Origin of the sequence: Mucilaginibacter gynuensis, assembly GCF_039541195.1 — a bacterium.
Lineage (GTDB): Bacteria > Bacteroidota > Bacteroidia > Sphingobacteriales > Sphingobacteriaceae > Mucilaginibacter > Mucilaginibacter gynuensis.
The window spans coordinates 1-41,746 of the sequence record NZ_BAABFT010000027.1; the positions used below are offsets into that span (position 1 = coordinate 1).

The following is a 41,746-nucleotide window of genomic DNA, read 5'->3' on the forward strand; positions in this document are numbered from 1 at the left end:
CAACTTTTCCTGGTGGCTTTTCTTCCCTTGCATATTACAAGATAAGAAACACCTCGCCTTTCATTATTAATGTCTTTTCAACATTGTGTTAGTTGTGCAACAGCCACTTTCTCTCAAAAGAAAAAAGAACCAAAAAAGAAAAGTCGCGGCTGCGCAAGGAACTATTAAAGTTTCTGCTTTGGCAAGGATAGTGCTACCCGTTCCTTACGATGCCGCATTTTTTTGGGGTATGTTAGGGTAGTGCTTTTGCATGGCGAGAACTCACCCGCCTATGCTTCGCTGGGCGACCCTCTCTTGAATGCATCGTTAAATTGGTACGAGGAGAAACTACTCTCTTGAGCGATAGCGAAAAATCTTCTGTATTGTAATAAGGAGCAGGCATGCAGTGTGAAGAAGATCTCTCCCTACGGTCGGATGACAGATGGGGAAGCAAGTCTTTTACCAATCATTCCTCCCCGAACTCCGCGAAAAACTCCTTACCTCAGCGGTAAAATCAGTAAAGAAGATATCTTATTACATTTCTAAGGGAGAAGAAAGCGATACAGTTGTGGGTTGCCCGATGATTAAACCTTAATATAATCAAACCTATTATTATCACGACTTTTTTCGCGGCGCAATTTATTTTCGTTGGCCAGTTTAAGCAGGATACCTGATAGCTCGGATGTTTTAAAATCCGAATCATACTTTTCCTTACAATACTCGGCTATGGAAGCAATTGAACGGGGCTGATTAAAAAAATCGGTAGCCAGTATCTGGTTCAGTACCTTGGTAGCGCCCGGTTTTTTGCGGTGTGCAGCACCGTCAGTATCGTGACCGTTCTCTTTAAAACGACGGCTCTTTTTAAGCAGGTAATCCGAATTTTCGTGTTCGGCACGGTCGGCATCAATCAGTACGTCGAATAGCTTTTCGGCTATGCGTACCTGTACCGCTTCAGATTTAAATGTATTTACAACCTCCGAAATCTCGGCTAATTGCTTTTTCAGTTTTTCAATTTGTTTGCTCATGATAGTATGCGTTAGGTAGCTGCATCAAAAATTTCAGTATGGCATAAAGCGCAAAAACAATATTCCACACCGCATCAATACCTGTATAACAGCGTATTAATATCAAACTAAAACGTTATTAAACGATAATAGTATATTTTTGATTAAAAAAAGCCTGTATTGTGTCAAAAACGCATTCTTGTAGCAATATTATTACAGTTTTACATAATATTAATAACCTTCTCTAATACGCTGAGGCCCTCATCAATATGATCTGTACCTATAATAAGCGCCGGCCTGAAACGTATGGTACGCTCGCCGCAGCCTAAAAACATTACGTTGTGCTCAATACCCTTTTCAATAAAGTTATTGCGGGTTTCCTTGTCGGGGAAGTCGAAAGCGGTGAGTAATCCTTTGCCTCTTATGTTGCTGATGAGCGATGTTTTGGTGGCTATTTTAGCTAATTCGTGCTGTAAGTAATTACCGGATTGCGCGGCATTGTCGCACAGGTTATCTTCATATATTATTTCTAATATTTTTGTCGCCCTTACCATATCTACCAGGCTGCCGCCCCAGGTTGAGTTAATACGCGATGAAACCTTAAAAACGTTCTGCTCTACCTCATCAATACGCTTGCCTGCCAGTATACCACATACCTGCATCTTTTTACCAAAAGCGATAATATCCGGGCGCGCGTTTTCCCCGAAATGTTCGTGGCACCAAAACTTGCCGCTAAGGCCTACACCCGTTTGCACTTCATCGTAAATCAACAGGGCTTCATACTCATCGGCCAGTTGGCGCAATTGCTCGGCAAACTCCTTGCGCATATGGTTATCGCCGCCTTCGGCCTGTACGGGTTCTACAATTATGGCGCATATATCATCCTTGTTTTCCTCGAACGCCTGTCTGATCTCGGCGACTGATTTAGCCTCCCGTTTTAAAAGATCGGCGTGTGTTTCATCGCTATGCGGAAATGTTACCGCAGGGAACGATACCCGCGGCCAATCGAACTTGGCATACCACTTGGTTTTAACCGGCAATGTATTGGTAAGACTAAGCGTATAACCCGAACGGCCATGAAAAGCATGTTCAAAATGCAATACTTTTAGTCCTTTTTCCTGGTTGTATCCTTTGGCGAAATTCTTTTGAACTTTCCAGTCCATAGCCACTTTGAGGGCATTCTCAATAGCGAGGGTTCCGCCAGATATAAAAAAGGCATGGGGCAGGTAATCAGGAATGCCCACCTTTTCAAACGTATCCACAAACTGCGCATACTGCGTGGTGTAAATATCCGAGTTTGATGGGTTGGTTAATGCCGCCAGCATGAGGTTCTTTTTAAACTCATCATCGTTAAGCATTTTGGGGTGGTTATAACCCAAAGGCACCGAAGCGAAACAGGTAAAAAAATCGAGCAGGGTACGTTTATTCTTGGCATCATAAATATATACCCCCTGGCTTTTTTCCATATCAAAGGTAAGGTCGAAACCATCGGCCAGGATATGTTTTTGCAAGGTGGCCTGCACATTTTCGGGAGATATTTGCAACTGGTACATATAATTCGGGTTTACACAAATCTAACAAAAACGGGTAAATAACAAAGTTTAAGGGTTTTGAACTTTCTTAAACACTTCAGCAATATATCTTTGAACATACAATAGTATAAGTCAGTTTTCGGGTTGCTGTACATATTTACTGTAAACTAAGGCAGCTATCGTTAATTATAACAGTTGTATAATATTTTATTTAGAACGAAAGAATGTTGTTACATTGCAGTGTTAGAAATTTGACGTTGTCACGAATATTGCAATTTGCCCGTGTTGATCAGTTCATTGTTTGTAAAATTTCGATCTTTAAAAACAAATCAATCCGATTTGTGATTGTAATTTCTTGATATTGACAAAGTTGTTTTTAGCAAAGCATAAGTAAGTAAATATTGTTAAATGAGTAAAATTGTAAATACTGTGCCGCCATCCAGCCACCCGCTTTTACCAAAAACGCCTACAGGAATAAACGGATTAGACGAAATTACAGGAGGAGGTATCCCGTTGGGTCGCCCAACACTGGTTTGCGGAGACGCAGGTTGTGGGAAAACCTTAATGTCGATAGAGTTTATTGTGCGCGGCGCTATGGAGTTTGACGAGCCGGGCGTGTTTATGGCTTTTGAAGAAAAAGCTGATGAACTGGCCATGAACGTAGCCTCATTAGGGTTTGATCTGGACAAGTTACAGGCCGAAAAAAAGATAAAGATAGATCATGTTCATATTGATCGCAGCGAGATAGAAGAAACCGGCGAATACGATTTGGATGGTTTATTTATCAGGCTCAATTACGCTATTGATAGCATTGGCGCTAAAAGGGTGGTATTGGATACGCTGGAAAATTTATTTTCGGGCCTTACTAACCAGGCCTTGCTGCGCGCCGAATTGCGCAGGCTGTTTCACTGGCTGAAAGAAAAAGGTGTCACCGCCATTATTACCGGCGAGCGCGGCGAAGGAAAACTAACCCGCCAGGGCTTGGAAGAATATGTATCAGATTGTGTGATTTTGCTCGACCACAGGGTGATCAATCAAATATCAACCCGCAGGTTAAGGATAGTAAAATACAGGGGATCTGTTCACGGTACCAATGAATATCCGTTTTTAATTGATGAGGAAGGGATTTCTGTATTACCGGTAACCTCATTAAAGTTGGAAAAACCGGTATCGTCTGACAGGGTTTCGTCGGGCATACCTGCGTTAGATAAAATGCTGGGCGGCCAGGGCTTTTTTAAAGGCAGCAGCATATTGGTATCGGGCACGGCGGGAACCGGCAAAACCAGTATTGGCGCTTATTTCGCCAATGAAACCTGTAAGCAAGGGAAGAAATGTATTTATTTCGCTTTTGAAGAATCGCCTAAGCAGATTATCCGGAACATGCATTCTATTGGTGTCGATCTTCAACAATACGTTGACAATGATACGCTGAAATTTTTCGCATCGCGCCCAACTTTATATGGTTTAGAAATGCACCTCGTGGCTATGTATAAAGTTATAAAGTCGTTTAAACCCGAGGCTATTATTTTAGACCCTATCACCAATTTAATCACCGTAGGTTCAGTAAGTGAAGTTAAAGCTATGCTGATACGGCTGATAGATTTTTTACAGGAAGAACAGGTCACGGTAATGTTCACTGCCTTAAGCTTAAATAACATTGTTAACGAACAAACCGACGAAGGAGTATCATCATTGGTGGATGCCTGGTTGCTGGTGAGGGATATTGAATACAACGGTGAGCGGAACCGCGGAATGTATATCATGAAATCGCGCGGAATGAAGCACTCTAACCAGGTAAGAGAATTTGTGATTACCGATAAGGGTCTCGATTTGGTGGATGTTTATTTAGGACCGGATGGAATACTGACAGGATCAGCACGTGAAGCACAGATGTTGCAGGAACAAACCGGCGAAGTGCTGCGTGACCATGCCGTTAGCAGAAAAGACAGGGAAATATTGCGCAAACGCAAAGTATTGGAAGCCAAAATATCGAGTTTGCAAACGGAGTTTGAATCGGTTGAGGAAGAACTGAACAAGGTTTACGAGGAAGAAGAATTAATTAAGAACGTAGCTGATAAAACCCGTACTGAAATTACCCAAATGAGGCGTAATGATAAGGGTTAAATTAAAAGGAATAGAAACAAAATACGAATGACTGAAGTTAAAAAATATGAATTAAGATTATATGTTGCCGGCAATACAACAAAATCGGTTGCTGCATTGTCTAATCTTAAAAAATACTGTGAAGAATATTTGAAGGGGCAATATGTAATTGAGGTGATAGATCTTTTGGTGCAACCGCAATTAGCCGAGGGCGATCAAATATTCGCTATCCCTACGCTGGTACGCAAAGTTCCGGAACCAATACGCAAAATTATAGGCGACCTGTCAAATGAAGAAAAGGTTCTGGTAGGTTTAGATATAAGGCCAGCATAATTAATATTAAATGACCGAGCAAGAGGAAATACCCAATGATCACCAGCCTGTAAAAGATGTTTACTTATTACGTTTGTTTGTAACAGGTGCTTCCCCTAACTCGTCGCGTGCAATAACTAATTTGAAAGAAATTTGCGAAACGTATTTAAAAGACAAATATGAGCTGGAAATTATTGATGTTCATCAGCAGCCCACTGTTGCTGAAGATGAGCAGATTATTGCTTTGCCAATGCTTATAAAAAAATCACCTGGCCAGGAACGAAGGCTTATTGGCGACATGTCTGATACTGAAAAAGTTTTGCAGGGGCTTGGTTTACAAAATGGCTAAATATATGGACCAGGCTAAATTAACAACAGAAGAACTGCTGGCCGAAATGGCTGACCTTCGTATACAACTGGAGGAGGCGAACGATACTATACAGGCAATTCGTACAGGGCAGGTTGATGCGTTTGTTTTAAAAGGAGAAAACGGACATGAGCTTTACACGCTTAAAACCGCCGACCAAACTTACCGTGTTTTTATCGAGAAAATGAATGAAGGCGCGGTTACACTTAACCGCGAGGGTGTTATACTCTATAGTAATTCGCGCTTTGCCGCTATGGTAAGCTCTCCCTTAGAAAAAGTAGCAGGCACAACATTCGACAGATTTATTTCAGATGATGAATTAGATAAATTTGCCAGGGTGATTGGTAATGGCTGGGAGGAGGATTGCAAACAAGAAATAAACCTTACTGCCATTACGGGTGAAATAGTTCCCTGCCTTTTATCGTGCAACGCGCTTGAATTGGATGAAGGTATGGCGTTAAGCCTAATATTAACCGATCTCACCATACAAAAGAATGCAGAAAAGCAATTGCAGTTAAAAAATGACGAGCTGGCAATTGCGCACAACGCTGCCGAAAAAATGAATGATGAACTGGAGGATATTGTAAAAGAACGTACCAGCGAATTACTCATCAGTCGCGAACATTTTAAGTTGCTTGCCAATAATATACCACAAATGACGTGGACGAGTTTGCCCACCGGCGAATTGAATTTTTACAACAGGCAGTGGTATGATTATACCGGGCTTGATTTGCAACACGAGCGGGAATACAAATTTGAGGACATTGTACATCCAGACGATCTGGAGATCACCAACCAAAAGTATAATGCCGCTATTGAATCCGGCAATATCTTCGAGGTAGAAAACCGTTACCGCAAAGGTACAGACGGCTCTTACCGCTGGCACCTTAACCGGGCTATACCACTATGGGATGAGGCTGGCCACATTATTTTATGGGTGGGCACTGCAACCGATATTGAGGAACAAAAGCAGCAGATGCAGCGGAAAGATGAATTTATCGGTATCGCGAGCCATGAGTTAAAAACTCCGCTTACCAGTTTAAAGGGCTATCTTCAGTTACTTGGCACCTATAAAAAGGATGTGCTGCCGCCAACAATAAAAACTTATATTGAAAAGGCCAACCTGGCTTCAAATAAATTGCAGCACCTCGTTAACGACCTATTGGATGTAAGTAAAATACAAGCTGGGCGATTAGAGTATCAGTTTGAACGCTTCGATATATCAAAGGCACTTGCAAGTTGTATTGAAAATGCCCGCCATATTTATCCTGATAATATCTTTTACGAAAATGTACAACCGGATATTATCATTTCAGGTAACGCAGAACGACTGGAGCAGGTGGTGATGAATTTTATAAATAATGCTGTCAAGTACTCGCAGGACGATAAACGGATCATCATAACAACCGAGCGCTTGCAAGGCTACTTGCGGGTATCCGTAACTGATTTCGGTATTGGTATGTCGAAAAAAGAAATAGGGCGGGTGTTCGAGCGTTTTTATCGGGTTGAGGATATGAAATTCATGGCCAGCGGTCTTGGCATGGGTCTTTATATATCTACCGAAATTATTAATTCTCATAAAGGTAAAATTGGTGTAGACAGCGAGTTAGGAAAAGGATCTACCTTTTATTTCGATTTGCCTTTATAAGCGTTTTTACATTCTCTCCTCTCTTTCCGGAAATAAATTGCCTATAAAATCCGTAAACTTCCATACCCGATAAAGTCGGGTTTGCGATAATTTAACTATCTCGCAAACCTCCGCACAAAAAAGTGATGGACAATATTGGCAATAATAATGTGTGAAATTTAGTGTGAAATATTGTCCAATATATCACGATTATTAACTAAAAACTATATCGAACGAACATAATGAACAACCAATTGTAAAGTATTTAGAGCCATGCGAATGAATTAATAAAAGCTTTCATTACTTTTAGGGCACTATTATAAACTAAAAATTAATATCCTTACCTGTGAGATTTCTTGTTACATTCATATTTATATTGGTATTCGGTTTTTCAAATGCCCAAACCATTGTTAACAGCAAAGGTGTTAAGCATACCTGCAAAACAGATATACTTAAAACGGTGGTTGACGATTTTAAATCGGACATAGGCGATGGCTACACGTTTGAAGATAAGCGCACAACGATCCCCAAATTTGTGAACCTGCTTAATAAAGATTTCAAGACAAGGTATTTCAGCAATTTTTGTTTCGTAGAGTATTCTTCATTCAGGGCTATTAAAGATGATGAAGACCTCCACTTAGGCCTCATCAGTATAGGGTTTGATACCGATGCTAAAGCAGATAGGGCTTTACGGATTGTTAAAAACACAGGCCGTAGTAATTTCAGATTAAAAAACCTTACCATGTTCACTTATTACAAACGGCAGAAAAGCCTGGTCATTATTTTTTCCGAAACCGGCGATAAGAAACCGGTTAACGCATTTTTGGCTAAACGCAGTATTAAGCGTGTGGCTATCTGACAACACGCTGAAGTTTCACCATTCAAAACTTATCGCGCATCCCTAATATCCCCCACAACCCGCCGGTATGTATGGCGAGTATGCGGCTGCCGGGCTTAAACTGGCCTTTCTCAATAAGGTCAAACAATGCGTAAAACATTTTGCCGGTGTAAATAGGCTCAATTAATATGCCGGTTGATGCAGTGAACTGCCTGATGAAATCAATCAATTCCGGTTTGGTTTTGCTGTAGCCGCCAAAATGATAATCGGTATGCAGCTGATATCCGGAAGGGCTTAGCAAAAAACGGTCGATCTCTTCGCGCATAAATTCGCCGTTCTTAAATACGGGGACGGCATTAAACCGGGTATCGGGTGCGTGTTGTTGCAGGCCGTTGATAATTCCGGCGGCTGTTGTTCCTGTTCCGCAGGCGCAAATAATATGGTCGAAATGTTGGTCAAGTTCGGTTACCAGTTCGCTGCAACCCTGCGCGCCTTCGGCGGATGCCCCGCCTTCATCTATAAAAAAGGCATCGCTGTCACAGCCAAAATACTTTTCGAACAAGGCCGGTTTATCGCGATAGCTGTCCCGGTCGGTAAATAACAATTGCATGCCGTGTAGCTTGCACAAAAACAAGGTATCGTTCTCTACTTCCTCGCCCCGCACAATGCCCGTGGCTTTAAACCCGAATTTTGCAGCAGCGGCAGCCGTTGCCAGCAAATGATTAGAGAATGCTCCGCCGAATGTTACCAGGTGGCTTTTGTTTTCGGCCTGCGACTTCTTCAACAGGTACTTCAGTTTACGCCATTTATTGCCCGATATCAGCGGGTGAATCATGTCGTCGCGCTTTACAAAAACTTCTACCTCACGGCTTTTAAACAGCTCATGATGAATTTGCTGCACCGGGCTAAAAATTTCGAGGCTGATATCCATACTGCAAACTTATAAAAAACTACTGGGTGAGATACAAGAGTTAAGAATCAAGATACAGGACGCAATACGATCTTGTTTCCTGACTCTTATTTCTGTACTCTTAAACGCTATGCGTTTATCAGGAATAACCTTACTTTTGCGCAAATGGCAAACGAAGATGAACTGATAGAACAGGAAGAGCAGGACTTGTACGAGCACCTGCGGATTGTGGTTGATAAGGGTCAGTCGTTGTTACGTATTGATAAGTTTTTGATGCACCGTGTGGAGAATGCTTCGCGCAATCGTATACAAAACGCCATTGAGCTGGGTAATGTGCTGGTGAATGATAAGCCCATTAAATCGAGCTATAAGGTAAAACCGCTGGATGTAATTTCGGTGGTATTGCCGCACCCGCCTCGTGATACCGAGGTATACCCGGAAAACATCGCCATCAATATTGTTTACGAGGATGATGATGTACTGATAGTGAATAAAAATGCCGGTATGGTAGTGCACCCGGGTTATAATAATTACACGGGCACACTGGTTAACGCGCTGGTATATCATTTTCAGCAATTGCCGACACTGCCGGGTAACGATGGCCGCCCGGGACTGGTGCACCGTATTGATAAAGACACATCGGGTTTGCTGCTGATAAGCAAGAACGAGCGGAGTATGAGCTACCTCGCCCGCCAGTTTTTTGACCATAGCATTACCCGTAAATACATCGCGCTGGTATGGGGAGATCTGCCGGAGGATGGTACCGTTACAGGTTACATTGGCCGCAGCGTGGCCGATAGGAGGGTGATGTCAATTTATGATGACCCGGAGAAAGGCAAATGGTCTGTAACGCATTATAAAGTGTTGGAGCGATTAAACTATGTTACGCTGATTGAGTGCCAGCTGGAAACCGGCCGCACCCACCAGATCCGCGCGCACATGAAACAGATTGGGCACCCTTTGTTTAGCGATGCTACTTATGGCGGCGATAAAATATTAAAAGGTACCGTGTTTAGTAAATACAAACAGTTTGTTGAGAACTGTTTCGAGCTGATGCCGAGGCAGGCGCTGCACGCCCAAACCCTGGGTTTTGTGCATCCGTCCACCAAAAAATATATCCATTTTGAAGCCCCTCTGCCACAGGATTTTGAAAGCGTTTTGGCTAAATGGCGCAAATACACCAATACCGATAAGGAAGTATAAGCGTTAAATAGGTATAAAATTAACGTATTATAACCGAAAAATTAATACAAAGCCACAATCACAAACTAAATCTTAAACTAATTTCTACCTTTAACAATGCCTGTTTTTATCAATTTTAATGGTGAAATACTACCTGCGGATAGTAAGGTGTTTACTATTGCCAACCGTGGTTTTAGGTATGGCGATGGTTTGTTTGAGAGCATGCGTATGATGAAAGGACAGCTGAAATTTGCCGACCTGCATGCCGATCGCCTGCAACGGGGAATGAAGGCGCTTAAAATTGATGGTTATTCGCAAATGGATGCCTGGTTCCTGAAAAATAAGGTAGAGGAACTGGCCATTCGTAATAAAGCGAAACATGCCCGTATACGGCTAACGGTATACCGCGACGCCGAGGGTTTGTATGCGCCCAGCACCAGTAAAATGGGCTATTGCCTCGAATTGCAGCCCCTGGATGAGCCAAGGTATTTCCTGAATCCGAAAGGTTTGATCATGGATATCTTTACCGATCTGCCTAAGCCATCTAACTATTTGTCGAATATCAAAACCTGCAACTCGCTCATCTACGTAATGGCGGGCCTATGCAAACAGCAAAACAACCTTGATGATGTGTTTTTGCTTAACCAGGCAGGGTATTTGTGCGAGGCCAGCAGCTCAAACGTGTTTGTAAACTACAAAGATCACCTCTATACCCCGGCTTTAAGCGAGGGCTGTGTAGAGGGAGTAATGCGGCAGGTGATCATCAATATTGCCAAAGCGAATAACATAGGCATCACCGAAGCGCAGATCAATCCCGAAATACTGTACGAGGCCGATGAGGTATTTTTAACCAATGCCGGGCGTGGTATACAATCGGTAATGGGCTTTGGCGTGAGGCGCTACTTTAATCGCCAAAGCAAGGCGCTGATGGACGAGTTGAATAAACTATAACGATACCGTACTATCTTCAGTAATCTCGGCCAGTATACCATCCCAAAGATCAATTCTTGCCTGTAAGGCGGCTTTAACGGCTTTGGTAGCTTCGGCCCATTTGGTTTCGTCGGTGCCGCAAAGTTCGGCAGTCATCTGGTAGGCCAGTTGTGAGTGATGGTCACCGTCAACTTCAATATGGCGTTCCAGGTAATATAATAATATATCTACTTTGCCCGGCAGGCTTTGGCTCAGTTCTTTCACCATACTGATGAACATGTCCGGTATCAGGTCCTCACGGCCAAAAGTAAATACCGCTGCCTCTAAATAGGCTTTACCGGTGCCGATCACCTCAAAGGTGTGGCGTACAAAATCGCGCGCGGTATAAGGTATTGCGTCATCAGTTAACGCCTGGTTAATGGTTTTGCCGGTGCTTAGTTCAGCAAGCAGGGTTTTAATGCCCTCAATATTGCCACCAGCCTGCTCCATAGCGGTAAGGTATAACTCGAAATGACTGGTACGATTGCCAGCTTCGTCAACATCGCTTTCTTCGCCGGTTACAATTTCATTGATGAGGTAACGGGTATTGGCGCTGCCCACGGGTATCCATGGTACGGCGGTGCAGGTAAGTTTTTGCTGTAACGATTTTAACAGCGACATGAAATCCCAAACAGCGAATACATGATGTTCCATAAACAGGTTCAACTGGTTAATGGTGCTGATGTTGGCATACAAAGCGTGGCCGGTAAGCTGGTCGCGCAGTGGTTGTATTTCAGTTTTTAAACGATCAATGTAAGGGCTGTTAATCATGCTGTTTTTTAATAATCCGGCAAAAGTAACAGCATTTTGGTTTGTTGATATCTTTTTATTGTTAAATTTTTTTAACCAAGCTGTGCCAACATTTAATTTGAAATACTGTTATACTAACAAACCACAATTTACATGCTGCTACTTAATATACTTCCGCCTGATGGCGCAGCCTTATATACCGAAACCAATATGGCTCACCTGTTTCCCGAGCCCTGGAACATGATAACATCTGGTTTATTTCTGATCCCCGCGTTTTACTGGCTCATTAAGTTTAAAGGTTTTGATAAGCGTTATATCTTCCTCAGTGTAGCATCGTGGATGCTGCTCATTGGTTGTGTGGGTGGTACGGTATATCACGCTTTCAGGCAGTGGCGCTTTTTTATGTATATGGATTGGGTGCCTATCGCTGTGCTGTGCCTGCTGGCCAGTGTTTACTTTTTAATAATAGCAACCGGGAAACGTATTTACGGTATAGTCGCTTTAATCGCTTTCGGGCTGATAGAGTTTGGCCTGCACCAGCTTTACCTGGCGTATGATAAGCATATTATGTTTAGTGTTAACTACGGCGTAATGGTGCTCATGATTGTATTGCCGTTGCTAATGGTGCTTATAAAAACAAGATGGAGAAATGTGTGGCTGGTCGCGGGGGCTTTTATAGCTTTTGGTTTCGCGCTGTTCTTCCGTATTATTGATACATGGGCCATTATACCAATAGGCACCCATTTTTTATGGCATACCTTCGGCGCCATAGCTACTTCGCTTATCTTTTTATTCATCTACAAGCTTAATACCTTCTCGTTCCGCAAAAAGAGACGACATGGGGAGGATGCCCTTGTGCTGCCTTTGTACAATGAATTTGATGAAGGACTGGATGACGACATAATGGAAGGCAAAGCATCCTAATTTGCATCTGTTAATTGCAGATGAAGTTTTGCAATGCTATATTTAGGCATGAAAAACCTGTCACAATTAATTATACTTCCGATACTGGTAGTTTGCGTTTGCCTGGCGTGTAACAGCAAACAAAAAACAGCAGATAGCACCGATGTTGAAAATATACCGGCGGCGCTAAAAGACGAATCTTCGGATGTGTTTATTAGTAAAAGAGTTTCAGATTCCAACCTGATGACGGCAATTTACAGAGATATAGCCGGGAAGGATAGCTCGTTAAGTAAGTTTGAAGACGAATTGGCCGGGTTTAAAAAAGCTAAAGCCGACACGATCCAAAAGTTCAAAGCATATTACGAAAAGGCAGATGAATACTATACATCAGCCGTTGATGCTACAAAACAAATATCAGATACTTTGCTTAGGCAAAAGATGCTCGCCATTATAAAACAGAGCCAATCCGGGTACACCGATAAAACAAAGCGTTTCCAATCGCTTATCAATGCCATCGAGCATCAGAATACCTCTATTGATGATTCATATACATTATTGCAGCTGGTGGTTTCGCTCCCCGAAATTGAAAAATATGAAGATGGCGGGATTGCGCAAAATAAAGGCATAGCCGTAGTTGAAAAGAAAGCCGGTAAAGTGTTACGCCATACCAAGCAACTGGCTAATAAATATCAGGAAAAATTGATTAAGAAATAAGCCATCTTACCCGTCAGCAAACAGCTTCGGGTGAAAGCGTGCAGAACGATGTTGGCCAGAGCGAAAAGGCGGCATAGTGAACTTGTTGCATGTGGGGCAGGTAAGAGCAGTGGGGCAAAAGTTCCAGCCCAAAGTTCTGCACGTTTTGCAGGGTGATTGCCTCGTGCGGCAAAGAAGCCTTTTGCTGGACAAGCCGTTATTCGCTGTTTGTTTGTTTTTTATAGGTGCTCATGAGATCGCTTCGCTTAGTCTGTTACTTTTGGGCTCAAAAGTAATGAGGCGCTGCGCCCAAGAGCAGGCTGACACTGATAAAAGCACAACCAAAACCTACGTAGAGATTGCTTCGTTCCTCGCAATGACGTGATGGTAAAAGTCGACTTGTTACAGCTTCACACCCCTCAAAAACTCTTCTATACCCATCCTTTTTTTACCTTCTAATTGTACATCCTTCAGTATCACAAAGCCATCTTTGGCAGCGAATTTCAGGTAGGTTTTATTGTCGGTTAAAAAGCCGCCGGGTTGTATAGCGGGTTCTGTTTCCTGGTATTCGGCTATGTATATTTTAATGTTTTTGCCATTCAGCGTAGTTGATGCAGATGGCGCCGGACTTAAGCCGCGTATAAGGTTGTAAATGCTGATAGCAGTCTGTGTCCAGTCGATAATGCCGGTTTCTTTGGTGAGTTTCGGGGCGTGTTTTAACTCAGTATCTACCGCTATTTGTGCCTGCGGATGTTCGTGGTAACGGCCGCTTTCAATAGCCTTTACCGTTTTTACCAATAGGCCAGCGCCTTTGTTCATCAGACGGTCGTGCAGTTCACCGGCGGTTTCGCTGCCGGTAAGAGTTATCTTTTCGGTGAATAAAATATCACCGGTGTCAATTTCGTGCTTTAAAAAGAAAGTAGTAGCACCGCTTTCCTTTTCGCCGTTTATCAACACCCAGTTAATAGGGGCGGCGCCACGGTATTGCGGTAACAGTGAGGCATGTAAATTAATAGTGCCTTTATGTGGCATGCTCCAAACCACCTCGGGCAGCATCCGGAAGGCTACAACGACCTGCAAATCGGCATTGAGCGCTTTCAGTTGCTCTAAAAACTCGGGGCTTTTCAGTTTTTCGGGTTGTAAAACTTTTATGCCATTGGCCACGGCATATTGTTTTACAGCGCTTTCAGTTACTTTTTGTCCCCGGCCGGCGGGTTTATCGGGCGCGGTTACCACGGCAACAATATTACTGCCATGCTGTATCAGTTCATCTAACGATGCTACTGCGAACTGCGGGGTGCCCATGAACACTATTCTCATATTATGCGATGTTTTTCTTGTAGGTGGATGCTTTTTGTAAAAATAAAGATCAATAGTAAATGTTTGCTTAACGGCCCCGCATTTTACACACTACTGATAAAGCAGGTATTTAGCGCGCGTTACTTTAAATTTACTTAAACCGGGCTCCCAGGTCTGTCTTATTTCATCCTCGGTTTTGCCCTGCTTTATTTGTTCTTCAAGTTTGTCGGTTCCGGCAAGCTTTCTAAAATACGCATTAAAATACACTTTCTTATCAGGAAAAGCCTTATAAAAATCAATTAACCAGGTAAGGTTAAGTTTGCCCGTAGTTTTAAATATGGAGGCATCGTAATTACGAAAATCTATACCGTAACAGGTATTCCCTTTCTGCGGTGGGTCCTCGCTCATGCCGGGGATACTTACCGGAGTGAAGGAGAATTTATACTTGTCTTTCAGCAGCGGGTGCCCAACCATTACAAAGGGCGTCATGGTGCCACGACCCAGACTAAGCACCGTACCCTCAAACAAACAAATGCTTGGATATAACAAAATAGACTGTGCCGAATTTAAGTTAGGTGAGGGGTTAACAGGTAGTACATAGCTCGATTGATGATCGTAGTTAGCCACCTTGATCACCTTCAGCTTGCACTGCACGCCTTTTTTTAACCAGCGTTCGCCGTTTATCATCTGCGCGTATTCGCCAATCGTCATCCCGTGGGTAATAGGGATAGGGTGCATGCCTACAAACGAGCGGAAGGCAGTGTCCAGTATAGGGCCATCAACTGTAAAGCCGTTGGGGTTGGGGCGATCGAAAACCATCAGTTCGATATTGTTTTCGGCACAGGCTTCCATTACATAATGCAGCGTTGATATGTAAGTGTAAAAACGCGTGCCTACATCCTGTATATCAAATATCAGCAGGTTAAGGCCTTTAAGATCTTCAGGCGTGGGTTTGTAATGTTTGCCATATAAAGATGTTACAGGCAGGCCGGTCGCGGCATCCGTTTCATCGCCTATGGTAGCGCCATTACTTGCGTTCCCACGGAAACCATGCTCAGGGCCGAAGATCTTTTTAATGCCGATGCCCAGCTTCAGGAGGCTATCCACAGTTGTGGTTTTGTTTTTACCGATGATGGAGGTAGGGTTAACCACCATGCCGATGTTTTTGCCCTTCAGGTCATTCAGGTAAAGTTCGGTTCTGTCGGCACCCGGAATTATTGTTTTTTCGGCAGTGCTGTTAACAGCAACCGTGTCGGTCTTTTTTGATGGAGCAGCCGGCAGGGGCTGGCTGCAGGTGTTGCTGCCTAATACAAAAGAAAAGGTAGCCAACCGTAAAAAAGCGTTTATATACAACATAATAGGTTCTCCATGCAATTTAAATCATCATAATTAACGTTAAAACCGCATATTTGCGAAGGTACACAAAATCATTTTTGCGTTGAGTTTTTCGTCATTTATAGCAGGTCGTATAACGTTTAAGTCAAAACGTACATTCTCCAAACTGATTGTGCGCATTGCCATTATTGGCATTATGCTTGGCCTGGGCGTAATGATATTATCACTCGCGGTAGTACAAGGCTTTAAACAAGAGATCAGCGTAAAAGTTCGCGGATTTTCGGGCGATATGCAGGTGGTTAATTTCGATTCCAATAACTCCTACGAAATTTCACCTTTTAAGGCCGACGACGACTTTGTAGCCCGCACCCTGAAAAACAACCTCATTAAGCAGGTAATGCCTTTTGCTACCAAGCCGGGCATCATTCGCGCCAATGATGAAATTGAGGGCGTGGTGCTAAAGGGGGTTGACAAGAATTACGATTTTTCTTTCTTTCAGAAGGCATTGCTATCAGGTAAAGTGATCGACTTTACCGATTCGGCGGCTGCCCAAAAACAGATCATGATATCGCGCCATACGGCAGATAGGTTACGTTTAAAAGTGGGCGATAAGTTTATCATGTACTTTGTGCAAGAGCCTTTAAAAAAGCGCCCTTTCACTATATGCGGTATTTTTAGTGCCGGGGTAGATGAGGTTGACCGTAACTTTGTGGTAGGAAACCTATCGGTAATAAGGCGTTTAAATAACTGGGACGAAAACCAGATTGGCGGCTATGAGGTAAAAATAGGCGATATAGATCAAATTGACCGGGCTACCGATATTTTGGAAGCCAATATGCCGCCCACGCTAAAATCGTACACCATAATGGAGCTGTATCCTACCATTTTTGAGTGGCTTGGCCTGTTAGATGTAAATGCCCAGGTAATGCTGATACTAATGTTGGTAGTAGCGGTGATCAACATGATATCGGCCCTGCTCATCATGATACTGGAACGTACAGCCATGATAGGCATGTTTAAAGCACTTGGCGCCAGTAACTGGAACATCCGTAAGATATTTTTATACAATGCCTCATACCTGATAGGGGTAGGGTTATTTTTGGGCAACGTATTTGGCTTGGGTTTAGGCTGGTTCCAGGATAAAACGCATTTCTTCACCCTCGATCCCGCATCATACTACATGAATTTTGTACCCGTGCAAATAGGTTGGTTTGAAGTGGTTGTACTTAACTTGGGTACACTGCTTATTTGTTTATTGGTGCTGATCATTCCATCGACATTAGTGAGTAAAGTGTCGCCGGTTAAGGCGATCAGGTTTAAGTAGGATTCTCTAACTTTGATCCCACTGTACTGAACTTGTTTCAGATGCTCTTATTTATATTCAGCTCTTCGTTAGGTATGGCTATGCTATAATCATCGTTAGTGGATGTAACTTTCTTTTTTCTCTCAAAAAAGAAAGTCACCAAAGAAAAAAATGCGGCTGCGCAAGGAACTTTTAAAGGCTGTGCGTGGGCAGGGCTTGTGCTACCCGTTCCTTACGATGCCGCATTTTTACGGTTAACGGAGGGTTTGTCAGGCTCGGAAGAAACTCTCTTCTTTTTTAATAAAAAAGGATCGATGACCAAAACCACCAATCCTTTCAATATGTTTTTCCACTGACCACTGACCACTGACCACTGACCACTGACCACTGACCACTGACCACTGACCACTGACCACTGACCAACTTATTTTCTTCTTGTTTGAAAGTTCAGCTTCAGGTTTACACCGCCCGCGCCGAAACGGATCTGCTGGGCACCTAAACCGGCCAGCGGGTATTTAACAAATGGCTCTATCACCAATCTGTTGCTTTTACCCAGCGGATAACCTACGCCAAAGGCGAAGTTGAGCGTTTTAGCGAAATAAAAGTTGTTGAAGCTTTTATTGATGTTCTCGTTTTCGGTTTGGTTATTGGCGTAGCTGAACGGGGCCGAATAGCTGAAACGATAGTTATAACTCTCGTTAATAAATGTTCCAGAGCTTACACCTGCCGAAATGTAGGTATCGCTCTTGCTCGGGTTAAACTCATATTTCAGATTCAACGGAATATCGAGGCCCACCAATGAAGCGTTATAATCTTTAAACTCCGGCGGTGCCGTTATACCACTGAACGACTGCTCACGCACCGCGGTTGCCATTAGCGAGGCCTGCGCTGCTACCTTGGGTATTTCGGTACCATAACTCATAGAGTTTTGGGCGATAGATACACCGGTAGAGAACCTGAGTTTTTTGGTAAGTTTAAAGTCGGATGTTAAGCCTGCGCCAACGTTCACCTGGTTATCGCTGCCTTTGGCATAGTTAACATAAGTACCGGCATATACGCCGAAGTGTACCAGTTTATCTTCGTTTTTACTATCTGCAGTCTTTTTGGTATTGCTGGCCATGGCACGCTGTTCCCTCTCGAACAGTTTTTCAATAGCCGATTTTTCGGGCTCTTGCTTAACCGCGGGTTGCGTAGTAACCACAGGCTGTTGTTTTGCAGCAGGCTGATCGTTTACCGCGGGTTGCTGTGTAGCAACGGTTGGCGCATTTACCTGTGGTTGCTGCGTAACGGCATACACCGGCTGTACTTTAGCATTAGCAATAATAGCGGCGCTATCTGTTCCGGCTGTTGCCGTAGTTTTAGCGCTTGCAATAGCTTCGCGCGAATCAAACGTTTGGCTATCTATTGCATTTGGTTGCACAGGGCTAACATTGGTCTGCTGAACCAAAGCTGGTGCTGCCGGCCTGAAAGCCTGTTTAACCCGCGTTTCGCCGCCTGTTGATGCCAGTTGATCATTGCCGGTAGCAGGCACTTGCTTAATAACAGGTTTTATGTTATCTTCAGTTTTGTTAGGCTGTTGAGCTGGTTTTACCAGTTTAACAGCGTAATTATTGGTTTCGGTATTGGCTCCGTCAAAACGGATCCAAAGACCAAGCCCTAAAACAAGCAGGAACACCGCGGCTGCAGAAGCCCACCACAGCCATGCAGTACCGCGATGTTTTGACTGTTCAGGAAATTTTTCCCTGAGCAGCATCCAGCCTTCATCAGCTGAGTCGTCTTCGTAGTTATCGAAAACCTCGCTAATGCGTCTCTTTAAGTCGTCATCAAGCTGATCACTCATAGCTTTGTTCCTCCGTACTTAAAATTTTTCTTAACCGTTCTTTCGCCCTGCTTAAATAAACACGCGAAGAGCTTACCGGTATATCCAACATCGTTGCAATCTCATCATGATTATATCCATCTATTTCGTACAGGTTAAAAATGGTTGACTGTATGGCAGGCAACTCATTTAAAAGCTTTAAAATGTCCTGCGCGTTAAGGGTGCCTACAACGCTGGCGTTGTACCCAATTTGCGGCGCGTCATCTATATCTGTATTCAGCTGAAACTTTAAACCCTTGCGGCGCTGGTCAATAGCGGTATTAACCACCACTGTACGCAGCCACGCCTTAAAGGGTTTATCTTCATTATAGGTGTGTATGTTGTTAAACACTTTTATGAAGGCATCGTTCACCGCCTCTAATGCATCATCGCGGTTAATGCTGTACCTCAAACCAACACCCATAGCATACCCATAGTACTGTTTGTAAAGTACTTCCTGGTATTTTAAGCTGCCTTTTTTACATTGACTGACGATTTCGCTCTCAGTAATGCTTTTGGTTTGATGCATTAAACGCTCCTGGTGCCTGGTGATGTGACGATCCTTATTAGGTAAGGTAAAGGTAAGAAAAGACACGTTTTAGTTTGCCGTTTTTTTCAAATCGTATTGATAACTAAGGGTATCGGAGTAACTGCGCACCATTTGCAGTATATCCCCATCATAGTAAAAACGATATACGCCTACCAGGTGCTTCTTTTTTGAAGTATCGGTTTCTGAATAGGTAACATCGTTAAACTGAATGTAATAATCATTGTTAGAGTAAGTGCCATGGCTGCCAGCGTGTTTGGTAGTATCACCAACTACTTTATAGCCGCTGTCGGCTTTCATGTTCAACTTAAAGGTAGTGGTTTTGATAAGGGTATCGAAACCAGGACCGGTTGCTTTTTTACGGATCACTCTAAATTGCCCGCCAAATTTGCCGGACGGTACAGGGGCTGGGGTATTTTCTTTTGTTTTAAGACATCCGGTTAAAATGCCTCCTAAAATTAAAGCTACCAACGGGGCCACATAAATCAAGTTCTTTTTCATTTCCTAAGCTTTTTTTAACCCGTACGCAGACCGGTTACAAAACGCTACAGCAGAAAATAAAAAAACTTATAATTTTTTTGCTTCGTCCCAAAACACATCCATTTCGGCCAGCGTCATGTCGTGCAGTTGCTTGCCGTTTTCGCGTGCCTTGGTTTCGAGGTATTGAAAACGTTTGATGAATTTACGGTTGGTTTTCTCCAGCGCGTTCTCGGGGTTAATATTGATGAAACGTGCATAGTTGATAAGCGAGAACAGCAGGTCTCCAAATTCGCCCTCGGCCTTATCCTGGTCTATCGGCGTATCGGTTTCTGTATTAAACTCGTTTTTAAACTCCTGCATCTCCTCTTCTACCTTCGCCCAAACCTGGCTTTTCTCTTCCCAATCGAAGCCCACGCCACGGGCCTTCTCCTGTATGCGGGCAGCCTTCACCAATGCAGGTAAGGAGGCGGGCACACCACCTAATACCGATTTATTGCCTTCTTTCAGTTTAATTTGTTCCCAATTGCGTTTTACGTCGGCTTCGTCGTTCACCTCGGTATCGCTGTAAATATGCGGGTGGCGGTTAATCAGTTTATCGCATATGCCGTTCAGCACATCGGTTATAGTGAACTCGTTGGTTTCGGAGGCGATTTTAGCGTAGAAAACGAGGTGCAGCATAATATCGCCCAGTTCCTTTTTTATTTCCTGTGTATCGTTGCCCAACACCGCGTCAGATAGTTCGTAGGTTTCCTCAATAGTGAGGTGGCGCAGGGTTTCCATGGTTTGTTTTTTATCCCATGGGCAATTAACACGCAGATCGTCCATAATGGCCAATAAACGCTCGAACGAAGAAGCAGGGGTATACGCGGTAACAGGAGGAACTAATGGCATAAAGCTGTTTTTTGGTAAAAATAATAATTTAAAGCAGGTGTGTTACAGGTTTTTTGTAGCACGTAGCATCTCGCGTTTGCCGGGTGCTCCGGGCGCCTTCTCTACCTTTAAGCCTAACGCTTTTATGGCACGCTTAAGGTTGCCGGTAATAGCGTAAGTAACAAACACACCGCCGGGTTTTAAAAAGCTAAGCGTATGTGCAATGGCAGTATCATCCCACATTTCGGGCTGATGTATGGCGGCGAAGGCATCGAAATAAATTATGTCATAAAGCTTGGGCGATGTAAAATCTTCCAGTTTACAATGGGCTATTTGCAGCTTGCAATAGTCGTTTAACTCAACAGCGGTAGTAAGCGAATCACTGTACTTACTCAAAAAGCTTCCCCAAAGAGCGTTGGTAGCGTATTGCTCGTATCCCGTCTGGCTGATCATTTCGGGTGTTAAAGGATAGGCTTCGATACCCGTATAATTGAGCGAGAGTTGTTTGCCGCTGCAAAAATCGGCGCTTAATAAAAAATTCAATCCGGTGCCGAACCCTACTTCCAGTACTGATACCTCAGCGATTTCTTTATCAGCCAAAAAGTACCGTAAACCCGAATTTAAAAACACATGCTGACTCTCTTGCAGCGCCCCATGTTTAGAATGGTAGTTTTCGCCCACCTGCGCGTTGTATATGGTATTTGACCCATCGGCAGTAGGTACTATTTTTAGGGGTTCGGTCATGGTAGGGTGTTAAAGGAAAAGTCCGTTTGTATAATTTATTCTTTTTTTATAAAGACAAATTCATCAGATGCTGAATCATGTAATGTTGAAGTTCGGCGTAATTTTAAACCAACAGAAGAGACAACGCCCGAGAAGTTTTGTGGAAATAATAGTAATGCCGGTATTTTACTTTTATCCTTAATATAAAGTTCTTGCTTCTTAACGCCGTTTTGAAACGGTTTACCACTGATGGTATATTTCAACAAACTAAACCGGATGTGCTGTTTGTTTATCGATAAGTTTTTTAATTGTGAGTGGTAATATATAAGTGTTCCGTCTGATAATTTATCATAGCTATAAAATACTCCGTTAACCGAGTTCTTAAGATGGGTAAGTTCTAAACGTGTTGTTGGTTTGTTCGCAACGTTGTGTATAAAGGTTTCTGTAAAAGCATTTTTACCCCCTCCGCTTTGCGACATACAAAGGAGAGGCAATAAAAGAAGTAATAGAGCAAACGATAAATATTTCATTTTTTACTTTTTCACCGCAAACCCATTGATCCGCTCACTCAAATCATACACCGGTACTTGAGTAATTGCGCCCTCTATAATGCTGCTGCCCGCTGCGGAGCGGTAACCGGCCGCGCAGTGTACTACTATCGGTTTACCTGTAGGTATCTCGTTTAGCCTGTCGCGAAGTTCGGGCAGCGGGATGGGGATAGCGTTTTTAAACAGTTTGCCTTTGGCTATTTCGCTGTGGTTACGTACATCAATTATGGTGTAGTTATCGGGGTTTTCCTTAAAATCCTCAAAATTCAGTTCAGGTGAAGTTTGTGTTTGGCCGTCAACATTGTTGAGCGCCGCTTTTATATTTTTCTCGTAGCCAATTTTAGCGGCTTTCTTTATTGCGATGTCTAAAGCTTCACGGTCGGCACCTATCAGGTAAAACTGTTCATCGGCATTTAATATCGAACCTAACCATGTTTCAAATTTTTCGCCATCCTGTAGGTTAATAGCGCCTTTTATATGGCCTTGTACAAAATCCTTTTTAGGGCGGTTATCAATAACCAGCGCGCCTTTTTCAATAGTGGCAGTGTGCGTAATGCCTTCAACACCGGCATTAAATGCACTTGCACCTGCTTTATTGGTTTCTACATCAAAGCCAAAATAACGGGGCACAAAAGGCTGATCGGCAATTAACAGGTTCACAAATTTCAGCTCGTCCATTAGTTGCAGGGCATAGTTTTCGCGCAGTTCGCGGCCTATGGTGCTTTGCAGATCGGGACTCATATTTTTGCCGCATAACGAGCCGGGGCCGTGAGCAGGGTAAACCACCACGTCGGTAGTCAGCTTCATTAGCTTTTCGCGGGTGGAGTGGTACATCTGCTTGGCCAGTTCTTCCTTTTTGGCGGTTACATTACCAGCCGTTTCACGCAGATCCGGGCGACCAACATCACCTACAAACAGCGTATCGCCGGTAAATATGGTGGTATCCCTGCCGTTTTCGTCCTCTACCAAAATACAGATAGAATCGGGCGAATGGCCGGGGGTGTTAATGGCTTTCAGTTTGATATCGACCAGGCTGATCACGTCGCCGTCATCAAACGTTTCGTGCGGATAATCAACATGGGCAACCTTGCTCACGTAAACCGTTGCACCGGTGGTTTGGTGAATTTCCAGATGCGAACTCACAAAATCGGCATGCAGGTGTGTTTCAATAACACCCACAATATCAGCTTCGTGCAGGGTTGCAAGATCGTAATACGGCTGCGGGTCGCGCGCCGGGTCTATCACTATCATTTTGCCGGCACGTATCACCGCGTACGATGCGTGGGCCAGTCCTTTGTCGTAAAATTGATTGATGAACATAATATTGGCGGCAAAGATAAGTGTTTGCCCCGAGTTGGCTAAGTCTGCATAGCCAATTAGGCGGTTCAATAGTATTTTTACATTGGCCCCATAAAAAACGAGGGCAATACAAATGTACCGGCCTCGTTTTAACGAACTTGTATTAAGAAAATTTATACTATGCCCACCCCGCCGCAGTATTGCCGGATATTAGTTTAACGGGCCCGGATATTTTTAGCGGTTAAACCAGTTGATCAGAAATTCTAATCGCGACCGTTTCAAAAGGTCGTGTAATAATCTGTTTACGGACAATACTTTCATAATGCGTTGCAATTAATTACCATACTATAACTTTTATTTTGACGGATTATTGTGTTATGCGGGTTGTATGTTGAGAGTTGTAAGTTGTATGGAGATTAGTGAGTTAGGTTGATGAACTGATTTGCTTGCATGTAACAGGCTATACCCAGAATAACCAATAACCACAATCCAATGACTAATGACCAAATGCCCCAATGACCAAAGAAATGACTAATGACGTAATGACCAATGCTATGACCGACTAATGAAATGATTTATTATTTTTGCGGCTTATGAGTATTTCTAAAAAATATCAGCCCGCAGAGTTTGAAGATAAATGGTATAGCTACTGGCTGGAGCAAAAGTTTTTTGCTTCGGTACCTGATGAACGCGAACCTTATACAATTGTAATACCACCGCCAAACGTCACCGGGGTGCTGCACATGGGCCACATGTTGAATAATACCATACAGGATGTACTCATCCGTCGTGCCCGCATGAAAGGCAAAAATGCCTGCTGGGTACCCGGAACAGACCATGCCAGCATCGCTACCGAAGCCAAAGTAGTAGCCATGCTGAAAGAGAAAGGCATCAGCAAAAAAGACCTTACCCGTACCGAGTTCCTGGAACACGCTTACGACTGGAAAAATAAATACGGAGGTATCATACTGGAGCAGCTCAAAAAGTTAGGCGCCTCATGCGATTGGGACCGTACCGCCTTCACCATGGATCCGCACATGAGCGAAGCCGTGATAGATACTTTTATCCACCTGTACAAAAAAGGCTGGATATACCGCGGCGTACGCATGGTAAACTGGGATCCCCAGGGCAAAACCGCCGTATCCGACGAGGAAGTTATCCGCAAAGAAGTTAATCAGAAGCTGTATTATATAAAGTATCAAGTAGTAGATGTTGCGGAGTCCGGAAGTCCGGAAGACGGGAAGTCCGAAAGTGGTGAAGATGTTGATACTTACAACTCGCAACTCGCAACTCACAACTACCTAACCATCGCTACCACGCGCCCGGAAACCATTATGGCGGATAGCGCAATATGTGTTAACCCTAACGATGAGCGTTATTTCCATTTGCATGGCAAAAGCGTTTATGTTCCGCTAATTGGCAGGGTTATACCTTTAATACAGGACGAATACGTAGCCATGGACTTCGGTACTGGCTGCCTGAAAGTTACCCCTGCGCACGATTTGAATGACTATGAGCTGGGCATTAAACACAAACTGCCGGTTATAGATATTTTAAACGACGACGGTACGCTGAACGAAAAGGCGCAGATACTGGTTGGTGAAGACCGCTTCATCGCCCGTAAAAAAATAGCTGTGCTGTTGGAAGAAGCCGGTAATTTAGAGAAAACAGAAGATTACAAATCGCAAATAGGATTTTCGGAACGTACCGATGCCGCTATTGAGCCCAAACTATCCATGCAATGGTTTTGCAAAATGGAAGAGATGGCCAAACCTGCGCTGGATTATGTACTGAACGGTGAGATAAAGCTGATCCCCGAGAAATTCATCAATACCTACCGTCACTGGATGGAGAACGTTAGGGATTGGAATATCAGTCGCCAGTTATGGTGGGGGCAGCAAATACCTGCCTGGTACCTGCCCAATGGCGATTTCGTGGTAGCCAAAACCGTAGAGGAAGCGCTGGAAGAGGCCAAAAAGCTTTCTGCCGATAACGCTCAACTAACCGCGGCCGATCTTACACAAGAGGAAGACGTGGTTGATACCTGGTTCTCTTCATGGTTATGGCCAATATCGGTATTCAATGGTATTGCCGAGCCTGATAATGCCGAGATCAATTATTACTACCCAACAAACGACCTGGTAACCGCTCCTGAAATTCTTTTCTTTTGGGTAGCGAGAATGATCATGGCCGGGCACGAGTGGCGCGGCGAGGTTCCGTTCAAGAACGTTTACCTTACCGGTATTGTACGCGATAAGCTGGGCCGTAAAATGTCAAAATCGTTAGGTAACTCGCCCGATCCTTTAGACCTGATCACCAAATACGGCGCCGATGGTGTACGTGTTGGTATGCTGCTATCATCACCTGCCGGTAACGATATTATGTTCGATGAAAAGGACTGCGTACAGGGTTCGAGCTTCGGTAACAAAATTTGGAACGCTTTTTTACTGGTTAAAGGCTGGGAAGTTGACGATAGCTTGGAAGGAAAAAATAAAATAGCTATCACCTGGTTCGAAAACCGTTTTAACCAGGCACTTGCCGAAATAGAGGACGACTTTGCTCAATACAGGTTATCAGAAGCCTTAATGGCCACTTATAAGCTCGTTTGGGACGATTTCTGTGCCTGGTACCTCGAAATGATAAAGCCGGTGTACCAGCAACCGATAGATAGGGAGACATATACCCACACTATCCGTTTCTTCGAGAACTTGTTAAAGGTGTTACATCCGTTCACCCCATTTATTACAGAAGAGCTTTGGCATGATGAACTGTTCGGAACGCGCGATTCAAAAGATTGTATTATCGTGGCGCAAATGCCAACCTTTGGGCAAATAAATACACAGCTACTTGCCGATGTTGAAACGGTAAAATTAGTTGTTACTCAAATCAGGAATATTCGTAATAATAAACAGCTGTCTCCAAAAGAGGCGCTTCCGCTATCGGTAAAAATAAACTCGGCTATTGATTATAATGCTTACGCGGGTATTATCACCAAGCTTGGCAACATCAGCGAGTTTACCATTATTGACGAAAAGCTGGAAGGCGCGAATGCATTTTTAGCACAAACAGACGAGTTTTTTATTCCGCTTAACGAAACTGTAGATGTTGCCGCCGAAAAGGAACGCCTGGAAAAAGAGAAAGAATATCTTTTAGGCTTCCTGAAATCTGTTGATGCTAAACTGAATAACGAGCGCTTTGTACAGAACGCGAAACCCGAAATTATAGAAAACGAGAGAAAGAAAAAGGCTGATGCAGAGGCCAAATTAGCCATCATTGTGGCGGGGCTTGTATCTTTTGGCTAATTAATTGTAGCTACTATGGTTGGTATCATGCTTTAAATATGCTGAATATTTAAAGCATGATATGTTACCACGGTTACATTAATGAGCAAAAAAGCGTCCTTTTATAATTTTTCACTTAGCCCTATACTTAACGATGGTCAGTCGATTATTGACCAGGCTAAGGTTCGCCTGCTGTACTACGGTTTACTTTTAGTTTCCGTTGCACTGGGTGCACTGTTTTTCAACGTATATCTTCAACACCAAATAATACTCACTTACACATTAGGCATTATGCTTACCTGTGTATTGCTGCTATTTAAGGCCATTACCTACAACCCACGCTGGAAGGTAGTATCTGTTGCCTTGCTTACTTTAGGCACTGTAGTAAACCTGGTTGATGTTTACGTTACCCTGCAAAACGTAAACGTAATTACCATACAGGTGATCATTTTGGTGATCGTTTTCTCTTTTTATATGCTGGGGCAACGCTGGGGGATCTTTTATTCGCTGGCTAACGTGCTGCCTATACTGGCTTTTTTAATATGGCGGTTTGAAAACAGTTATGTTATCGGCTTAAAGCCCGAAAACGTAGATCAGTCTACCGTTATCATCAGTATTTTCGCCAATTTCGTGCTTATCATTTTTATACACAGTCATTTTTATAATGCCTTTGTATCAAACATACAACAACTAAAAGATACAAGCAGGCTGCAAAGCGGGCTTAACGCCAAGCTGGAGTGGGCTATTGAAAAGGCCGAAAAATCATCGCAGGCCAAGTCGGAGTTCCTGTCTATCATGTCGCACGAAATCCGTACGCCGCTCAACGCGGTTATTGGCATGAGCAATTTACTGCTGATGAACAATCCGCGTAACGATCAGCAGGAGAACCTCGATATCCTGAAATTTTCGGCGAATAACCTGCTGGCCATTGTTAACGATGTGCTTGATTTTAACAAGATAGAATCGGGCATGGTGGTGTTTGAAAACACCCGCTTTAACCTGAACGAACTGATGCACAGCATTTGTGGCGGCCTCATCATTAAGGCCGGCGAAAAAGGACTCATCTTTAAGCTGGATATCGACAATAAACTACAAGACAGAAGCTTTCTGGGCGATCCTACACGCATCACCCAAATCATATTTAACCTGGTAAGCAATGCCATTAAGTTTACTCCCGAAGGCTGTATTTGGGTACGTGTGAGTTGTGCGGAGGATAAGCAAGGCTCGGTAATGGTCAATTTTTCGGTACGTGATACCGGTATAGGTATCGATAAAAAGAACCTGGAAATGATCTTTGAGCCCTTCGCGCAGGAGTCGGTTACTACTACACGCCAGTACGGCGGTACCGGTTTAGGCCTGGCCATTGTAAAGCGCTTGCTTGAATTACAGGGCTTGCAAATGAACGTGGTGAGTAAGTTAGGCATCGGGTCGGAGTTTTCGTTTAATATGGAGTTCCCGGTATCAACCGAGGTAGAGGCCGTGGCCGATGAGGTGAAGCCCACCTTTCAAACGCACGACGACCTGAGCAACCTGCAAATACTAATAGCCGAAGACAACGTGGTTAACGTAATGCTGATGAAAAAGCTGCTGGCTAAGTGGAAAATAACACCCACCATTGCCGAAAACGGCGAACGCGCCATACAAATGCTGCAATACAGTAATTACGATATTATATTAATGGACCTGCAAATGCCGGTGCTTAACGGCTTTGACGCGGCTGTAGAGATCCGTAAGTTGCCCGATACCAAAAAGGCCAATATCCCTATCATCGCCCTTACGGCTTCGGCGCTGTTTGATATTAAACAAAAGGTTTTCAGTTCGGGCATGAACGATTATGTTTCCAAACCATTTAAGCCGGAAGAACTGTTCGAGAAGATCCAAAACCTGATCAGCCTCGCTTAGTTACAATGATCTGTAATCGGGCAGATCTTCAATAAACCGGTAGGTACACGCTACATGATCGATACTGCAATAATAGTGTTGCAGGCCATTGGTAACAGCAAGTAAGGCTACCTTGTGGGTCATGTTGTAACGGGCTATCTGGTCAAACACCTTTTGATCTATAGCTACCGACGGCGCTTTACATTCCACCATCAATATCCTTTCGCCCTGCGGGTTAAATATGACGATATCAGTACGCTTGGGCATGCCATTCACCCGCAAGCCACCTTCGAGCCTTATCAATGTTTTGGGGTAATTTTTTTGGCGGATGAGGTACTGTACAAAATGCTGCCGCACCCATTCTTCGGGCGTAATGATGATGGTGCGTTTGCGTATCTCATCAAACAGGGTAAGCTGCCCGTTATTGTCGGTAATTTTAAAAGGGTAAGGCGGTAATGCCAGCGGCTGCAACAGATCCATCAAAAATTTAATTCAAACCTCAAAAGTAAAAAGTAAATGGCATAAGCCGCTATTTGTTCAAAAAGAAGTTGAGCCTTTACCATTTTGAATTTTTACTTTTGAAATGAAAAGTATATGACGGCAGCTGATATTATAAAAGACCTTAAGAACCGCAAGTATAAACCCCTTTACCTGTTACATGGCGAAGAACCGTATTATATTGACCTGGTAAGTAATTTTGTAGAGCATAAGCTGCTGCCCGAAGCCGAACGCGGCTTTAACCAAACCGTATTTTATGGTAAGGATACCGATATGATGACCGTACTGAACGCCTCAAAACGTTTCCCGATGATGGCCGACTACCAGGTAGTACTGGTTAAAGAGGCCCAGGAAATGAAATGGGGTAAGGATGACGACGATAAAAAAGGCATTAATCCGCTGCTGGCCTACCTTGAAAAACCACTGCCAAGTACCATTCTTGTTTTTTGCTATAAATACGGCAAATTTGATAAGCGTAAAAAAACATATAAGGCCATTGAAAAACAGGGACTGGTGTTTGAATCGTCGCCATTGTATGATAATAAGATCCCCGGTTGGATAGAAGGCTTTTTTAGCGAGCGTGGCTATAAAATAGGCCCGCAGGCATCGGCCATGCTGTCGGAATACCTGGGTAACGATCTTTCTAAAATTGCCAATGAGCTGGAAAAGCTGATGCTTAACGTAACCATTGGGCAGGAGATCACCATGAAGGATATTCATGATAACATTGGTATCAGCAAGGAATACAACGTGTTCGAGCTGCAATCGGCCCTGGCCCGTAAAGATGTGGTAAAAGCCAACCAGATCATCAATTATTTTGAGGCCAACCAAAAGGCCAATCCCATAGTGTTACTCTTCGGTAACCTCAATAACTATTTTACCAAAGTGCTGGTTTATCATTACGTAAAAGATAAATCGCAGCAAAATGTAGCCAAGGAGCTTGGCGTTAGTCCGTTTTTTGTGAAGGATTATGAGCAGGCCGCACGCAGCTACAATTTGGGCAAAACCGTACAGATCATCAGCCTGCTGCGCGAGTACGACCTGAAAAGCAAAGGCGTAGAATCAACCCTCGGCCCCGGCGAACTGATGAAAGAACTGATGTTTAAGATATTGCATTAAGCACTCTATTGCGCTTCCATTGCAACAGTAATTACCACCCCGTACTTCTTATCCTTAATGCCAAACTCTTTGGCGAGCTGATCTTTACCTATTATTCTTAAACTCTTTAAGTTTTGCGCGGTAACAGGGGCAAAGGTAACTTCGAGCGAACCTTCAAATAAATTATTGTTGAGTATGTATTCAATATTTCCCTCGTCAATAAAGCCTTCGGCAAGTTTGGCATAGCTTGGGTTTTTGGCTATAAACAGGGCATTGTAACGTTTCTTAACAAAGGCCGGGGTTTCCACGTAGATCACGCCGTCTTTAGCATCAGGGCCTGCCTTGGCTATGGCTACGCTATCTTTATACATGGTTATCGCCGCCACTTCTTCATTGCTAAAAATGCGTTGTTTGCCGGGTTTTAAGCGCACGCTGTCAATAAAATAAATAGGTGTTTTGTTAGTGTTCGGATTTACCGCACCCGCCACTAAGGCTTCGCCCGGGCGTAATGAGGTTTGCGCTTTAACTGTAGCGACTGAAATTACCAATATGGCTGCTGCTATTAATTTAGAGATAGATGTTTTACCGGTCATTATGTGTTTGATATGGTTATAAGGCAGCTAAATATAACGCTTTATCTGTACAATGCTATGTAGAATATGTTGATGATTGTGAAGTACATTATTGAGAAGTCACGCACAAATTATTGCTCATACTTGTAGTGAAACATTAGTTTTTTGACAATTAAGCAACTTTTTACTCCAATTTAGAATAGAGTATTTCACAGGGTGGGAAAAAAGTTCGATAGATTTGGCAGATTATATCATATATTTAAATTATCAGCAAACGATTTTAACTACTTAACCTTTGTGTAAATGTTGTTTTCCCGCGGAGTAATTATATTATACTCTCAAATTATATTTGCTATTGTTTTTTCTTCGTGCCTGAACCGGGATAAGGCGACTGATGAAACCTATGTGAAAAAACAATTACAGATTGCCGATAGCTTATATATTGCCGGCAGAGGCGATAGCGGTATAGCCGTTTTAAAGAAGCTGCGCCCCGGTATAAACATCGCCGATCCGCTTATTTGCGATTATTATTATTTGATGGCCCAGCATTACACATTACAACCCGAGGTAATGCAATTGTATGCCGATAGCGGGATGATCTTTTTTGCCAATACTGATAAAATAAAGCAATATCCCGAGCAATTTGTTAAGGTAATGGAAACCAGCGGCGATGTGTGTATCATGAAAAAGAAGTACAACGCATCGTTGCATTATTACGATAAGGGCAGGCAGATATTAAAAGCAAACGGCAAATGTGATAATGGTAATTTCTCGTTAAAAATAGGCGGGATATTTTATAACCAAAAAAAGTTTTTACCCGCTGCACGCACATTGGTAGAAGGTTACAACCAACTGATTGCCTGTGATAATAACCTCACCAACGAAAAACGCTTTTTTCTGCGACAATCTACCTTAGATAATATTGGCTTGGCTTATGAACAGGGCGGTATGCTCGATAGTGCCAAATATTATTATGATAAAGACCTCGCTTATATCAATAAGATAGACAGCATGGCTATTATTGATACGTTTTATTTGAACGCGGCACGTGTGGTGGTATACGATAACCTGGGCGGCTTTCACCTTAAACGTGGCGACAATAGTATGGCGTATGATTACCTCAACATGGCCACCAAAATGCCCATTCGTGATGTGGATGGCATGCTGATACCACCTTATAATAAACTGGCCGATTTTTATATTCAAACAAATAAGCTTACCGAAGCGAAAACTGCTTTGGATGAAGCACGTGGCAGGCTGAACAAATTCTACAAGGACAATCCCGAATCGGATATTAAATGGTATCGGCTATATGCTTTGTATATGTTTAAAACCGGCCGATACAACGAAGCCTACATAGCACAGGATAATTATATACGCCTGCGCGATTCATTAGCTGCGGGTTCGTCAAAGCTATATCAGCTTGATGTTGACCGCGAACTGGATGCCATACACCAGCAGCAGGCGCTTTCTTCGTTAAAGCAGCAGGATAAAATAAAGCAGATCTCATTAATAGGCACTTTTATTATTGTAGGGCTGTTTTTGGTGATCATTATATTGATTAGCCGCACGCTTAACAACAGCAAGAAGACCCAAACCATGATGAAGCTGCAAAACCAGCAGATGCACACAACGGTAAACGAACTGGAACGGGCTAATACCAACTACATTCGTATTATGCGGGTAATGGCGCACGATTTGCGTAACCCCATCTCAGGCATCACCGGACTGGCTGCTATGCTGTTGGATGAAGACGAATTTTCGGACGATAGCCGCCACCTGTTGCAACTCATCGAATCTACCGGGATCCACTCCATGGAGATGATCAACGAGTTGCTAAAATCGGGCCTGGCAGATGAGAACGAGGTGATGGCAACGCAGGAGATAGACGTGAAAGAATTACTGCGCGATTCGGTAGAGCTGCTTCAGTTTAAAGCCAACGAAAAACAGCAGCAAATTATTTTTGATGCCGACGATACCCCGCTGGTTACCCACATAAACCACGAAAAAATATGGCGCGTATGCAACAACCTTATCGTAAACGCCATTAAGTTCAGCCATACCGGCGGTATCATCAAAACGAGCATACACCTATCCGGAGATGAAAGGCACATTATACTATCCGTAGCCGATAACGGCATCGGCATAGCCGATAAGGACAAGGATAGCATCTTCGAGATGTTTAGCCCCGCCAAGCGGGTAGGTACTAACGGCGAGCAGCCTTTCGGCTTAGGCCTGTCCATCTCCAAAAAAATAATAGAAAAACACCACGGCAAAATCTGGTTCGAAAGTACACCTAATGTAGGTACGGTGTTTTATATAGAGTTGCCATATTCTTCACTGTCATCCTGAGGAACGAAGGATCTAATTGTCAATTAATAAGGGAATTGTGCACATAGTATACCTATTCTGTGACAGATGCTTCGTACCTCAGCATGACAGTAAGAAGCTTCGCAGTCGCTACGGCTCCGGCCGAGTGACGACTATCCCGCGACGTCCCGCCGCTGTACTGCAAGAGATTTCACCAGCCGGTAAGCTGAAAGCTTACCCCATGTATCAGTCACGAGTTACGCTATGCTAAACTCGCGACAGCGCCCGCGTCTTGCCTCGTCAGCAAACAGCTTCGGGCGAAAACGGGCAGAACTTTGATAGCCACGAGCGCAAAGGCGGGCATAGCGAACTTGTTGCTTATGGGGAGGGCAAGAGCGGCAGGGCAAAAGTTCCAGCCCCAAGTTCTGCACGGTTTGCAGGGAAGGCCCTCGTGCGGCAAAGAAGCCTTTTGCTGGACTTGCGTTTTTGCTACTTTTGGGGCACAGCCAAAAGTAGTAGCCCCTGCGGCAATGAGCAGACCAACATTAATTACAGCACGAAGCATAACCTAAGTAGAGATTGCTTCATACCTTGCAATAACGCTATAATATAATGGGACATTCCTAAAGAAAACCTATTCCGCTACAGGCACAGTAAACCAAAACGTACTACCCCCACCTAATTCACTATCAACCCCAATTTTACCGCCATGACGTTTGATGATCTCGGCGCTGATGTACAGGCCAAGACCCAGACCTGCGTTTTGGAAGCCGGAATTTTCGGCCTGGTAATAGCGGTCGAAGAGGCGGGCTATTTTGTCCTGCGGAATGCCGGGGCCGTTATCTTTAACAGAGATCTTTACAAAGTTATCCAGCTTCTCTACAATCAGGAATATCTCCAGCGAATCGGGGGCATACTTAACGGCGTTGTTCACCAGGTTTACCATTACCTGGTCAATAGCGTGTTCATCGGCATGCATTTTAGCCTCTTTATCACCCTGAATAATCAGTTTATATTTATCAACTGTGCGAATGTCGTTACAACACGACTCCAGCATATCGTTTACGTTGAATGTGGTTTTCTTCAGTCGCAATTGAGATTCGTTGGTGCGGTTAACGTTCAGCAAATCCTCCACCAGCGAACTAATCTTTTGCATGCTCCGGTTCGATTGATCTATCAGTTTATTAAACAGCGGACTCGTCGGGTTATCCTTCACCCTGTCCAGCAGTTGCAGCGATGCTTTGAGGCTGGTGATAGGCGTTTTAAGTTCGTGGCTGGCTATACTGATAAAGTCGTCTTTCTGCTGGTTTAAGCGGTGCACCTGCGTAATATCCAGCAGGGTACCTAATATTCTTTCGGGTTTGTTATCGGCATCAAAAAACACCTTGCCCTGTACCCGTATCCAGTGAATGGATTCATCGGGATGGATCACCCTTGCCTCGTAAAATAGTTTACCGGTTTTATAAGCCTCATCGTGCGCGAGCAGGCGGGCGGTATTATCATCGGGGTGGATTACCGACGCAAAGGTTTCCCATTTAACAGGTCCGTTAAACCCGAAGATGGCGTTAAACCTGTCGGATGTGATCATTACCCGCTTTTTCAGGTTAAGATCAAATGTGCCAATTTCGGCGGCCTCAACGGCCAGCCTGCCGCGTTCTTCAGCTTCCTCAATATTGAGGCGGGCTATTACCTTTTCGGTAACATCAATGCCCAGCACCATTATGGCGGTTACGCTGCCATCGTACAATTTAACAGGTTCGTATACAAAATCAATATAAACATCTTCGGGTTGCCCGTTGCGTACAAGGGTGAGGTAATGCTCTTTGGCAACAAAGGGCACGCCTGTGGTAATAACGTTGTTCATTACCGGCGCGTACGATGCGGCGGCCTCGGGTACGGCTTCCCATATCGTTTGGTGCTCAAATTCAGCCCGTTCTTTGCCTACTAATGCAAGATAGGCGTTATTCACTTCCTGTATCAGCAGGTCATCGGCACGTATTATGCACATGCCCACCGGGGCCTGGCGTACCATGCTGCGGAAACGGGCATCGCCCTCCACCAATTCATGATACAGCTTTTGCTGCTGATGCTGCGATTCTATCAGTTCCTCGTTGGTGGCTATCAGCTCTTCGTTTGAGGCAGAAAGTTCTTCATTTATTGCCGAAACTTCTTCGGCCAGGTTTTGCTCCCTTTGCTGACTTAAATAACGTGCGCTAACATCGGTTGCAGTGTGTAGTATGCAGTACGTTTTGCCCTCGTTATTTTTGATGGCGCGGTACTCAAAATCGAAATAATAGGTTTGTAAAGCGCCGTCAACAATCAAGTCGGCAGGGGTATCGGTACCCGAAATGGTGATGCCCTCGTTCCACACTTTTCTGAACAGATCAATAAACGGCTGACCTTTCAATTCGGGCAGGGCATCTTCAAGCGACTTGCCAATCACGCTTTTATCCTTGCCCCAAATAGCGATCATGGAGTCGTTGGCATATTCAATAACACTATCTTCACCCACATGTATCGCTATCCCGTTTTGGTATAAGGCCAAAACATTTAGAAGTTGCTCGTTACTTAAGGAATAGGAAGGCTCGCTCATGAATGCAATGTTAATAATATAAAGATATTTTTAACTGCTTTGTGTGCAAAAAGTTTGCCAGTATTGGTGGGAGGTGTATGTAATTTTGACGAATACCATATTTCAATTAAAAGCCATATAATTACCTAATATTTATGTCAACTCAACCTAAACATTAAATTCGTTATGATACTTGTAGTAGATAAGATTCAAATCCTAAAAAAAAATGAGGGTATTCAATTACCAGATTTTGTAGTCATCACCGGTGCAAATGGCTCTGGGAAATCCAAGTTAATTAGTGAGTTAGCCTTAGGCAACCCTTGTTACTTAACTGATGACGATGGTAACAGGTATATAAGACGAAATGTTTTTAATGTAAGCCCGGATGTGGAATCTCGTTTGCAAGTAATGCCACATGATGGAGAGGTTTCTATTTATGAGAGGCAATTAGCATTACTTAAATATTACATCAGAGAAAGAGAAAGTGAAACAGATATATTAAGTCGTGATTTTATATATGAAGCTTTTAATAGATTGGAAAATGTGTTTCTTGATGGGGGAGGTGTATCACTTCCGAGTATAAATGAGGCTTTTATAGAAAATATTAATTATATAATAAAAACAAGTAAAAAACGGCCACAAGACATAAGTGTGCACGATTTCTTTGTTTATAAAAAAATAGAATACACTGGTTTGTTACAATCAAATCTGAACGATCTATTCAAACAGTATATATATAAATATAATTTTTACAAAGAACTCATAGGCAATGAATCCCCACCTTGGGTTGTATTTAATAATTTATTGGCTGAATCCGGATTGAATTACAAAGTATCAATGCGCGATTTAGATAGAGGGGTAACGAATTTAGATTTAGATATACATTTAATAAAAAATGCTGAAAGAATAGAATTTACCGATCTTTCATCAGGTGAAAAGGTTATAATGTCACTCATATTTGCGATGTATAATTTTGCGAGTGAAACCCCTGAAAATCCTTATCCTGAATCTATACTTCCCGAATATATACTATTTGATGAGCCTGATGCAACTTTGCACCCGTCGATGGTTAAGTACTTCTTAAATGTTCTTGAGAAATACTTTTTAGGTAAGAAAGAAATAAAATTAATTATGACAACCCATTCTCCCACAACGGTCGCATTAGCCCCAGACGATTCTATTTTCCTTATGGATGATGGTGTTTTAAAGAAGTCTGATAAAGCAATCGCTATTAAATCACTTACTGTAGGGTTGAAAAATTTAAGTATTTATTATAATCATAGAAAGGATGTGTTTGTAGAATCTGGCACCGACAAATATTTTTTTGAAAGGATATATGAAAAATTAAAAGACTTGAGATTAGAAAATGATATATCATTACATTTTATTTCTTCGGGCGATAAAGGCAGTGGATGGGTAAATGTGAATAGACTCGTTAAAGATCTGACTAATTCAGGAAATAAGTCTACCTGTGGAATAATCGATTGGGATAATAAGCATAATGAATCAGATAGAGTAAAATTATTAGGAGGAGGGAAACGTCATTGTATAGAGAATTATATTTTAGATCCTCTACTTTGGGGATTATTTATTATCCAAGATAATCATCCAAATTTTAATGAATATTATGGCCTAAACAAAGTTGACGACCATACGAATTATTTAGATTTTGACAGTGAGAAACTACAGAATATCGTAAATGCTGTGATCGGAAAATTAGAGAATGCAATAGGAAAAATTGAGCAGGTTGTAAATATTGAATCTAAAGAAAAATCCATACCTCTCGAAAAATTAGATGAGCAAAATTTAAAGCAAATATCTGTAGAACTGATAAATGGGAATATAATAACCTTGCCACAATGGTTTATGCTTTCAAAAAAGGAAGATTTGGAAGAAATATATTTCACAGCTTACTCAAATGTTTGGAAAAAACACAACGCAAATGGTAATATCAAGAATACTTTAATAACAAAAACATTAAGTATATACATTAAGCTGCTCCCTATTGATATTCTTGAGACGTTCAAAAGAGTTCAGGAAATACCTTATAATTAAAGACGCTATAAATATCTCTTAATGATTTGTATTTTTTATTACATCTGTAAAGAACAAAAATTTACTTCTACTTTTGCAGGAATTGCCTTTTTTAACGGCATCAAAAAACACAAACAAACATGAATCATTGGTTAGTAAAATCAGAACCATTTAAATATAGCTGGGATAAATTTAACGAGGACGGTCGTACGTTTTGGGATGGGGTGCGCAATTACCAGGCACGCAACAACCTGCGCGAAATGAAAGAGGGCGACTTAGTACTTTTTTATCACAGTAACGAGGGTAAAGCCGTTGTAGGCATAGCCAAAGTGGTTCGCGAAGCCTACCAGGATCCAACTACCGACGATACCAACTGGGTAGTGGTTGACCTTTCGCCCGTTGAAAGCCTCAAGAACCCCGTAACCCTCGAACAAATAAAAGCCGACGAGCAACTGAAAGACGTAGGCCTGGTAAGGCAGGGCCGCCTTTCGGTAATGGCATTAAAACGCGAAGAGTTCGACAGGATACTGGAGTTAGGCAACTGATCAGCCTACAATATCGGGCATAAACAGCGCCTTTAGTTCGGTAGCGTCATGCGGTTTCATTTTCCCGCCCAGTATCAGGCGTAGCTGCCTGCGGCGAAGCGCGCCATCAAAAAGAGCTTTTTCCAGCTTAGTTTCGGGGATCAGTTCGGGCACGGGTACGGTGTTGCCGTCTTCGTCCAAAGCCACAAAAGTGTAATAAGCCTCGTTGCATTTTACACTGGTACCCGATGGAATGTTTTGCCCCCATACGTCCAGCTTAACTTCCATAGAGGTGTTAAAGGCACGGGTAACCTTTGCCTCAATGCTGATCACGTCGCCCAGTTTTACCGGTTTCTGAAAAGATACATTATCAACCGAGGCGGTAACCACCACCCGGTTGCTGTGCTTTTGCGCGGCAATGGCGGCGGCAATATCCATCCAGTGCAGCAAACGCCCGCCCATCAGGTTATGTAACGGATTGGTATCATTGGGTAATACCAGCTCATTCATTATCGTAAGGGAATCTTTTGGCGTTTTTTGTTTCATACGGCGGTTAATATTGTGTGTAAATATACGCTTTAAGCGGCTTTATGTTTGCATAGCCGCCCCGGCTATTGTTGGGTTAGCTTAAATCTGTTAGCTTTAGCCGTTAAAATAACTGATCTTATAAAGCAAAAAATGAAAAATCATTCCGTAAGGGGTTTGATAGGCGCTGCGGCTATATGCTGCCTGTTGCCTTTCAACCTTTCTGCACAAAGCAAACAGCAATACAGCAATATTGCCGATGCGCTCATGTCGGCCGGTAAATTGCGCGGCAAGTCGGGCCCGCAAAGCGTAAACTGGATAAACGACGGCGAAAAGTATTCGTTCATCAGCAATGGTGATATCCGCTCGCTCAACCCTAAAACCCTTGCCGATGAGTTGGTGTTCACCAGCAAAGGCCTCAAAACACCCGGTACCGGTACCGATTTCGCGTATCAATCGTTCCAATGGTCGAAAGATTCCAAACACATCGTTTTCCAGAGCAATTTTAAGCCCATCTACCGCCGCTCGGGCGTGTCGGATTATTATCTATACGATATTGAAACCAAGCAGTTGAAAGAAGCGGCCAAAAACGCGCGTTCGGCCGAGCTTTCGCCCGATGGCGCTAAGGTTGGTATTGAGCGTAAAGGCAATATGTTCGTATACGATTTTGCTACCGCGAAAGAACTACAGTTAACCAACGACTCGACCGACGAGCACGGCATTTTCAACGGCCATTACGATTGGGTATATGAAGAAGAGTTTGGACAGGCACAAGCCTGGAACTGGTCGCCGGATAGTAAGTATATTGCTTTTTGGCAGTTCGACGAGCATAAGGTGCCCGATTTTCAGATGACCAATTACGAAGGTCTGCATCCCGATAATATCAACATCTCGTTACCACAGGTGGGCGATGCCAACCCATCGGTAAAAATTGGTGTGGTTGATGCTACAACAGGTAAAAAAGTTTGGCTTACGCCCGATGAAACCGGCGATTTCTACATCCCCCGTATCTACTGGACAAACAACCCCGATGAGCTGGCGCTGATGACCCTCAACCGGGCGCAAAACCACATGAAACTGTACTTCTTCAATGTAAAAACAGGCGCGCACCGCGTAGTGCTGGAAGAGAAGAACAATACCTGGGTGGCTATATTTAACTTTTATACCAACGTAAACGATATGATCTATTTCCCTAAAAAATCGAAAGAGTTTTTTTGGGTGAGCGATCGCAGCGGCTATTACCACATTTACCGTTACGGTTACGATGGCAAGCTGCTTAACCAGGTTACCAAGGGCAATTGGGACATGCTGAAGGTACGCGGCATTAACCCCGAAACCAAAACGGTATACTACCTTTCGGCAGAGGCATCGCCTTTGGAACAGCAGTTTTATTCGATAAAATTTGATGGCAGCAAGAAAACAAGGCTGTCGCAACTGGCAGGTTTCCATGATGTGGATATGTCGCCCAATACGAAATATTACCTCGACGAATACAGCAACCTGAGCACCCCGCTGCACATTGCCCTTAATGATGATAAAGGCAAAACCATTAAGCTGTTAGAGGATAACAAAGAGGTTAACGAATACCTTAAAGGACACGATTATTCGGCACCCGAACTGTTCAAATTTAAAACAAGCGACGGCGTAAACCTGGATGGCTACGTTATAAAACCCTTCAACTTTGACCCGGCCAAAAAATACCCTGTGGTAATGACCGTTTACGGCGGTCCGGAATCGCATGGCGTATTCAACCGCTTTTCGGGTAATGGCTGGCAGCAGTGGCTTGCCCAAAACGGTTATATTGTGGTTGATGTAAACAACCGAGGTATTGCCAACTACGGCAGCGAGTTTATGAAGGTGGTATACAAACAACTGGGTAAATGGGAGAGTCATGATTTTGTGGAGACGGCTAAGTACTTAGGCTCGTTACCTTATGTAGACACCGCTAAACTGGCCATTATGGGTACCAGCTACGGTGGCTACAGCACTACGTATACCTTGCTGACCCATCCGGGCGTGTTTAAGGTGGGTATAGCCAATTCGCCCGTTACCGACTGGCGTTTGTACGACGACGTGTACACCGAGCGCTACATGGGCCTGGTAGGCGACAATGCCGAAGGCTATAAAAACAGCGCCGACATGACCCACGCCGCCAACCTGAAAGACCACCTGCTGCTGGTACATTCCATGAGCGATGACAACGTGCACCCGGCCAACACCATGCAACTGCTCACCGCCCTAACCGATGCCGGTAAAGATGCCGACCTGCGTATCTTCCCGAAAGGAGCACACGGCGCGGCATACAGTTTCCAAAGCTATATCCTGTTATCCAAAATTAATTTTCAGTACCTCGAAAGGTACCTGAAAGGTAAAAGCGATCTGCCTAATTTGAACAGTAGTAAGTAAAGATCATTTCGCGTTAATGGCGAGGGACGAAGCAATGTTTAGCTATACAGAGCCGCTCTGCCTGTGTAGAGATTGCTTCGTTCCTCGCAATGACGTGTTTTTTTGTGCCTACCCAACCCTCTCCATGGGAGAGGGCTAAAAAAAATTACATCTCTTTTCTTGTCAGCAAAGAGCTTCGGGCGAAAACGGGTAGAACATTGCGCTATTGGCCAACATCGTTCTGCCTCGTAACCTGTGCATGTGGTAAAAAGTGTACTTATTAAATACGCATCTATTGTACAGCGGCGGGACGCCGCGGGATAGCCGTCACTCGGCCGGAGCCGTAGCGACTGTTGCTTTTTTTGTTTCAAACAAAAGCACTACCCTAACATAACCGAAAAAATGCGGCATCGTAAGGAACGGGTAGCACTATCCCTGCCAAAGCAGAAACTTTAATAGTTCCTTGCGCAGCCGCGACTTTTCTTTTTTGGTTCTTTTTTTCTTTTGAGAGAAAGTGGCTGTTGCACAATATTGGCTGTTGAGGTCAATTATTATTAACTTATCAATATCCGTCCAAATGTTCAAAACGTTGTTGATGGGTGCATACTATTAAATAAAGTAAAGAAGATCTGTGC

35 protein-coding genes are annotated in these 41,746 nt (G+C 43.4%); 18 read left to right on the top strand and 17 right to left on the bottom strand.

Going from position 1 to position 41,746, the window contains the following annotated elements; genetic code table 11:
* Window positions 1–563: 563 nt before the first annotated feature.
* Both ABD894_RS26970 and lat read right to left on the bottom strand, forming a co-directional pair.
* A complete protein-coding gene (locus ABD894_RS26970; protein WP_345214214.1) occupies window positions 564–1,004 on the bottom strand; it encodes a hypothetical protein in 441 nt (146 codons plus the stop codon).
* A 200-nt stretch (window positions 1,005–1,204) separates the two neighbouring features.
* Window positions 1,205–2,536 (bottom strand): L-lysine 6-transaminase, encoded by a 1,332-nt coding sequence (gene lat / locus ABD894_RS26975; RefSeq protein WP_345214215.1) that lies wholly within the window; start codon window positions 2,534–2,536, stop codon window positions 1,205–1,207.
* Between the two features lie 387 nt (window positions 2,537–2,923).
* Between lat and kaiC the strand changes: the two genes are divergently transcribed.
* The 5 genes from kaiC (at window position 2,924) to ABD894_RS27000 (ending at window position 7,783) form a co-directional block, all read left to right on the top strand.
* Window positions 2,924–4,639 carry a circadian clock protein KaiC gene (kaiC, locus tag ABD894_RS26980; RefSeq protein ID WP_345214216.1) on the top strand — a complete coding sequence of 572 codons (1,716 nt, stop codon included), beginning with the start codon at window positions 2,924–2,926 and terminating at the stop codon, window positions 4,637–4,639.
* 27 nt (window positions 4,640–4,666) lie between these two features.
* Window positions 4,667–4,951, top strand: coding sequence for a circadian clock KaiB family protein (locus tag ABD894_RS26985; RefSeq protein WP_345214217.1), 285 nt, complete (start codon window positions 4,667–4,669; stop codon window positions 4,949–4,951).
* Window positions 4,952–4,961: 10 nt separating this feature from the next.
* Window positions 4,962–5,279 (top strand): circadian clock KaiB family protein, encoded by a 318-nt coding sequence (locus ABD894_RS26990; RefSeq protein ID WP_345214218.1) that lies wholly within the window; start codon window positions 4,962–4,964, stop codon window positions 5,277–5,279.
* 4 nt (window positions 5,280–5,283) lie between these two features.
* Complete coding sequence (locus ABD894_RS26995; RefSeq protein WP_345214219.1) at window positions 5,284–6,945, top strand: PAS domain-containing sensor histidine kinase; 1,662 nt, start codon at window positions 5,284–5,286, stop codon at window positions 6,943–6,945.
* Between the two features lie 325 nt (window positions 6,946–7,270).
* Complete coding sequence (locus ABD894_RS27000) at window positions 7,271–7,783, top strand: hypothetical protein (protein ID WP_345214220.1); 513 nt, start codon at window positions 7,271–7,273, stop codon at window positions 7,781–7,783.
* A gap of 22 nt (window positions 7,784–7,805) precedes the next feature.
* On the opposite strand, the gene ABD894_RS27005 is transcribed toward ABD894_RS27000, so the two are convergent.
* On the bottom strand, window positions 7,806–8,693 hold the full coding sequence (locus ABD894_RS27005; protein ID WP_345214221.1) for a 1-aminocyclopropane-1-carboxylate deaminase/D-cysteine desulfhydrase: 888 nt from the start codon (window positions 8,691–8,693) through the stop codon (window positions 7,806–7,808).
* 144 nt (window positions 8,694–8,837) lie between these two features.
* On the opposite strand from ABD894_RS27005, the gene ABD894_RS27010 reads away from it, so the two are divergent.
* Together ABD894_RS27010 and ABD894_RS27015 are read left to right on the top strand one after the other, a co-directional pair.
* Entirely contained in the window at window positions 8,838–9,875 is a 1,038-nt protein-coding gene (locus ABD894_RS27010) for an RluA family pseudouridine synthase (protein ID WP_345214222.1), read from the top strand.
* Between the two features lie 96 nt (window positions 9,876–9,971).
* Window positions 9,972–10,805, top strand: coding sequence for an aminotransferase class IV (locus tag ABD894_RS27015; protein ID WP_345214223.1), 834 nt, complete (start codon window positions 9,972–9,974; stop codon window positions 10,803–10,805).
* On the opposite strand, the gene ABD894_RS27020 is transcribed toward ABD894_RS27015, so the two are convergent.
* Window positions 10,800–11,594 (bottom strand): DUF3050 domain-containing protein, encoded by a 795-nt coding sequence (locus tag ABD894_RS27020; RefSeq protein WP_345214224.1) that lies wholly within the window; start codon window positions 11,592–11,594, stop codon window positions 10,800–10,802. The two genes, ABD894_RS27015 and ABD894_RS27020, sit on opposite strands and share 6 nt — an antisense overlap.
* Window positions 11,595–11,726: 132 nt before the next feature.
* Between ABD894_RS27020 and ABD894_RS27025 the strand changes: the two genes are divergently transcribed.
* Window positions 11,727–12,497 (top strand): hypothetical protein, encoded by a 771-nt coding sequence (locus tag ABD894_RS27025; protein WP_345214225.1) that lies wholly within the window; start codon window positions 11,727–11,729, stop codon window positions 12,495–12,497.
* A 48-nt stretch (window positions 12,498–12,545) separates the two neighbouring features.
* A complete protein-coding gene (locus ABD894_RS27030; RefSeq protein WP_345214226.1) occupies window positions 12,546–13,190 on the top strand; it encodes a hypothetical protein in 645 nt (214 codons plus the stop codon).
* A 381-nt stretch (window positions 13,191–13,571) separates the two neighbouring features.
* Here the strand turns inward: ABD894_RS27030 and fmt are convergent, their stop codons facing one another.
* Window positions 13,572–14,489 carry a methionyl-tRNA formyltransferase gene (gene fmt, locus ABD894_RS27035; RefSeq protein ID WP_345214227.1) on the bottom strand — a complete coding sequence of 306 codons (918 nt, stop codon included), beginning with the start codon at window positions 14,487–14,489 and terminating at the stop codon, window positions 13,572–13,574.
* Between the two features lie 90 nt (window positions 14,490–14,579).
* Window positions 14,580–15,824, bottom strand: a complete 1,245-nt coding sequence (locus ABD894_RS27040) for an exo-beta-N-acetylmuramidase NamZ family protein (RefSeq protein ID WP_345214228.1) — start codon at window positions 15,822–15,824, stop codon at window positions 14,580–14,582.
* An 82-nt stretch (window positions 15,825–15,906) separates the two neighbouring features.
* Between ABD894_RS27040 and ABD894_RS27045 the strand changes: the two genes are divergently transcribed.
* Together ABD894_RS27045 and ABD894_RS27050 are read left to right on the top strand one after the other, a co-directional pair.
* Entirely contained in the window at window positions 15,907–17,127 is a 1,221-nt protein-coding gene (locus ABD894_RS27045; RefSeq protein ID WP_345214229.1) for an ABC transporter permease, read from the top strand.
* A 98-nt stretch (window positions 17,128–17,225) separates the two neighbouring features.
* Complete coding sequence (locus ABD894_RS27050) at window positions 17,226–17,462, top strand: hypothetical protein (RefSeq protein ID WP_345214230.1); 237 nt, start codon at window positions 17,226–17,228, stop codon at window positions 17,460–17,462.
* Between the two features lie 68 nt (window positions 17,463–17,530).
* Here the strand turns inward: ABD894_RS27050 and ABD894_RS27055 are convergent, their stop codons facing one another.
* The 7 genes from ABD894_RS27055 to ABD894_RS27085 all read right to left on the bottom strand — a co-directional run bounded on the left by ABD894_RS27055 (window position 17,531) and on the right by ABD894_RS27085 (window position 23,521).
* Window positions 17,531–18,946, bottom strand: coding sequence for a porin family protein (locus tag ABD894_RS27055; protein WP_345214231.1), 1,416 nt, complete (start codon window positions 18,944–18,946; stop codon window positions 17,531–17,533).
* Window positions 18,939–19,559 (bottom strand): RNA polymerase sigma factor, encoded by a 621-nt coding sequence (locus ABD894_RS27060; RefSeq protein ID WP_345214232.1) that lies wholly within the window; start codon window positions 19,557–19,559, stop codon window positions 18,939–18,941. The genes ABD894_RS27055 and ABD894_RS27060 overlap by 8 nt, the downstream gene beginning before the upstream one ends.
* A gap of 3 nt (window positions 19,560–19,562) precedes the next feature.
* Window positions 19,563–20,012 carry a hypothetical protein gene (locus ABD894_RS27065; RefSeq protein ID WP_345214233.1) on the bottom strand — a complete coding sequence of 150 codons (450 nt, stop codon included), beginning with the start codon at window positions 20,010–20,012 and terminating at the stop codon, window positions 19,563–19,565.
* Window positions 20,013–20,078: 66 nt separating this feature from the next.
* Entirely contained in the window at window positions 20,079–20,882 is an 804-nt protein-coding gene (mazG, locus tag ABD894_RS27070; protein WP_345214234.1) for a nucleoside triphosphate pyrophosphohydrolase, read from the bottom strand.
* A gap of 42 nt (window positions 20,883–20,924) precedes the next feature.
* Window positions 20,925–21,605: a tRNA (5-methylaminomethyl-2-thiouridine)(34)-methyltransferase MnmC2 gene (gene mnmC2 / locus ABD894_RS27075; RefSeq protein WP_345214235.1), complete on the bottom strand. Its 681-nt coding sequence runs from the start codon at window positions 21,603–21,605 to the stop codon at window positions 20,925–20,927.
* Window positions 21,606–21,640: 35 nt separating this feature from the next.
* Window positions 21,641–22,114 (bottom strand): hypothetical protein, encoded by a 474-nt coding sequence (locus ABD894_RS27080; protein WP_345214236.1) that lies wholly within the window; start codon window positions 22,112–22,114, stop codon window positions 21,641–21,643.
* A gap of 3 nt (window positions 22,115–22,117) precedes the next feature.
* Window positions 22,118–23,521: a rhodanese-like domain-containing protein gene (locus ABD894_RS27085; protein ID WP_345214237.1), complete on the bottom strand. Its 1,404-nt coding sequence runs from the start codon at window positions 23,519–23,521 to the stop codon at window positions 22,118–22,120.
* A gap of 503 nt (window positions 23,522–24,024) precedes the next feature.
* Here ABD894_RS27085 and ABD894_RS27090 point away from each other — a divergent pair.
* Window positions 24,025–26,733 carry a valine--tRNA ligase gene (locus ABD894_RS27090; RefSeq protein ID WP_345214238.1) on the top strand — a complete coding sequence of 903 codons (2,709 nt, stop codon included), beginning with the start codon at window positions 24,025–24,027 and terminating at the stop codon, window positions 26,731–26,733.
* An 81-nt stretch (window positions 26,734–26,814) separates the two neighbouring features.
* Window positions 26,815–28,614 (top strand): ATP-binding protein, encoded by a 1,800-nt coding sequence (locus tag ABD894_RS27095; RefSeq protein ID WP_345214239.1) that lies wholly within the window; start codon window positions 26,815–26,817, stop codon window positions 28,612–28,614.
* On the opposite strand, the gene ABD894_RS27100 is transcribed toward ABD894_RS27095, so the two are convergent.
* Entirely contained in the window at window positions 28,615–29,073 is a 459-nt protein-coding gene (locus tag ABD894_RS27100; RefSeq protein WP_345214240.1) for a type I restriction enzyme HsdR N-terminal domain-containing protein, read from the bottom strand.
* A gap of 114 nt (window positions 29,074–29,187) precedes the next feature.
* Between ABD894_RS27100 and holA the strand changes: the two genes are divergently transcribed.
* On the top strand, window positions 29,188–30,210 hold the full coding sequence (gene holA, locus ABD894_RS27105) for a DNA polymerase III subunit delta (RefSeq protein WP_345214241.1): 1,023 nt from the start codon (window positions 29,188–29,190) through the stop codon (window positions 30,208–30,210).
* A gap of 5 nt (window positions 30,211–30,215) precedes the next feature.
* Here holA and ABD894_RS27110 read toward each other — a convergent pair whose 3' ends face one another.
* Window positions 30,216–30,782 (bottom strand): hypothetical protein, encoded by a 567-nt coding sequence (locus ABD894_RS27110; RefSeq protein WP_345214242.1) that lies wholly within the window; start codon window positions 30,780–30,782, stop codon window positions 30,216–30,218.
* 384 nt (window positions 30,783–31,166) lie between these two features.
* On the opposite strand from ABD894_RS27110, the gene ABD894_RS27115 reads away from it, so the two are divergent.
* Entirely contained in the window at window positions 31,167–33,113 is a 1,947-nt protein-coding gene (locus tag ABD894_RS27115; RefSeq protein ID WP_345214243.1) for an ATP-binding protein, read from the top strand.
* Between the two features lie 592 nt (window positions 33,114–33,705).
* Here the strand turns inward: ABD894_RS27115 and ABD894_RS27120 are convergent.
* A complete protein-coding gene (locus ABD894_RS27120) occupies window positions 33,706–35,664 on the bottom strand; it encodes a PAS domain-containing sensor histidine kinase (RefSeq protein ID WP_345214244.1) in 1,959 nt (652 codons plus the stop codon).
* 165 nt (window positions 35,665–35,829) lie between these two features.
* Here ABD894_RS27120 and ABD894_RS27125 point away from each other — a divergent pair, with 165 nt between their 5' ends.
* Both ABD894_RS27125 and ABD894_RS27130 read left to right on the top strand, forming a co-directional pair.
* A complete protein-coding gene (locus ABD894_RS27125; protein WP_345214245.1) occupies window positions 35,830–37,698 on the top strand; it encodes an ATP-dependent nuclease in 1,869 nt (622 codons plus the stop codon).
* Between the two features lie 119 nt (window positions 37,699–37,817).
* The gene (locus ABD894_RS27130) at window positions 37,818–38,222 is read left to right on the top strand and encodes an EVE domain-containing protein (RefSeq protein ID WP_345214246.1); all 405 of its coding nucleotides are present in this window, start codon (window positions 37,818–37,820) and stop codon (window positions 38,220–38,222) included.
* On the opposite strand, the gene ABD894_RS27135 is transcribed toward ABD894_RS27130, so the two are convergent.
* Window positions 38,223–38,747, bottom strand: a complete 525-nt coding sequence (locus ABD894_RS27135; protein ID WP_345214247.1) for an acyl-CoA thioesterase — start codon at window positions 38,745–38,747, stop codon at window positions 38,223–38,225.
* Between the two features lie 132 nt (window positions 38,748–38,879).
* Here ABD894_RS27135 and ABD894_RS27140 point away from each other — a divergent pair, with 132 nt between their 5' ends.
* Complete coding sequence (locus ABD894_RS27140; protein WP_345214248.1) at window positions 38,880–41,132, top strand: S9 family peptidase; 2,253 nt, start codon at window positions 38,880–38,882, stop codon at window positions 41,130–41,132.
* The last annotated feature ends 614 nt before the right edge of the window (window positions 41,133–41,746 follow it).

What these genes read in the sequence shown, in the direction of transcription:
- ABD894_RS26970 (WP_345214214.1), bottom strand. Translation starts at nt 1,004, where the DNA reads ATGAGCAAACAAATTGAAAAACTGAAAAAGCAATTAGCCGAGATTTCG.
- lat (WP_345214215.1), bottom strand. Translation starts at nt 2,536, where the DNA reads ATGTACCAGTTGCAAATATCTCCCGAAAATGTGCAGGCCACCTTGCAA.
- kaiC (WP_345214216.1), top strand. Translation starts at nt 2,924, where the DNA reads ATGAGTAAAATTGTAAATACTGTGCCGCCATCCAGCCACCCGCTTTTA.
- ABD894_RS26985 (WP_345214217.1), top strand. Translation starts at nt 4,667, where the DNA reads ATGACTGAAGTTAAAAAATATGAATTAAGATTATATGTTGCCGGCAAT.
- ABD894_RS26990 (WP_345214218.1), top strand. Translation starts at nt 4,962, where the DNA reads ATGACCGAGCAAGAGGAAATACCCAATGATCACCAGCCTGTAAAAGAT.
- ABD894_RS26995 (WP_345214219.1), top strand. Translation starts at nt 5,284, where the DNA reads ATGGACCAGGCTAAATTAACAACAGAAGAACTGCTGGCCGAAATGGCT.
- ABD894_RS27005 (WP_345214221.1), bottom strand. Translation starts at nt 8,693, where the DNA reads ATGGATATCAGCCTCGAAATTTTTAGCCCGGTGCAGCAAATTCATCAT.
- ABD894_RS27010 (WP_345214222.1), top strand. Translation starts at nt 8,838, where the DNA reads ATGGCAAACGAAGATGAACTGATAGAACAGGAAGAGCAGGACTTGTAC.
- ABD894_RS27015 (WP_345214223.1), top strand. Translation starts at nt 9,972, where the DNA reads ATGCCTGTTTTTATCAATTTTAATGGTGAAATACTACCTGCGGATAGT.
- ABD894_RS27020 (WP_345214224.1), bottom strand. Translation starts at nt 11,594, where the DNA reads ATGATTAACAGCCCTTACATTGATCGTTTAAAAACTGAAATACAACCA.
- ABD894_RS27025 (WP_345214225.1), top strand. Translation starts at nt 11,727, where the DNA reads ATGCTGCTACTTAATATACTTCCGCCTGATGGCGCAGCCTTATATACC.
- ABD894_RS27030 (WP_345214226.1), top strand. Translation starts at nt 12,546, where the DNA reads ATGAAAAACCTGTCACAATTAATTATACTTCCGATACTGGTAGTTTGC.
- fmt (WP_345214227.1), bottom strand. Translation starts at nt 14,489, where the DNA reads ATGAGAATAGTGTTCATGGGCACCCCGCAGTTCGCAGTAGCATCGTTA.
- ABD894_RS27040 (WP_345214228.1), bottom strand. Translation starts at nt 15,824, where the DNA reads ATGTTGTATATAAACGCTTTTTTACGGTTGGCTACCTTTTCTTTTGTA.
- ABD894_RS27055 (WP_345214231.1), bottom strand. Translation starts at nt 18,946, where the DNA reads ATGAGTGATCAGCTTGATGACGACTTAAAGAGACGCATTAGCGAGGTT.
- ABD894_RS27065 (WP_345214233.1), bottom strand. Translation starts at nt 20,012, where the DNA reads ATGAAAAAGAACTTGATTTATGTGGCCCCGTTGGTAGCTTTAATTTTA.
- mazG (WP_345214234.1), bottom strand. Translation starts at nt 20,882, where the DNA reads ATGCCATTAGTTCCTCCTGTTACCGCGTATACCCCTGCTTCTTCGTTC.
- mnmC2 (WP_345214235.1), bottom strand. Translation starts at nt 21,605, where the DNA reads ATGACCGAACCCCTAAAAATAGTACCTACTGCCGATGGGTCAAATACC.
- ABD894_RS27080 (WP_345214236.1), bottom strand. Translation starts at nt 22,114, where the DNA reads ATGAAATATTTATCGTTTGCTCTATTACTTCTTTTATTGCCTCTCCTT.
- ABD894_RS27090 (WP_345214238.1), top strand. Translation starts at nt 24,025, where the DNA reads ATGAGTATTTCTAAAAAATATCAGCCCGCAGAGTTTGAAGATAAATGG.
- ABD894_RS27095 (WP_345214239.1), top strand. Translation starts at nt 26,815, where the DNA reads ATGAGCAAAAAAGCGTCCTTTTATAATTTTTCACTTAGCCCTATACTT.
- ABD894_RS27100 (WP_345214240.1), bottom strand. Translation starts at nt 29,073, where the DNA reads ATGGATCTGTTGCAGCCGCTGGCATTACCGCCTTACCCTTTTAAAATT.
- holA (WP_345214241.1), top strand. Translation starts at nt 29,188, where the DNA reads ATGACGGCAGCTGATATTATAAAAGACCTTAAGAACCGCAAGTATAAA.
- ABD894_RS27110 (WP_345214242.1), bottom strand. Translation starts at nt 30,782, where the DNA reads ATGACCGGTAAAACATCTATCTCTAAATTAATAGCAGCAGCCATATTG.
- ABD894_RS27120 (WP_345214244.1), bottom strand. Translation starts at nt 35,664, where the DNA reads ATGAGCGAGCCTTCCTATTCCTTAAGTAACGAGCAACTTCTAAATGTT.
- ABD894_RS27125 (WP_345214245.1), top strand. Translation starts at nt 35,830, where the DNA reads ATGATACTTGTAGTAGATAAGATTCAAATCCTAAAAAAAAATGAGGGT.
- ABD894_RS27130 (WP_345214246.1), top strand. Translation starts at nt 37,818, where the DNA reads ATGAATCATTGGTTAGTAAAATCAGAACCATTTAAATATAGCTGGGAT.
- ABD894_RS27135 (WP_345214247.1), bottom strand. Translation starts at nt 38,747, where the DNA reads ATGAAACAAAAAACGCCAAAAGATTCCCTTACGATAATGAATGAGCTG.
- ABD894_RS27140 (WP_345214248.1), top strand. Translation starts at nt 38,880, where the DNA reads ATGAAAAATCATTCCGTAAGGGGTTTGATAGGCGCTGCGGCTATATGC.